At 60.8% G+C, this 54,509-nt stretch carries 64 protein-coding genes (2 of these 64 running past the window's edge); 29 read left to right on the top strand and 35 right to left on the bottom strand.

Translation table 11 applies throughout. The features are described 5' to 3' along the window. The 6 genes from GTW23_RS08655 to GTW23_RS08630 form a co-directional block, all read left to right on the top strand. On the top strand, window positions 1-627 hold the 3' portion of the coding sequence (locus tag GTW23_RS08655; protein WP_252915407.1) for a MotA/TolQ/ExbB proton channel family protein. It extends 15 nt beyond the left edge of the window; only the last 627 of its 642 coding nucleotides appear in the window; its start codon lies off the left edge, out of view; the stop codon is at window positions 625-627. 31 nt (window positions 628-658) lie between these two features. Beyond that, a complete protein-coding gene (locus GTW23_RS08650) occupies window positions 659-1,003 on the top strand; it encodes a biopolymer transporter ExbD (RefSeq protein WP_210385780.1) in 345 nt (114 codons plus the stop codon). A 7-nt stretch (window positions 1,004-1,010) separates the two neighbouring features. Then, a complete protein-coding gene (locus GTW23_RS08645) occupies window positions 1,011-1,415 on the top strand; it encodes an ExbD/TolR family protein (RefSeq protein WP_267661535.1) in 405 nt (134 codons plus the stop codon). 74 nt (window positions 1,416-1,489) lie between these two features. Continuing rightward, the gene (locus GTW23_RS08640; RefSeq protein WP_252915405.1) at window positions 1,490-2,386 is read left to right on the top strand and encodes an energy transducer TonB family protein; all 897 of its coding nucleotides are present in this window, start codon (window positions 1,490-1,492) and stop codon (window positions 2,384-2,386) included. A 179-nt stretch (window positions 2,387-2,565) separates the two neighbouring features. Further along, window positions 2,566-2,880 (top strand): heme-degrading protein HmuQ, encoded by a 315-nt coding sequence (gene hmuQ, locus GTW23_RS08635; RefSeq protein ID WP_152008741.1) that lies wholly within the window; start codon window positions 2,566-2,568, stop codon window positions 2,878-2,880. A gap of 292 nt (window positions 2,881-3,172) precedes the next feature. Beyond that, window positions 3,173-3,535, top strand: a complete 363-nt coding sequence (locus tag GTW23_RS08630; protein ID WP_252915404.1) for a hypothetical protein — start codon at window positions 3,173-3,175, stop codon at window positions 3,533-3,535. A 30-nt stretch (window positions 3,536-3,565) separates the two neighbouring features. On the opposite strand, the gene GTW23_RS08625 is transcribed toward GTW23_RS08630, so the two are convergent. Then, complete coding sequence (locus tag GTW23_RS08625) at window positions 3,566-4,360, bottom strand: creatininase family protein (RefSeq protein WP_252915403.1); 795 nt, start codon at window positions 4,358-4,360, stop codon at window positions 3,566-3,568. A gap of 19 nt (window positions 4,361-4,379) precedes the next feature. Next, window positions 4,380-4,766, bottom strand: a complete 387-nt coding sequence (locus tag GTW23_RS08620) for a RidA family protein (protein ID WP_152008738.1) — start codon at window positions 4,764-4,766, stop codon at window positions 4,380-4,382. A 296-nt stretch (window positions 4,767-5,062) separates the two neighbouring features. On the opposite strand from GTW23_RS08620, the gene GTW23_RS08615 reads away from it, so the two are divergent. The 7 genes from GTW23_RS08615 to GTW23_RS08585 all read left to right on the top strand — a co-directional run bounded on the left by GTW23_RS08615 (window position 5,063) and on the right by GTW23_RS08585 (window position 11,662). Beyond that, the gene (locus GTW23_RS08615) at window positions 5,063-6,064 is read left to right on the top strand and encodes an ABC transporter substrate-binding protein (protein ID WP_252915402.1); all 1,002 of its coding nucleotides are present in this window, start codon (window positions 5,063-5,065) and stop codon (window positions 6,062-6,064) included. A 72-nt stretch (window positions 6,065-6,136) separates the two neighbouring features. Then, on the top strand, window positions 6,137-6,922 hold the full coding sequence (locus GTW23_RS08610; RefSeq protein ID WP_252915401.1) for an ABC transporter ATP-binding protein: 786 nt from the start codon (window positions 6,137-6,139) through the stop codon (window positions 6,920-6,922). After that, window positions 6,909-7,760 (top strand): ABC transporter permease, encoded by an 852-nt coding sequence (locus GTW23_RS08605; protein WP_152008735.1) that lies wholly within the window; start codon window positions 6,909-6,911, stop codon window positions 7,758-7,760. Before GTW23_RS08610 ends, GTW23_RS08605 begins: the two co-directional genes overlap by 14 nt. Further along, complete coding sequence (locus GTW23_RS08600) at window positions 7,761-9,083, top strand: cytosine deaminase (protein ID WP_252915400.1); 1,323 nt, start codon at window positions 7,761-7,763, stop codon at window positions 9,081-9,083. Window positions 9,084-9,086: 3 nt separating this feature from the next. Beyond that, window positions 9,087-10,484 carry an FAD-binding oxidoreductase gene (locus tag GTW23_RS08595; RefSeq protein ID WP_252915399.1) on the top strand — a complete coding sequence of 466 codons (1,398 nt, stop codon included), beginning with the start codon at window positions 9,087-9,089 and terminating at the stop codon, window positions 10,482-10,484. A 9-nt stretch (window positions 10,485-10,493) separates the two neighbouring features. Continuing rightward, a complete protein-coding gene (locus tag GTW23_RS08590) occupies window positions 10,494-11,075 on the top strand; it encodes an NAD(P)H-dependent oxidoreductase (protein ID WP_252915398.1) in 582 nt (193 codons plus the stop codon). Further along, on the top strand, window positions 11,075-11,662 hold the full coding sequence (locus GTW23_RS08585; RefSeq protein WP_152008732.1) for an NAD(P)H-dependent oxidoreductase: 588 nt from the start codon (window positions 11,075-11,077) through the stop codon (window positions 11,660-11,662). Before GTW23_RS08590 ends, GTW23_RS08585 begins: the two co-directional genes overlap by 1 nt. Window position 11,663: 1 nt before the next feature. On the opposite strand, the gene maiA is transcribed toward GTW23_RS08585, so the two are convergent. The 7 genes from maiA to hmgA all read right to left on the bottom strand — a co-directional run bounded on the left by maiA (window position 11,664) and on the right by hmgA (window position 18,391). After that, a complete protein-coding gene (maiA, locus tag GTW23_RS08580; RefSeq protein WP_152008731.1) occupies window positions 11,664-12,305 on the bottom strand; it encodes a maleylacetoacetate isomerase in 642 nt (213 codons plus the stop codon). Window positions 12,306-12,316: 11 nt separating this feature from the next. Continuing rightward, entirely contained in the window at window positions 12,317-12,859 is a 543-nt protein-coding gene (locus GTW23_RS08575) for a VOC family protein (RefSeq protein WP_252915397.1), read from the bottom strand. A gap of 16 nt (window positions 12,860-12,875) precedes the next feature. Then, the gene (locus tag GTW23_RS08570; protein WP_152008729.1) at window positions 12,876-13,070 is read right to left on the bottom strand and encodes a DUF2783 domain-containing protein; all 195 of its coding nucleotides are present in this window, start codon (window positions 13,068-13,070) and stop codon (window positions 12,876-12,878) included. A gap of 3 nt (window positions 13,071-13,073) precedes the next feature. Then, window positions 13,074-14,681, bottom strand: coding sequence for an FAD-dependent oxidoreductase (locus GTW23_RS08565; protein WP_252915396.1), 1,608 nt, complete (start codon window positions 14,679-14,681; stop codon window positions 13,074-13,076). 239 nt (window positions 14,682-14,920) lie between these two features. Continuing rightward, window positions 14,921-15,871 (bottom strand): MBL fold metallo-hydrolase, encoded by a 951-nt coding sequence (locus GTW23_RS08560; protein ID WP_252915395.1) that lies wholly within the window; start codon window positions 15,869-15,871, stop codon window positions 14,921-14,923. A gap of 9 nt (window positions 15,872-15,880) precedes the next feature. Further along, window positions 15,881-16,891 carry a fumarylacetoacetate hydrolase family protein gene (locus tag GTW23_RS08555; RefSeq protein ID WP_152008726.1) on the bottom strand — a complete coding sequence of 337 codons (1,011 nt, stop codon included), beginning with the start codon at window positions 16,889-16,891 and terminating at the stop codon, window positions 15,881-15,883. Window positions 16,892-17,059: 168 nt separating this feature from the next. Beyond that, entirely contained in the window at window positions 17,060-18,391 is a 1,332-nt protein-coding gene (gene hmgA, locus GTW23_RS08550; RefSeq protein ID WP_252915394.1) for a homogentisate 1,2-dioxygenase, read from the bottom strand. A gap of 196 nt (window positions 18,392-18,587) precedes the next feature. Between hmgA and GTW23_RS08545 the strand changes: the two genes are divergently transcribed. Next, window positions 18,588-19,112, top strand: a complete 525-nt coding sequence (locus GTW23_RS08545; protein WP_252915393.1) for a hypothetical protein — start codon at window positions 18,588-18,590, stop codon at window positions 19,110-19,112. A gap of 46 nt (window positions 19,113-19,158) precedes the next feature. Here GTW23_RS08545 and GTW23_RS08540 read toward each other — a convergent pair whose 3' ends face one another. The 8 genes from GTW23_RS08540 to GTW23_RS08505 all read right to left on the bottom strand — a co-directional run bounded on the left by GTW23_RS08540 (window position 19,159) and on the right by GTW23_RS08505 (window position 27,233). Next, window positions 19,159-19,755, bottom strand: a complete 597-nt coding sequence (locus tag GTW23_RS08540; RefSeq protein WP_252915392.1) for a GNAT family N-acetyltransferase — start codon at window positions 19,753-19,755, stop codon at window positions 19,159-19,161. Between the two features lie 103 nt (window positions 19,756-19,858). Beyond that, window positions 19,859-20,713: a 3-hydroxyisobutyrate dehydrogenase gene (gene mmsB / locus GTW23_RS08535; protein WP_252915391.1), complete on the bottom strand. Its 855-nt coding sequence runs from the start codon at window positions 20,711-20,713 to the stop codon at window positions 19,859-19,861. A gap of 46 nt (window positions 20,714-20,759) precedes the next feature. Beyond that, window positions 20,760-21,782 (bottom strand): enoyl-CoA hydratase/isomerase family protein, encoded by a 1,023-nt coding sequence (locus GTW23_RS08530; RefSeq protein ID WP_252915390.1) that lies wholly within the window; start codon window positions 21,780-21,782, stop codon window positions 20,760-20,762. After that, window positions 21,779-22,927 (bottom strand): acyl-CoA dehydrogenase family protein, encoded by a 1,149-nt coding sequence (locus tag GTW23_RS08525; protein WP_152011509.1) that lies wholly within the window; start codon window positions 22,925-22,927, stop codon window positions 21,779-21,781. The genes GTW23_RS08530 and GTW23_RS08525 overlap by 4 nt, the downstream gene beginning before the upstream one ends. Before the next feature lie 46 nt (window positions 22,928-22,973). Then, on the bottom strand, window positions 22,974-24,473 hold the full coding sequence (locus tag GTW23_RS08520; RefSeq protein ID WP_252915389.1) for a CoA-acylating methylmalonate-semialdehyde dehydrogenase: 1,500 nt from the start codon (window positions 24,471-24,473) through the stop codon (window positions 22,974-22,976). 119 nt (window positions 24,474-24,592) lie between these two features. Continuing rightward, complete coding sequence (locus tag GTW23_RS08515; protein WP_252915388.1) at window positions 24,593-25,369, bottom strand: SDR family NAD(P)-dependent oxidoreductase; 777 nt, start codon at window positions 25,367-25,369, stop codon at window positions 24,593-24,595. 3 nt (window positions 25,370-25,372) lie between these two features. Next, window positions 25,373-26,398: a phosphotransferase gene (locus GTW23_RS08510; RefSeq protein ID WP_252915387.1), complete on the bottom strand. Its 1,026-nt coding sequence runs from the start codon at window positions 26,396-26,398 to the stop codon at window positions 25,373-25,375. Between the two features lies 1 nt (window position 26,399). Then, a complete protein-coding gene (locus tag GTW23_RS08505) occupies window positions 26,400-27,233 on the bottom strand; it encodes an SDR family oxidoreductase (RefSeq protein ID WP_252915386.1) in 834 nt (277 codons plus the stop codon). A gap of 190 nt (window positions 27,234-27,423) precedes the next feature. On the opposite strand from GTW23_RS08505, the gene GTW23_RS08500 reads away from it, so the two are divergent. The 6 genes from GTW23_RS08500 to greA all read left to right on the top strand — a co-directional run bounded on the left by GTW23_RS08500 (window position 27,424) and on the right by greA (window position 32,654). Beyond that, window positions 27,424-28,083, top strand: coding sequence for a TetR/AcrR family transcriptional regulator (locus GTW23_RS08500; RefSeq protein ID WP_252915385.1), 660 nt, complete (start codon window positions 27,424-27,426; stop codon window positions 28,081-28,083). Between the two features lie 24 nt (window positions 28,084-28,107). Further along, window positions 28,108-29,352, top strand: coding sequence for an acyl-CoA dehydrogenase family protein (locus GTW23_RS08495; protein WP_252915384.1), 1,245 nt, complete (start codon window positions 28,108-28,110; stop codon window positions 29,350-29,352). A 6-nt stretch (window positions 29,353-29,358) separates the two neighbouring features. Continuing rightward, entirely contained in the window at window positions 29,359-30,324 is a 966-nt protein-coding gene (locus GTW23_RS08490) for an NADPH:quinone oxidoreductase family protein (RefSeq protein ID WP_252915383.1), read from the top strand. A gap of 23 nt (window positions 30,325-30,347) precedes the next feature. Continuing rightward, window positions 30,348-31,385, top strand: a complete 1,038-nt coding sequence (locus GTW23_RS08485; protein WP_152008713.1) for an alcohol dehydrogenase catalytic domain-containing protein — start codon at window positions 30,348-30,350, stop codon at window positions 31,383-31,385. A gap of 169 nt (window positions 31,386-31,554) precedes the next feature. Next, window positions 31,555-31,989: a DUF4864 domain-containing protein gene (locus tag GTW23_RS08480; protein WP_252915382.1), complete on the top strand. Its 435-nt coding sequence runs from the start codon at window positions 31,555-31,557 to the stop codon at window positions 31,987-31,989. Between the two features lie 182 nt (window positions 31,990-32,171). After that, window positions 32,172-32,654 carry a transcription elongation factor GreA gene (greA, locus tag GTW23_RS08475; protein WP_252915381.1) on the top strand — a complete coding sequence of 161 codons (483 nt, stop codon included), beginning with the start codon at window positions 32,172-32,174 and terminating at the stop codon, window positions 32,652-32,654. Window positions 32,655-32,732: 78 nt separating this feature from the next. Here the strand turns inward: greA and GTW23_RS08470 are convergent, their stop codons facing one another. Then, window positions 32,733-32,924: a hypothetical protein gene (locus GTW23_RS08470; RefSeq protein WP_252915380.1), complete on the bottom strand. Its 192-nt coding sequence runs from the start codon at window positions 32,922-32,924 to the stop codon at window positions 32,733-32,735. Window positions 32,925-32,971: 47 nt separating this feature from the next. Continuing rightward, complete coding sequence (locus GTW23_RS08465) at window positions 32,972-33,229, bottom strand: hypothetical protein (RefSeq protein ID WP_152008709.1); 258 nt, start codon at window positions 33,227-33,229, stop codon at window positions 32,972-32,974. A gap of 271 nt (window positions 33,230-33,500) precedes the next feature. Here GTW23_RS08465 and GTW23_RS08460 point away from each other — a divergent pair, with 271 nt between their 5' ends. Continuing rightward, complete coding sequence (locus GTW23_RS08460) at window positions 33,501-33,833, top strand: hypothetical protein (protein WP_252915379.1); 333 nt, start codon at window positions 33,501-33,503, stop codon at window positions 33,831-33,833. Window positions 33,834-33,841: 8 nt separating this feature from the next. Here the strand turns inward: GTW23_RS08460 and tgt are convergent, their stop codons facing one another. The 8 genes from tgt to GTW23_RS08425 form a co-directional block, all read right to left on the bottom strand. Then, a complete protein-coding gene (tgt, locus tag GTW23_RS08455) occupies window positions 33,842-34,978 on the bottom strand; it encodes a tRNA guanosine(34) transglycosylase Tgt (protein WP_252915378.1) in 1,137 nt (378 codons plus the stop codon). Next, complete coding sequence (queA, locus tag GTW23_RS08450) at window positions 34,975-36,051, bottom strand: tRNA preQ1(34) S-adenosylmethionine ribosyltransferase-isomerase QueA (RefSeq protein WP_252915377.1); 1,077 nt, start codon at window positions 36,049-36,051, stop codon at window positions 34,975-34,977. Before queA ends, tgt begins: the two co-directional genes overlap by 4 nt. 72 nt (window positions 36,052-36,123) lie before the next feature. Next, on the bottom strand, window positions 36,124-36,639 hold the full coding sequence (locus tag GTW23_RS08445) for a peptidylprolyl isomerase (protein WP_252915376.1): 516 nt from the start codon (window positions 36,637-36,639) through the stop codon (window positions 36,124-36,126). Between the two features lie 36 nt (window positions 36,640-36,675). After that, window positions 36,676-37,239, bottom strand: coding sequence for a peptidylprolyl isomerase (locus GTW23_RS08440; RefSeq protein WP_152008704.1), 564 nt, complete (start codon window positions 37,237-37,239; stop codon window positions 36,676-36,678). A gap of 177 nt (window positions 37,240-37,416) precedes the next feature. Next, the gene (coaD, locus tag GTW23_RS08435; RefSeq protein WP_152008703.1) at window positions 37,417-37,911 is read right to left on the bottom strand and encodes a pantetheine-phosphate adenylyltransferase; all 495 of its coding nucleotides are present in this window, start codon (window positions 37,909-37,911) and stop codon (window positions 37,417-37,419) included. 113 nt (window positions 37,912-38,024) lie between these two features. Further along, a complete protein-coding gene (locus GTW23_RS08430; protein WP_252915375.1) occupies window positions 38,025-38,285 on the bottom strand; it encodes a DUF1488 family protein in 261 nt (86 codons plus the stop codon). Between the two features lie 34 nt (window positions 38,286-38,319). Then, entirely contained in the window at window positions 38,320-38,445 is a 126-nt protein-coding gene (locus tag GTW23_RS23390) for a hypothetical protein (protein WP_267662184.1), read from the bottom strand. 128 nt (window positions 38,446-38,573) lie between these two features. Next, entirely contained in the window at window positions 38,574-38,786 is a 213-nt protein-coding gene (locus GTW23_RS08425) for a hypothetical protein (RefSeq protein ID WP_252915374.1), read from the bottom strand. Between the two features lie 376 nt (window positions 38,787-39,162). On the opposite strand from GTW23_RS08425, the gene GTW23_RS08420 reads away from it, so the two are divergent. Both GTW23_RS08420 and GTW23_RS23385 read left to right on the top strand, forming a co-directional pair. Further along, window positions 39,163-40,074, top strand: coding sequence for a transglutaminase-like domain-containing protein (locus GTW23_RS08420; protein WP_252915373.1), 912 nt, complete (start codon window positions 39,163-39,165; stop codon window positions 40,072-40,074). Between the two features lie 118 nt (window positions 40,075-40,192). After that, on the top strand, window positions 40,193-40,318 hold the full coding sequence (locus tag GTW23_RS23385; protein ID WP_267661544.1) for a hypothetical protein: 126 nt from the start codon (window positions 40,193-40,195) through the stop codon (window positions 40,316-40,318). Window positions 40,319-40,407: 89 nt separating this feature from the next. Here the strand turns inward: GTW23_RS23385 and GTW23_RS23475 are convergent, their stop codons facing one another. The 4 genes from GTW23_RS23475 to gyrA all read right to left on the bottom strand — a co-directional run bounded on the left by GTW23_RS23475 (window position 40,408) and on the right by gyrA (window position 44,590). Further along, complete coding sequence (locus tag GTW23_RS23475; RefSeq protein ID WP_324288469.1) at window positions 40,408-40,644, bottom strand: VOC family protein; 237 nt, start codon at window positions 40,642-40,644, stop codon at window positions 40,408-40,410. A gap of 3 nt (window positions 40,645-40,647) precedes the next feature. Beyond that, complete coding sequence (locus tag GTW23_RS23470; protein WP_324288470.1) at window positions 40,648-40,779, bottom strand: VOC family protein; 132 nt, start codon at window positions 40,777-40,779, stop codon at window positions 40,648-40,650. Window positions 40,780-40,864: 85 nt separating this feature from the next. Continuing rightward, complete coding sequence (locus GTW23_RS08410; protein WP_252915372.1) at window positions 40,865-41,578, bottom strand: helix-turn-helix transcriptional regulator; 714 nt, start codon at window positions 41,576-41,578, stop codon at window positions 40,865-40,867. 198 nt (window positions 41,579-41,776) lie between these two features. Then, window positions 41,777-44,590 (bottom strand): DNA gyrase subunit A, encoded by a 2,814-nt coding sequence (gene gyrA, locus GTW23_RS08405; protein ID WP_252915371.1) that lies wholly within the window; start codon window positions 44,588-44,590, stop codon window positions 41,777-41,779. Window positions 44,591-44,786: 196 nt separating this feature from the next. Here gyrA and GTW23_RS08400 point away from each other — a divergent pair, with 196 nt between their 5' ends. Both GTW23_RS08400 and GTW23_RS08395 read left to right on the top strand, forming a co-directional pair. Next, window positions 44,787-45,416 carry a MarC family protein gene (locus tag GTW23_RS08400; RefSeq protein WP_152008696.1) on the top strand — a complete coding sequence of 210 codons (630 nt, stop codon included), beginning with the start codon at window positions 44,787-44,789 and terminating at the stop codon, window positions 45,414-45,416. Between the two features lie 15 nt (window positions 45,417-45,431). Further along, complete coding sequence (locus tag GTW23_RS08395; RefSeq protein ID WP_252915370.1) at window positions 45,432-45,734, top strand: DUF1905 domain-containing protein; 303 nt, start codon at window positions 45,432-45,434, stop codon at window positions 45,732-45,734. An 864-nt stretch (window positions 45,735-46,598) separates the two neighbouring features. Here GTW23_RS08395 and GTW23_RS08390 read toward each other — a convergent pair. The 3 genes from GTW23_RS08390 to GTW23_RS08380 all read right to left on the bottom strand — a co-directional run bounded on the left by GTW23_RS08390 (window position 46,599) and on the right by GTW23_RS08380 (window position 48,050). After that, window positions 46,599-47,012 (bottom strand): VOC family protein, encoded by a 414-nt coding sequence (locus GTW23_RS08390; RefSeq protein ID WP_252915369.1) that lies wholly within the window; start codon window positions 47,010-47,012, stop codon window positions 46,599-46,601. A 73-nt stretch (window positions 47,013-47,085) separates the two neighbouring features. Then, window positions 47,086-47,490, bottom strand: a complete 405-nt coding sequence (locus GTW23_RS08385) for a cupin domain-containing protein (RefSeq protein ID WP_252915368.1) — start codon at window positions 47,488-47,490, stop codon at window positions 47,086-47,088. Between the two features lie 50 nt (window positions 47,491-47,540). Continuing rightward, complete coding sequence (locus GTW23_RS08380) at window positions 47,541-48,050, bottom strand: single-stranded DNA-binding protein (RefSeq protein WP_152008692.1); 510 nt, start codon at window positions 48,048-48,050, stop codon at window positions 47,541-47,543. 409 nt (window positions 48,051-48,459) lie between these two features. Here GTW23_RS08380 and uvrA point away from each other — a divergent pair, with 409 nt between their 5' ends. The 4 genes from uvrA to GTW23_RS08360 all read left to right on the top strand — a co-directional run bounded on the left by uvrA (window position 48,460) and on the right by GTW23_RS08360 (window position 53,870). Beyond that, on the top strand, window positions 48,460-51,381 hold the full coding sequence (uvrA, locus tag GTW23_RS08375) for an excinuclease ABC subunit UvrA (protein ID WP_252915367.1): 2,922 nt from the start codon (window positions 48,460-48,462) through the stop codon (window positions 51,379-51,381). A 10-nt stretch (window positions 51,382-51,391) separates the two neighbouring features. After that, on the top strand, window positions 51,392-52,087 hold the full coding sequence (locus GTW23_RS08370) for a DUF4145 domain-containing protein (protein ID WP_252915366.1): 696 nt from the start codon (window positions 51,392-51,394) through the stop codon (window positions 52,085-52,087). Window positions 52,088-52,191: 104 nt separating this feature from the next. After that, a complete protein-coding gene (locus GTW23_RS08365) occupies window positions 52,192-52,992 on the top strand; it encodes a DUF72 domain-containing protein (protein WP_252915365.1) in 801 nt (266 codons plus the stop codon). A 107-nt stretch (window positions 52,993-53,099) separates the two neighbouring features. Then, a complete protein-coding gene (locus tag GTW23_RS08360) occupies window positions 53,100-53,870 on the top strand; it encodes a glucose 1-dehydrogenase (RefSeq protein WP_252915364.1) in 771 nt (256 codons plus the stop codon). Window positions 53,871-53,953: 83 nt separating this feature from the next. On the opposite strand, the gene GTW23_RS08355 is transcribed toward GTW23_RS08360, so the two are convergent. After that, window positions 53,954-54,509: the end of an MFS transporter gene (locus GTW23_RS08355; protein WP_252915363.1), read on the bottom strand. 653 nt of this gene lie beyond the right edge of the window; only the last 556 of its 1,209 coding nucleotides appear in the window; its start codon lies off the right edge, out of view; the stop codon is at window positions 53,954-53,956.

Genomic DNA, 54,509 nt, shown 5'->3' with positions numbered 1-54,509 from the left:
AACCCGATTGCCCGGTTCCGCGACTTCATCGATATCGGCGGCCCTGTGGTCATGCTGCTGCTGTTCTTGTCGGTAATCGCTGTGGCCATGATCCTGTTCAAGTTGTGGCAGTTCAGCTCGCTCCGTCTCGGCACCCAGAAGGGCGTCCATAGCCTCGAGATGCTGGCTGTCCGCCTCAAACGACAGTCCGCTGAAAGCAACCTTGCCCGGACCGATATCGAGGATGTGCTCGCGGTCAACGCCAATGCGCAGATCAAGGCACTTCAGCGCGGTTTCCGGGTTCTCGACACGATTGCCCAGATCGCCCCGCTGATCGGTCTTTTCGGCACGGTCCTGGGAATGATCACCGCCTTCCAGGCCCTGCAGCAATCGGGCCACAATGTCGATCCCTCGATCCTTGCCGGCGGCATCTGGGTGGCACTGCTGACCACCGCCGTTGGCCTCGCCGTGGCCATGCCGACGAGCATTGCACTGACCTATTTCGAAAGTCGTGTCGACCGCCATCAGCAGGCCATCGAGATGGCGGTTACCCGCATCCTCAACCCGGTCGCGCATCACTCCTATCAGGACCCGCGCGCATCAGCGTCCATGACAGGTGCCTGGCCTGTTCCCGCCGATGCGGCTTGAAGTCTCCGGTTACAGGCGGCGGCAGATATCGATGACATCGCTCATCGATATCATCTTCCTTTTGCTGTTGTTTTTCATGCTCAGTTCAACCTTCTCACGCTTTGCCGATGTCGAACTCGATGCCTCCAGTGGCGGCAATCCGGCGAAGCAGACAAATGCGCCCGCCTTTCTCAAGCTTTCGGCGGATCGGCTGCTCCTCAACGGCTCAGAGCTGACCACCCTGACACTGCAGGCTGAAATCGAAAGGTTGAAGACGACGTCCAATCTCAACGCCGTCATCTTGTCGGTCGACGAGACCGCGACTTCGCAACAACTGGTCGACACCATGCTGGTGCTCCGGCGCTCCGCCGGTATCAGCTTGCAGATCGTACGGTAGGATCCCGATGCGGCTGGCCACAAGATCATCAAACCGGGCAAAGCCCGAACCGACAATTGCCCTGATCAACATTGTCTTCCTGATGCTGATCTTCTTCATCGTCGCAGCCCAGATCGCGCCGCCGCTCGATGGCGAGGTCAAACTTGTCTCGACAGAAAGCCTTGATAACCGTCGGCCGCCGGACGCGCTGGTGGTGATGCCGGACGGATTGATGAAATATCGCGGCGCGCTGGTGACCCCGGCGCATTACGTCACGATCAAGCAGGAATCCGCCCCGGACGATATCAGGGAAATCCGGCTGGTCCCCGACCGTGAGCTCCCGGCCGCCAAACTCATCGACATCGGGCGTGAACTGCGCGGCCTCGGCGCGGAGAAGATCATGCTCGTCACCGAACAGGGGCTGAAGCGTTGATCTCGACCCCATCCCGCTTGCGGCTTGCGGCAGTGTCTGCCTTGCTGGCTTCCTCATTGTTGCATGTTGCGGCAATGGCCGTTTCCCCAGATCTCGGCGAGGAAGTGCTCATCGAGGGCGGGGCCGACGCCCGGGAAGCAGCATTGGGCAGCAGTTTTGCTGACCTGATCAAGGCCGGAGACACTCTCGATCCCGTTGAAACCACGCAAGCCGCTGGTGCCAGCCCGTCTCCTGTAGCACCGCAACCTGCGGATCCCACCGCCATTCAACCGGTCAGGCAGCCACGCGAGCCGGTTTCACCGGCTGCTTCGACAGTCGAGGACGTATCTGCTCAACTCCCAAACAGGCTTGAGCCTGTGAGTGAAGCGGAACTCATTCCACCGTCCAGGACGGAGAAACTGGACGTGTCCGTATCCGATGTCTCCGTGACCCTTCCGACCCCCGAAATGACACGTCCGGTCAAACCCGCCGAGAGCTGGAAACCGGTCGAAGACCCCCTGCCAGTTGAAACCGCGATCCCGGCCAACGTTCCCACGCCCGTGGCGAAACCCGAACAGCCCAAACAACCACCAAGAAAGACAGCCGGAAATATAAAATCGAAATCGGAGGTCAATAGCAAGGCCGGCACCCGGGACGGCAAGGCCACCGGCAAAGCCGCATCGAGTGGCAAGGTTCAAGCCAGATCGGCATCCGCCAGTTCCGGCAATGCCGCAGCCGCCAATTACCCGGGCAAGGTCTTTGCCAAGATCGCCAGAACCCGGCAGCGCAATGCTGGCGGCAGAGGGGTGGTCCATGTTAGCTTCCACGTCTCCACCAGCGGTCAGGCAGTGCGTGTCACCGTATCAAGAAGTTCGGGCAATGCCCGGGTAGACAAGGCTGCATTGGCGCATATCAAGCGCGCGGCGCCTTTCCCCCGGCCACCTTCGGGCGCGCGCACCCGCTTCGTCATTCCGATCGAATTTCGGAGATAATCGGATGCATCGTTGCCAGACACTGTTTTGCTTTCAACTTCATCTCGGGCTGTCCACCGATCGGGTTCGGTCAGGCTTGCAGGTGAGCTGCTGGCTGCATCCGTTCGACCGAACCCGCCGGAAGCAATGCTTCCCGCGCGCAAATCAATCCGTACACCAAACACATAGGAGAAGACTGCATGTTTATCGCAATGAACCGCTTCATCATCAATGAAGGCCATGAGGAAGCGTTCGAAAACGTCTGGCGCAACCGCGATTCCAGCCTGAAAGAGGTCCCTGGCTTCAAGACCTTCCACCTGTTGAAGGGCCCGAGAAACGATGCGACCGGACAGACACTGTACGCGTCTCATACAGTCTGGGAGTCACATGGGAGCTTCGTGGACTGGACCCACTCCGAAAACTTTCGCAACGCCCACAAGAATGCAGGCAACAACAAGGCGATGTACGCAGGCCACCCGAATTTCGAGGGGTTCGAGGCCGTACTCGACGCCTGAATTCGCTTTCGTGGTTCAGGCAAACACGATCAGGGGCCGGGTGCAGAAGCCCGGCCCTCTGCCGCGGTGAAGATGCTCAATACCCGGAGGCCTGGCCCGCGGCTGCGCTGGTCCATTCACTAAACTTTCGGAATTCAAACCACGCCACGCAAACTAAAGGTTGCAGAAACGCGGCCCATCAAGCAACAATGTTCAAGAACCCCTCACTATCGAGCAAATAAATAAACACTTAATTAGCTTCCGGCGGGCAAGAATCAGACTTAGCTAAAAGCGGCTAAGTGAGGATATGTCCATGAAGCCGAAAAATTACTTGATCACCCACAACCTCGATGAGATCAAGGAAGAAAGGCGCGTCTATCCGCGTCGTGATGCCAATTGTCCGGTGATCGCCCGCGTCCGGCAGCGCGGCCGCGAAGAAGAGTTTTCCATCCCCTGCTGGATGGTCAATCTGTGCGAAGATGGCTGCCTGCTGACCTCGGACCATTTTCCCCGCAAGATCGACGATGTGAGCCTGACGATCCCCGGCATATCGACAAAGGTGCGCGGCAAGGCCAGAACGCAGGGCAAGTTCACCGTCAATGTGAAGTTCTCAAAACTTCTCAAGATCGAGATAGTGGATATGGTCGGTCGTATACGGACCATTCCCAAATCGTAAGCATATCAGCGCGCGCTATCACCACACCTCTCAGGCGAGCCAATCCGAGAGCTTCGCCGCCCTGACATCATTCATCAACTTGAGAAAACCTTCGGCCTGATGCCGGGCCGTCGCCTCGCCTTTGGCTGCGGTCGCAAGGGCTGCCTCTCCGACGGCACCGGCGGGATTGACGTCGCTCGCGATCCACGCGAAGGCATGCGTGCCGGTGTGCCGCAGGAGTTCGAATTCCGCCTCGGCACGGCTGACCGCCGAGACGAAGTTTTCCGCCTTGTCAAAGGCAACCAGGTCCGGCTGGAAATGCAGCATCAGCGATGTTTCGACATCACCGCCATGGATGCCGTAGGAGGTCTCAGCCGGGCTGTACAAACCGGTCGGCAGACCAAATCGCATCCATGAGGTCTTGACCGCAAGCATCCGCGCCCGGACCCTGAGTTCACGTGCAACGATCCCCATCACTTCTTCGTTTCCACCATGGGAATTGACCAGAACCACTTTCCGGATGCCTGCACGCGCCACCGAATGTCCGAGTTCGACCCAATGATCGATCAGCGTCGTGACAGGGATGGTCAGCGTTCCAGGCGCATGCTGGTGTTCGTTGGACTTGCCGACAGACTGGATCGGCAGGATCCTGATATCGAGATCCGCAGGGGCGAGGTCGATGACGCTCTCCAGCATGCCCTGCATGATCGAACTGTCCGTCGAGACAGGCAGATGCGGGCCGTGCTGCTCGGTTGCCGCCACGGGCAGCACCGCGATGGTGTTGTCCGGGTCCAGCCCCTCGAACTCACGCGTGGTAAAGTCACCCCACCAGATCTTCCGCTTCATTTCACCATTCCTTCGATACTCACGCCGGCGCGGCGGCGATGACTTCAATTTCCACCTTGAAGGCTTCACGCGCAAAACCCGAGACAATCATCAGCGTCGAGGCTGGAGCGGGGTCCCCGAAAAGCCGGTCGCGAACCTTCATGTATCCCGGCAAATGCGCCCGGTCGGTCACATAGGCGTTGATCCGGACGATGTCATCGAGCCGCATTCCCGCCGACGCGAGAATGGCGGCGACATTCTCAAAACAAAGCTCGGTCTGCGCTTCGGCAGATGGCGGGATCGCATCATCCAGCGTGATCGACAACTGCCCGGAACAGATCATCAGCCGGTGTCCGGCAGGCACTTCCACGCCGTGGCTGTAACGGGCAAACGGGGCCCTGATGGTGCTTGGCGTGTGATGCTTCATGGCGGAAATCCTCGGCAGACCTGATTGATGTTCATTAACCCCACAAAGTTTTGTCCGTCTATTCCAAACCGCCCGGGAATGGTTCAATCTGCAAGGGTGTCGCCAGATCGAGGCAGTTTTTTGGGCAGTCAGCCCGCAAAGCAAGCAATGTGTGCGGCAAACCCACGCGGCGAGGTGCCGGAAAACCGTGACACTGAGGATATGGCCTGTGATGGCATGACGCTTGCAAGGTTAGACAGTTGGCAAAATCACGAGGGGTGATTCGCAACCCCCAACCAAACCAAGGGATGGTGTAAATGACGCTTATTCTTCGTTCCTCAGCTGCTCTGGCAGTTGTTCTGGCCTTCGGTGTCCAGGCCTCTGCAGCCGAGAAGGTCACGTTCGGAACAAACTGGCTCGCCCAGCCCGAGCATGGCGGATTCTACCAGTCCGTTGCCGACGGCACTTATGCCGCCTGCGGCCTTGATGTGACCATCGCCCAGGGTGGCCCGCAGGTGAACAACCGCGCGCTGCTGCTTGCCGGCAAGATCGACTTCCACATGGGCGGAAACCTGCTCGAAGCATTTTCCGCCGTCGAACAGAACATCCCGGTCAAGGTTGTCGCTGCCTCCTTCCAGAAGGAGCCGCAGGTGCTGATGACCCACCCCGGTCAGGGCCTCGACACCTGGGAAGACCTCAAGAATGCCGAGCAGTACATTCTCGGCGACGCCGGCTTCCAGAGCTACTTCCAGTGGATGATCACCGAGTTCGGCTTTGATGCATCCAAGCGTGTTCCCTACACCTACAACTCGGCACCCTTCATCGCCAATCCGAAGTCGGTTCAGCAGGGCTACATCACATCAGAGCCTTTCGCCGTTCAGCGTGAAGGCGGTTTCATGCCCAACCTGTTCCTTGTCGCCGACTACGGTTTTGACACTTACTCGACCACGATCGAGGCCATGCAGGCAACCATCGACGGCAAGCCCGACGTGGTCAAATGCTTCGTCGAAGGCTCGATCAAGGGCTGGTACAACTACCTCTACGGCGACAATGCTGCTGCCAACGCCATGATCCAGAAGGACAATCCGGACATGAGCGACGAACAGATCGCGTTTTCGATCAAGGAACTCAAGGAATACGGCATCGTTGATTCCGGTGATACCGAGACCATGGGCATCGGCGCCATGACTGACGAGCGGATTGCCAGCTTCTACGACAAGATGGTCAAGGCCGGGGTGGTCAAGGACGGCATCGACATCAAGGCCTCCTACACCCTTGACTATGTCAACGCCGGGGTCGGGCTCGACCTGAAGAAGTAAGACCTCAACCCGCCCGGATCATACGTGTCCGGGCGGGCCTTCTTGTACTGCTAGACGATCCCCTGGACACCCATGCCCGACCGGACCAATCCCTTTCTGATCCTGCAATCCATCGGCAAGACCTTCGCATCCGGCGTCACCGCGCTGGACCGGGTCAACCTGACCGTCAACGAAGGCGACTTCATGAGCCTGCTCGGACCGTCAGGCTGCGGCAAGTCGACGGCCTTGCGGATTATCGCCGGGTTGTCATCGCCGACTTCTGGCGTCGTCGACTGGCGCGGGCCGCCACTTCAGCAGAATGACATTGGTTTTGTCTTCCAGGAACCGACGCTCCTGCCCTGGGCAAGCGTCTATGACAATGTCTGGCTGCCCCTGCGCTTGCGCGGCGTCTCGCGCAAGGATGCCGAACCGCAGATTGCCGAAGTGCTCGAACGCGTCCACCTGACAGGCTTTGAGAATGCAGTTCCGCGCGAACTCTCCGGCGGCATGAAGATGCGCGTCTCCATCGCCCGCGGACTGGTTACACGCCCGCGCATCCTGCTGATGGACGAGCCTTTCGCGGCCCTCGACGAGATCACCCGCTTCAAGCTCAACAATGATCTGCTCGAACTCTGGCAGGAACGCCGGTTCACCGTGCTGTTTGTCACTCATTCGGTGTTCGAGAGCGTGTTTTTGTCAAACCGCATCACAGTGATGGCGGCACACCCCGGTCGTGTATTCGAAGAGCTGACGATCGATGCGCCCTATCCCCGGGATGCCGCTTTCAGAACCTCACCGCACTATGCCGAATTGTGCCGCAACACATCGGACACCCTGTCAAGGGCGATGGGCATGGAGGCCGCAGATGCCGTCCATTGAGACTGTCCCGCCCGTCATCGACGCAGAGGAAGCCCGCCGCGAGCGCAGCCGCAAGCTCGAACGCACCGGCCGCTGGCTGCTGCCGCTGCTGATCATGGCCGCAGCGCTTTACTTCTGGGATCGCGTCTGCGTCTGGAACGAGATCCCGCAATATATCCTGCCGCGCCCCGGTGTTGTGCTCAACACCCTGATCGAGGACGCAGGCCTTCTGTTTGCGTCGCTTCTGGTCACCCTCAGGATCACCATGCTGTCGTTGGCGCTGGCCGTTGTCGGCGGCGTCGGGCTGTCAGTTCTCTTTACTCAATCCCGCTGGATCGAGATGAGCCTGTTCCCGTTTGCGATCGTGTTGCAGGTCACGCCGATCGTGGCGATCTTCCCGCTGATCAACATCTATGTCGATGACCAGACCACGAAACTTCTGCTCTGCGCCTGGATCGTCGCCTTCTTTCCGATCCTGTCCAACACCACGCTGGGGCTCAATTCCGTCGACCGCAACCTGATCGACTATTTCAAGCTCAACGGCGCCAGCCGCTGGCAGACGCTCTGGCACCTGAGACTGCCGGCAGCGATGCCGTATTTCCTCGGTGGGCTCAAGATCGCCGGCGGCCTGGCGCTGATCGGCGCCGTGGTCGCGGAGTTCGTCGCCGGCACCGCCGGCCAGTCATCCGGGCTGGCCTCGCGGATCATCGAAGCGGGCTACCGGCTCAATGCCCCGCGACTGTTCGCGGCCCTGATCCTCATTTCCCTGACCGGCATCATCATCTTCCTCGCCCTGTCATGGATCTCTCACCTCGTGCTGCACCGCTGGCACGAGAGTGCGCTGAAACAGGAGCAATGAGTGACAACGCGCAGTCTCTCCATACCAGTCTCTGGCGCCTATACTCTGGGCAATATCCGGCTGCACCGGTCGCATCTGGCAAGTTTCGAGGGCTTTGCCTTCGACGTCGAAGGATTTGCGCCGGCAACCGTTGCTGTCACTCACGGAGAGATCAGAGCCATCCATCCCGCCGGTGGCGCGCCCGTTGCTGCTGAAACAGTCGACTGCCGTGGCGGCATCGCATTCCCGGCCTTCGTCGATTGCCACACCCATATCGACAAGGGCCACATCTGGGCCCGCAAGCCCAACCCCGACGGCAGTTTCCCCGGCGCCCTCAACGCTGTCGGAGAGGATCGTGCGGCCCGTTGGACAGCCGAAGATGTCGAGCGGCGGATGGAATTCTCGCTGGCCTGCGCCTATGCCCACGGCACGCGGGCGCTGCGCACCCATATCGATTCCGTGCCGCCGCAGGAGGACATCTCCTGGCCGGTTTTCAAGACCATGCGCGAGCGCTGGAAAGGCCGGATCGAGTTGCAGGGCGCCTGTCTCTTCGGCATCGACCAGGCCCAGGACGAAAGCTGGTTCAATCAGCTCGCCGATACCGTCGCCCGCCACCGGGGCATTCTCGGCGCGGTCACCTACATGGTTCCCGATCTGGATGCACTGCTCGATCGCCTGTTCAAAAAAGCCATCGATCTCGGGCTCGATCTCGATTTTCACGCAGACGAGACCGACGATGTCAACGCGGTCTCGCTTGACCGGATCGCCGATGCCGCGCTGCGCCATGGTTTCGAGGGCAAGATCCTGGTCGGCCATTGCTGCTCGCTTGCAAGGCAGCCCGATGACCGGGTCAAGGCAACACTCGACAAGGTTGCCCGCGCACGCCTTTCCGTCGTCTCCCTGCCGATGTGCAACATGTATTTGCAGGACCGCCGCCCGGATGCGACCACGCCGCGCTGGCGGGGTGTCACCCTGCTGCACGAAATGGCCGCGCGCGGCATAAATGTCGCGGTCGCTTCCGACAACACCCGCGACCCGTTCTATGCCTATGGCGATCTCGACGTGCTGGAAGTCTACCGCGAATCCACCCGCATCGTGCATTTCGACCATCCCGTCGGCGACTGGCCCGCGACCGTGACCGCAAATCCGGCGCGTGCCATGGGGCTCGATGACGCCGGAGTGCTGGCGCCCGGCGGCAAGGCCGACCTTGTGCTGTTCCGCGGCCGCAGCCTGACCGAGTTTCTGTCGCGTCCCGAAAGCGACAGGACCGTGATCCGCAACGGCAAGGCGATTGACGCAAAACTGCCCGACTATTCCGAACTTGACGATTTGATGGAGCCCTGAGCCATGGACCTGACCGCACTGATCGCCGATCTGGACGGCATCCGCATCGAGCAGAATGACAAGATCATTCAGCAGAAGAGCCGGGATTTTTATTGGTATTCCCCTGTGCTCAAGCGCCAGCTCGATCATGTGACCGCAGACCTCGTCGCGTCTCCGCAGAACGAGGAAGAACTGGTCCGCGTGCTCAGGGCCTGCTACCGCCATGATGTCCCCGTCACCCCGCGCGGCACCGGCACCGGCAATTACGGCCAGGCCATGCCCCTGTCCGGCGGCCTCGTCCTCAGCCTCGCCGACATGAACGAGATCAAGGAGATTTCTCCAGGCCGCGTGATCTGCGGGCCCGGCGTGATCTGCTCCGATCTCGACAAGGCGGCGCGCGAAGCCTCCAGGCAGGAACTGCGCATGCACCCGTCGACGGCCCACACCGCCACCATCGGCGGCTTCATCGCTGGCGGTTCCGGCGGTGTCGGTTCGATCTCCTGGGGCGGCCTGCGCGACTTCGGCAACATCATCCGCTTGCGGGTGGTCACCATGGAAGAGGAACCGCAGGTGCTCGAACTCACCGGCGAGGATCTGCACAAGGTCACGCATGCGTACGGCACCAATGGCATCATCACCGAGATAGAGATGCCGCTGGCGCCGGCCTATGACTGGGTCGATGCCATCGTCGGCTTTGACAGTTTCGAGGCCGCGGCCGCTTATGCGAATGGGCTGGCGCGTCAGGACGGGATTCTCACCAAGCTGATCACCGTTGTCGCCGCCCCCTGCCCGTTCGATTACTTCAAGCGCCACCAGAAATTCCTCCGCGAGGGCCAGAGCGTGGTTCTGGTCATGGTGGCGCCGCAGAGCGATGACGCTTTCAAGGCCTTCACGGCGCGGAATTCGGGCGAGATCGTATTTGACGCTACCACGGCTGGTGACCTCAAGGGGCTTCCGCCGGTGTTTGAACTGGCCTGGAACCACACCACCCTGCGCGCGCTCCGGGTCGACCCGGCCTGGACCTACCTGCAGGTCCTCTATCCGTTCCCGAACCAGCTCGAACTGGCCTCTAAGATGGATCGCATGTTCCCCGGCGAGCTGATCTCGCATCTCGAATTCGTCCGCTTTGACGGCGACATTACCTGTTTCGGCCTGCCGCTGGTGAAATTCACCACCGAGGAGCGGCTTGAGGAAATCATGGACCTGCACAACGAAAACGGATGTCCGATCTTCAATCCGCACCGCTACACGCTTGAGGAAGGCGGCATGAAGCAGACCGATGAAATCCAGCTCGCGTTCAAGCGCGAGGCCGATCCCAAGGGCCTGCTCAACCCGGGCAAGATGATCGCCTGGGACGATCCGGACTATGACTTCGGTTCTGGAAAGACATGGTTGTTCAAGGGCTTGAAGCAGGCAAGCTAGGTCAATCACATGCGCGTTCTCGTGGTCCATGCCCATCCGGTCGGCTCAAGCTTCAATGCGAGCCTGTTCCGTATGACGGTCGGGAGGCTGCAAGCGAACGGCCACGAGGTCGATGCGATCGATCTCTATCAGGACGGTTTCAACCCGGTGATGAGCGAAGCCGAACGACTGAACTACCATGACATTGAGATCAACCGGCAGCCGGTCGAGGACTATGTGGAAAGACTGCTGAAGGCAGAGGCTCTGGTGCTGGTCTACCCGGTCTGGAATTACGGCTATCCGGCCATTCTCAAGGGCTGGATCGACCGGGTGTTTCTTCCCGGCGTGAGTTTCGGCCTGGTCAACGGCAAGGTGCGGCCGACCTTGCACAACATCACCCGGATCGTTGTCGTCACCTCCTATGGCGGCTCGCGCTTCAGAACATGGCTGATGGGCGATCCGCCGCGCAAGATCGCCAACCGCATGCTGCGCGCGACCGTGAAGCCCGGCGCGCCGGTCAACTACCTCGCCCATTATGAAATGAACCTCTCCACCGACAAGACGCGGCACGCGTTCATGTCGAAGGTGGAACGCGCCCTGGACAGGATCTGATGCGAATTCTCCTGGTTTACTGCCACCCGGTGCCCGAAAGTTTCTGCGCCAGTATCCGCGACACGGCAGTTCGCACACTTGAGCAAAACGGCCATGAGGTTGATCTGCTCGATCTTTATGCCGAAGGCTTCGATCCGGTGATGCCGGCCGATGAACGTCGCCATTACAATGAAATGAAACTGGCCGATCACCCGTTTCCAACACATGCGGAACGGCTCCGGGCTGCAGAGGGCCTGCTGTTTGTCTATCCGACCTGGTGGTACGGGCTGCCGGCCATGCTCAAGGGCTGGCTCGACCGGGTCTGGACGCCTGACCTGACATTCCGCATCCCCGACGGCCCCGGCCCGATCGAACCGCTGATGACCCACATCAATCTGCTGGGTGTGATCACCACTTGCGGCGCGCCGCGCTGGTGGTCCTATGTCGTGGCCCACCCAGGCAAGCGCACCATCCTGCGCGGCATGCGCGCGCTCTGCGGCAAGCGCTGCCGCCGGCTGTTCATGGCGCATTACCTGATGGACAAGTCCACGCCGGAAAGCCGCGCCAGATATCTCGCCAGCGTGGAAAAGCGCCTGGCCAGGATCTGACTCAACTTTTGAAATTGTTCCGATCGGGATGCGCCCTGGCGAAAGCCGGCAGTGCGTCGCAGGCCTGCCGGATCATCTGGATGCGGCTCAGTCCGGAGATGTCTGCGCCCCAGCGTTCGGCATTGTAGATCTGCGGGATAAGGCAGATATCCGCCAAACCCGGCGCATCGCCGTGGCAGAAGGTTCCGGTATCCGGATGATCGAGCATCTTTTCGAAGGCTTCGAGCCCGGCGCCGATCCATTTCTGCATCCAGGCTGACCGGACCGCGTCGCCGCCGCCGGTAAGTTCGAGCAGATGCGCCACCACCGACATGTTGCAGACTGGATGGATATCCATGGCAATGCTGTCCGCCAGCGCCCGCACCCGCGCCCGCCCCGCCGCATCGTCAGGCAGCAGCGACACGCCGCGTGTCTCTATCACATACTCGATGATCGCCAGCGACTGCGTCAGCATCAGCCCGTCGATCTCGAGCGCCGGAACCAGCCCTTGCGGATTGCGCTTCAGGTGTTCCGGGCTCTTGTGTGCCTTGCTCAGCAGGTCCACCACCACGGGCGTGTACTCGACGCCGGCGAGGTTGAGCGCAATGCGCACGCGGTAGCTCGCTGACGAGCGCCAGTAGTCATAAAGAACGGGCGTTGCCATTGATGATGTCCTCAGGCTTTTGACAGCTCCTTGGCGTGCAGCCAGTCTGCATGCTTGGGCGCCCTTTTGGTCTTCGACCATTCTTCAAGCATGTCCCACTTGACCGAGTCCAACCGCTTGATCATGGCATCTTCGTCCGGGTCCGGGCAGGCCAGTTCGACGCGATGGCCGTTCGGATCGAAGAAATAGATTGAATGGAAGATCGAGTGATCGGTCACCCCGAGAACATCGATGCCGTTGGCCTCGAGCCTTTCCTTGAAGGCAACCAGCGTATCGCGGTCCTTCACCTTGAAGGCGATATGTTGAACCCAGATCGGGGTGTTCTCGTCACGCCCCATCTCTGGCTTGGTCGGCAACTCGAAAAAGGCCAGCACGTTGCCCTGCCCCGCGTCGAGGAACACGTGCATGTAGGGATCGGGCTCGTGGGTCGACGGAACCTTGTCCTCGGCAATGGCGAGCACGAAATCCATGTTGAGATTGTCGACATACCAGTTGACGGTTTCCTTGGCGTCCTTGCAGCGATAGGCCACGTGATGGATCTGTTCGATTTTCATGGCAATGCTCCTCCGTTCAATCTTTCAGCGCGGCGGCACGCAGGGCCTGCGACAGCACCTCGCGGTCGCCGATATGGTTGGCCATAAGCAGGATCAGCCGCGCATTGAGCGCGTCGCTTTGCTCTTTGGTGAGGCCCTCGTGCACCGAGAGCAGATCGGCATAGAATTCGTCAGGCCCGTTTATGTTGGCCTTTGTGTTGAGCGCGGTCATCGATTACCTCCCGATCGCCTTGAGAAGTGCCGCCTTGACGGCCGCTTCGTCGTAATGGTCCCATCGCGCCGCCACATGCTGGTCCGGACGGACCAGATAGACCGCGGAATTCGCGTCTCCGAGATAGCGTTGCTTGAGATAACCATCCGCATCGCCGGGAGTCGTCAGCGCCAGCCGCTTCACCTCGATCCCATCAACATCGAGTGCTTCAGGAGCATTTTCATCGATTGTCATCAGCTGAAAGCCGAAGCCCGTCCGGTCGAGCAGCCAGCCGCCCGGAACCGGCGCGTCGACCATCGGCGAGCCTGGACGGGTGCGCGCCGGCATCAACGCGCAATCATCGCCATTGAGCGGCGAACCGTCATAGGTGCATGGCACCGACAACCGTCCCGAATTGACCATCGGGCGTGTCGCCTCGTAGCGCTCCGACAGGTCCAGAACCGCATCGCGGAAAATGCGGCTGATCTCCGATTTCGGCGTGATGAAATCGGTCGACCGCGACGAGTTGAGAATGTTCTCGTCCGCTCCGTGAACCCGCTCGGCATCATAAGAGTCAAGAAGCGTAACTGGTGCCTTACCGTCGATGACCAGTTTGAGCTTCCAAGCCAGGTTGTCGGTGTCCTGCAGGCCGGAATTTGCACCGCGGGCGCCGAATGGCGATACCTGATGCGCGGCGTCGCCGGCGAAGATCACCCGGCCCTGATGGAACTTGTCCATACGCCGGCACTGGAACGTGTAGATCGAGCTCCATTCGAGCTCGTAGCTGATGTCGTCGCCAAGCATCGCCTTCAGCCGCCGGTCGATGTTCTCGGGCTTGAGCTCCTCGGCACGGTCGATATCCCAGCCGAGCTGGAAATCGATGCGCCAGACATTGTCGGGCTGCTTGTGCAGGAGCGCCGACTGGCCGCGATTGAAGGGCGGGTCGAACCAGAACCAGCGCTCGGTCGGAAACTTGGCCTCCATCACCACATCGGCAATGAGAAAATTGTCCTCGAAGACGCGGCCGACGAAGTCCAACCCCATCATGGTCCGGATCGGCGAAGCCGCTCCGTCGCAGGCAATAGCAAAGTCCGCCTGCACCCTGTAGGGGCCGTCTGGCGTGCTGATCGTCAGTTCGGCGCGTTCGTCATCCTGGGTCACCTCGACAACCTTGTTGCCGCCGCGCAGCTCGATCGGCTTGCCTTCGGCCTGCAACTGGCGCACCCGGTCAACCAGATACTGCTCCATGTAGTACTGCTGCAGGTTGATGAAGGCCGGACGCTTGTGCCCCTCTTCGGGCAGCAGGTTGAAGCCGAACACCTGGCGTTCGTCGAAGTAGACCTTGCCGAGGTTCCAGACCACGCCCTTGTCGACCATCGGATCGCCGCAACCGAGCCGGTCGAGAATCTCGAGCGGCCGCTTGGCAAAGCAGATCGCCCGCGATCCCCAAGAGACCTTGTCATTCTCGTCGATCACGACAACCGGTACGTCCTGCATCGCAAGATCGATTGCCAGCGCCAGCCCCACAGGTCCGGCGCCGACAACCACCACCTTGTGGCGCACCGGCGTTGCCTGATCCTGGTCAGCACAGCGCTGATACGGATAGAGCGGAACCTCGAATATCTTGCTCATGATCTCCCTTCCTGCCGATCACCGGGCCGATCCTGATCTGATCGGGCCGGAAATCGCACGCCTCAAACCAAAAATATTAGTTACAGATGTAACTATCAACCCGCGAATTGTCTTTTGGATGGACGGTCCATGCAAACCTCGAACCCGGAAGACCTGTGCTGAGGTTGCATGTCCCAATGCCCGATGGAACTCATCGCGTTGCGGTGGATGCAACGGGCGGACTGAGCCGCCCGCGCGCTTCAGCCCTGCAACTGCGCCCACATGTCCGCATCGCGTTCCGCGGTCCAGATTCGTGGCGTATCGATGCCGCGGGCTTCGTCATAGGCGCGGGCGACATTGAACGGAAGGCAGTGCTCGTAGATCGCGAAATCCTTGAACTTCGGATCGCATTCGGCCCGCACAGCGTCCCACGCTTCTTTCAGCGTGCCGCCGCGCGCCACCACCTTGGCCACCGGGCGATAGGTGGAATCGACGAAGTCGCGGGTGCTGTCGATCGCCGCATTGACCATCTCGCGGCCGACCAGCGCATCACCACGTCCGGGACCGATCGCCTGCGGATCAAACATCCGGATCATGTCGAGCGTATCGCCCCAGTCGTCGAAATGGCCGTCGCCGCAATAGCACGCCGAGTGGTACTCGACGATGTCGCCGGTGAACATGACTTCCTCATCGGGCACCCAGGCGACGATGTCGCCGGCGGTGTGGGCGCGGCCGAGATGCATCAGGTCAACCTTGCGCTTGCCGAGATAGACCGTCATGCGCTCGGAAAAGGTGGTCGTTGGATAGGTCAACCCGGGAATGCTCTCATGGCCCTGGAACAGCCGCGGGAAACGCTCGAACTCCGACGCCCAGTCCTCGGCGCCGCGCTCCTCCACCATCGCCCGCGCCACGTCGCCCATGATCACGGTCGGCGCATTGTAGGCAGACGCCCCGAGCACGCGCACGGCGTGATAATGGGTCATCACCAGATGGCTGATCGGCTTGTCGGTGACCGAGCGAATCCTCTCGATCACCTTGTTGGCAAGCCGCGGCGTCGCCTGCGCCTCGACCACCATGACGCTGTCATCGCCGATGATGACGCCGGAATTGGGGTCACCCTCGGCCGTGAAAGCCCAGATGTCCCGGCCGATCTCCGTAAAGGAGATGTTCTTTTCCGTCATGTCACCGGCGGATGCGAATTTCTTGCTCATTGATCTGTCCTAAACTTTTTCAACTGTTTGCTCGATGGCGCCGAATATCGAATGGCCATCGGCGTCCTTCATCTCGATGCGCACGGTATCGCCGAAGCGCATGAACGGTGTTGACGGCTTGCCCGATGCGATCGTCTCGATCATGCGGATTTCGGCAATGCACGAGTAACCCGCACCGCCTTCGCTCACCGGCTTGCCGGGGTCACCGTCCGGCCCCTTGTTCGACACGGTGCCGGAACCGATGATCGTTCCGGCGCACAGCGGACGGGTCTTTGCTGCATGTGCGATCAATTGCGGAAAATCGAAGGTCATGTCGACCCCGGCATTGGCGCGGCCAAAGGCTTCACCATTGAGATCGACATCGAGCGGCAGGCTGAGCTTGCCGCCATCCCAGGCATCGCCCAACTCGTCAGGCGTGACCGTGACCGGCGAGAATGCAGACGACGGCTTGGCCTGGAAGAAGCCGAAGCCCTTTGCAAGCTCCGCCGGGATCAGCCCGCGCAGGCTCACATCATTGACCAGCATCACCAATTCGATCGCCTCGCGGCAGGTGTCGATATCAGCCCCCATCGGCACATCACCCACGATGACTGCGACTTCGCCTTCACAATCGATCCCCCAGGCTTCATCCGCCATCCGGATCGGGCCACGCGGAGCCAGGAAACTGTCGGAGCCGCCCTGGTACATCAGCGGTTCTTCCCAGAAACTCGCCGGCATCTCCGCGCCGCGCGCCTTGCGCACCAGCTCGACGTGATTGACATAGGCCGAACCGTCGGCCCACTGATAGGCCCGCGGCAGCGGCGACAGCGCATCGCGCTCGTGAAACCGTTCGGTCGGCTCCGCGCCGCTTTCCAGCATCTGGGCCACATCCCGAAGCCGCGGCGCCACATGCTTCCAGTCATCAAGTGCCGCCTGCAGCGTCCGCGCGATGTGCGGCACCCCCGACGCACGGGTGAGATCACGCGAGACGACGACGAGACGCCCGTCCCGGCTGCCGTCACGAAGAGTGGCTAGTTTCATGCGATGTTCCTCTGTGGTTTGTCAGATGGACCTCAGGTTCCGGTCCATCTCTCCCTTTGTCTCTTCCCGGAACGGGATAACTTGGCCCCCGCGCTCAGGCCGGCCGGGCAGTCTCGGCATGCCCGGAGTACCGCTCGGCTTCCGCGTCGCGGCAATCTAGATGATGGCCTACTTGGCGCCCGACCACCCGCCGGCTTCCGGCGTGCCGTCGAATTTCCGCTCGATCCCCTCCCAGCAGTTCACATAGCCGTTCTGAAGCGTTTCCAGCTCTGCCGCGTAACGGGTGACCATCTGCGGGAAGCGGGTTTCAAACATGAACGCCATCGTATCGGACAGCTTGACTGGTTTCAGGTCCACCGTCGAGGCCTTTTCAAAGGCATCATGATCAGGCCCGTGCGGCATCATCATGTTGTGCAGGCTCATGCCACCGGGCACGAAGCCTTCTTCCTTGGCGTCGTACTGGCCTTCGATAAGGCCCATGAATTCGCTCATGATGTTGCGGTGATACCAGGGCGGACGGAACGAATGCTCGGCCACCATCCAGCGCGGCGGGAAGATCACGAAATCGATGTTCGCCGTTCCCGCCTCGCCCGAAGGCGCTGTCAGCACCGTGAAGATCGACGGATCGGGATGGTCGAAGCCGATCGCGCCAACCGGCGAATAGGTCCTCAGATCGTACTTGTAGGGTGCGTAATTGCCGTGCCAGGCCACCACGTCGAGCGGCGAATGGCCAATGGCCGTGACATGAAAGACGCCGCACCATTTGATGTGCACCAGGCAAGTCGTTTCCTTGTCCTCATAGGCCGCGACCGGGGTCTTGAAATCGCGCGGATTGGCCAGGCAGTTGGCGCCGATCGGCCCGCGTTCGGGCAGCGTGAACTTGGCACCATAATTCTCGCAGACATAACCGCGCGCCCGTTCGACGCCTTCGCCGCGCATCACCTTGAACATCATGCCGCGCGGCAGCACCACGATCTCCAGCGGCGCCACCTCGATGATGCCCATTTCCGTGAAGACTGTGAGCGCGCCTTCCTGCGGTACGATCATCATCTCGCCATCGGCATTGAAGAAGTAGTCGTCTTCCATATCGGCGGTAAGCGCATAGATATGCGTCGCCATGCCGGCCTGCCCGACCACGTCGCCGGCGGTGGTGATGGTGTGCAGCGAATCAAGAAAATGCACGTCCCCGTCCGGATAGGGTGTCGGGTCCCAGCGGCGTTGGCCCAACGACAGGATGCCCGAATCCTGAGCCGGCGCCGAACGCCAGTACGGCCGGTCGATCACCCTGAAATCCGTTGTGTGACGAACGCTCGGGCGGATACGGTAGAGCCAGGAGCGCTCGTTGGTGCCGCGCGGCGCGGTGAACGGAGAGCCGGAAAGCTGCTCGGCATAGAGCCCGTAGGCGCAGCGCTGCGGCGAATTCTGGCCCTGCGGCAGAGCACCCGGCAGGCTTTCCGTTTCAAAGTCGTTTCCAAAACCCGGCATATAGGCAAGCGACATTGCAGCACTCCGATAACTGGTCAAATCAGGCCCGCATAAAATCAGTTGTAAATGTAACTATCAACCTTGTCGCGCACGATATGGATGCGCCGTCGGAAGCATGGTGAAAATTGAGGAAACCCATTAGCATCGGATCAGACCTAATGGATCAACCACAGAAACCAGAGCTGCCACAGCCGCTATCCGGGAGGCTCATGTGTCCCTAGAATCAGAGTTGCGCACCTGGGACCGAAAGTCCGTAAAAGCCATCATTCAGATCCACGAGAACAATGCCGCGGACGAAGACTTGATGGACAGGCTTGTTACCCTGGCGGGCACCCAGGATCTCGAAACCGGCGCCACATGGCTTTTGAAGCACAGGCTGGAAAATGCGCTCGACAGGCTCGATCCTGACCTGACCCTCAAACTGGTGGCTTTGCTGCCCGGACTGTCAGACTGGGAGGCCAAGCTGCATTGCCTGCAGATTTTTCCCCATATCGCCTTCTCCGGGCCGAGCAAGGAGACGGCGTGGCGTTTCGTGCTGGCCTGCAGCCAGGAGCCAAACAAGTTTGTAAGGGCGTGGGCCTATTCCGGCCTGCATCAGCTTGCTCTTGACCATCCGACGTATCGCGAGCAGGCACGCGCCGTTCTGGAAGCTGCCGAACGAAGCGAAACGGCCCCTTCCGTGAAAGTGCGGTTGCGCCGGGTTCTCGAGCAGGGCTTGCCGGAAGGCCCAGCCTGAAGCCGCAAGGCCGGTGTTTGCCTGCGCTCTCCCGGTCGGTTTGGTGTCACAATTGGCAGTTCATCCGCGTTGAGGATCGGAATCCGAAAACATGGCGAAAAAGGCCCGTTTCGCTTGTCTCCAGGGCAACAAATCCCTGTCTTTCATAGAGCGCACGAGCGCGTGGATTGCTGTCGATCACATCGAGACGAATACGCGCCAGCCCAAAATCGATGGCTTTCAACCGGACGGCGTCGAGGAGCATGGTGCCCACACCCTGCCCTCGCGCAGACGCGGAAACGAAGATTCCGTCCATCAGCAGCGTGCCGGCTTCAACCGGCCGTTCCAGCACCGAAAGCAACAAACCGCGCCAGAATCCACCAACCGGCCCGTAAACCTTTGTCATCTCCCGCAAGCCGCCGCCGACAAACCCGCCTTCGGTCGTCTTGAAGCCGACAATCCCGAGAAGTTCCCCGCGTCCCGACACGGCGCTGATTGCATGCGACGGGTCGATTGCGCTAACCAGGAAAGCAAGCGCCTTGGTTTCGGGTTTCATCACCGGCATCAGCTTGCCCTTGAAGGCTTCCCAGAACAGGGCGGCTGCGACGTCGCGATGATCCGTTCTCAGACCTTGCTCAATCGAGATCGGTGCGGAATCGGTCATTGGACGTGGCCTCGTAGAAAAGATCCGGCGCTGCCGGTAGCGTCAGCGAAGACGCAGCTGTGATGAAAAGCCACCAGCGCGCAAGGCGCGCCGATGCCCTCTTCTATTTCAGTTCCTCGATAATCGCCGAGAAATCGCGTCCCTTGCCCTCACCCGCCACGAACTGATCATAGAGTTCTGTTGCCCGCGCGCCCATCGGCGTCATCGCTGAAACGCTCTCGGCTGCCTGTTGCGACAGCTTCAGATCCTTGAGCATCAATTCAGCGGCAAACCCAGGCTTGTAGCCATTGTCGGCCGGGCTTTGCGGACCGACGCCGGGCACCGGGCAATAGGTGTTGACCGACCAGCAGGAGCCCGACGAGGTCGAGACGACGTCGAACAGGCTCTGCGCCGACAGACCCAGCTTCTCGGCCAGCGCGAAGGCCTCACAAGCGCCGATCATCGAGATGCCGAGCAGCATGTTGTTGCAAATCTTGGCCGATTGCCCTGCCCCGGCCGCGCCGCAATGCACCGCCTTCTTGCCCATGATCTCGAAGAGTGGTGCGGCGCGCGAGAACGCCTCGTCGCTGCCGCCGGCCATGAAGGTCAGCGTCCCGGCAGCCGCTCCGCCAACGCCGCCCGATACCGGCGCATCGACGGAAAGCAGCCCATTTGCGGCCGCCATCTCATGCGCTGCGCGGGCGCTGTCCACGTCAACGGTCGAGCAATCGATGAACACCGAGCCCTTCGCGCCCGCAGGCACAATCTCCGCATAGACCGTGCGTAAAATCTCGCCATTCGGCAGCATGGTGATCACCGCATCCTGGCCGGATGCCGCGTCCGCCGCGGAGCCTGCGTTGGCCGCCCCTTCAACGGTCACGCCCGCGACATCAAAACCGGTCACCTGATGCCCGGCCTTGATCAGGTTCGCCGCCATCGGCGCGCCCATGTTGCCCAGTCCGATAAATCCGATTTTCATGACGTCCTCCCAAACACTTCATTCCCGAACGGCGACAGAGCCGTGGCTAAATATCGATATCGCCGCCCAGTGGTTCAGACAGCATCGCTGCCACCGTGTCAGCCGTCACCTCTTCAACGCTCGCGTGACGCCAGCGCGGGTTCCGGTCCTTGTCGATGATCGCCGCACGGATACCCTCGACGAAGTCTCCCTCAGACGCACTGCGCGAGGTAAAGCGGTACTCCTGTTGCAGCGCCGCGCGGATTTCGTCGCCGGTCCGCGCCCGCCGCACCAGTTCAATCGTGCAGTTGGTTGAAAGCGGCGATCCGGCGCGAATGGCCTTGACTGTGGCCGCTCCCCAATCATTGTCCGGCAAGTCCGCCAGAATGTCGGTCAGCCTCTCACCGCCGAAATGCTCATCCACCTGCGCGCGAAGCCCCATCAGCGGGCCGTCTTCCGGGTCCTGCGCGAGCGCGGCGACCGCCGACGCATCCCCGGTCTCGATCAGCGCTTCGGTCAAACCCGACCACTCGGCTTCCGGTATGAAATAATCGGCAAAGCCCGCGAGAATCGCGTCCGACGCGTTCATCCGGTAGCCGGTGACCCCGAGATACTCGCCCAGCCGCCCGGGAGCCCGCGCAAGCAGCAGCGTTCCGCCGACATCGGGCACAAGCCCGACCGCGCATTCCGGCATGGCGATCTTCGAGCTCTCGCCGACCACACGGTGCGAGCCATGCAGCGACACGCCGACGCCACCACCCATGGTAAATCCCTGGCACAGCGCGATATAGGGTTTGGGGTAAACAGCAATCTTTGCGTTGAGCCTGTACTCGTCGCGCCAGAAGGTCCGGCCCGCATCGAAATCGCCCTTGGACGCGGTGTCGTACATGTACTGCAGGTCGCCCCCGGCGGAAAACGCCTTGTGGCCTTCCGCGTCGATCAGCACGCAGGCGACGTCATCGTCGTCACGCCAGCCGTCGAGCGCCGCCTCGATCGCCAGCACCATCTCATAGGTAACCGCATTGAGCGCTTCGGGCCGCTGCAGCGTGATCTGTCCGATCCGGCCGATCTTGCGGATGCGGATGCTCATGCGGCGCGTTCCGCCAGCAGCGCCCGCGACACGATCAGCCGCATGATCTCGTTGGTGCCTTCGAGGATCTGGTGGACCCTGAGATCGCGGACGATCTTCTCGACTCCATAATCGGCCAGATAGCCATATCCGCCATGCAGCTGCAGCGCGTCATTGGCGACATTGAACGCCGTGTCGGTGACGAACCGCTTCGCCATGGCGCAGAACTTGGTCGCGTCGGGGGCCTTGCGGTCGAGCTTGCTCGCCGCCTGGCGCAGGAAGATCCGTGCCGCCTGCATTTCGGTTTCCATGTCAGCAAGCCGGAACTGAAGCGCCTGGAACTGGTCGATGGTTTTACCGAAGGCTTCGCGCTCGCCCATATAGGCGAGCGTCTTGTCGAGCGCCGATTGCGCGCCGCCGAGTGCCGAGGCTGCAATGTTGAGCCGCCCGCCGTCGAGCCCGCTCATGGCATAACGGAAACCGGCGCCCTCCTCACCAAGCAGATTTTCGGCCGGGATCACGCAATCGTCGAACTGCACCTGCGAGGTCGGCTGCGACCGCCACCCCATCTTGTTCTCCGGCGCACCGAAGGAAAGTCCTGGCGTGCCGTCCTCGACGACCACAGCAGAGATCCCTTTGGGGCCATCCGCCCCGGTGCGGGTCATCACCAGGTAGAGATCGGAAAACCCGCCGCCGGAAATGAACGCCTTGGTGCCATTGAGCTTGTAGCCTTCATTGGTCCGTTCGGCGCGGGTCCGAAGCGCCGAGGCATCCGATCCCGAGCCCGGTTCGGTCAGGCAGTAGGAGGCGATCTTGTTCATCGTGACCAGATCAGGCAACAGCCGCGCCTTCATTTCGACCGAGCCGTAGGACGAGACCATCCAGGTGCACATGTTGTGGATCGACAGGAACGAGGCCACCGAAGGACAGGCCATCGATAAGGCCTCGAACACCAGCGTCGCGTCGAGCCGGGTCAGACCCGAGCCACCGTCCTCTTCCGGCACGTAGATTGCCGCGAGCCCGAGGGCGGCGGCGTCCTCAAGCACGGAGCGCGGGATCGCCTCTTCCTTTTCCCATTGCGCCGCGAAGGGCGCGATCTTTTCGGCGCCGAAGTCGCGCGCCATGTCGAAGATCGCCTGCTGTTCCTCGTTCAGCTCAAAGTCCATGGCCATTCCGCCTCCCGGTGCCTGACAATATCTTTGCGTGGTTCGTTCAACCCATGGTCGGGATGACGAACTCGGCTCCTTCCTTGATACCGGAAGGCCAGCGCGCGGTCACCGTCTTGGTGCGGGTATAGAACCGGAATGCATCCGGGCCGTGCTGGTTGAGATCGCCGAAGCCGGATTTCTTCCAGCCGCCGAAGGTGTGATAGGCCAGCGGCACCGGGATCGGCACGTTGACGCCGACCATGCCGATATTGATCCGGCTGACGAAATCGCGTGCGGTGTCACCATCGCGGGTGTAGATCGCGGTACCGTTGCCGTATTCGTGCTCCATCGGGTAGCGCAGCGCCTCGGCATAGTTGGGCGCACGAACCACGGAGAGAACCGGCCCGAAGATTTCCTGCGTGTAGATGTCCATATCGCGGGTGACATTGTCGAACAGGCAGCCGCCGATGAAGTTGCCGTTCTCATAGCCCTGCAGCTTGAAATCGCGGCCGTCGACCACGAGCTTGGCGCCCTGCTCGACGCCGGAATTGACGAGGCCAAGGACCCGGTCGCGCGCCTGTTTCGTCACCAGCGGGCCGAAATCGACGTCATCACCGCCGGTGTACGGCCCGATCTTCAGAGCTTCAACGCGGGGTGCCAGTTTCTCGATCAAGAGATCGGCGGTCTTTTCGCCGACCGGCACTGCCACCGAAATCGCCATGCAGCGTTCGCCCGCAGCCCCATAGCCGGCACCGATCAGCGCATCGACGGCCTGGTCCATGTCGGCGTCCGGCATGATGATCATGTGGTTCTTGGCGCCGCCAAAACACTGCACCCGCTTGCCGTTGGCGCAGCCGCGGGCATAGATGTACTGCGCGATCGGGGTCGATCCGACAAAGCCGATCGCCATGATTTCGGGATGATCGAGAATGGCATCCACCGCATCCTTGTCGCCGTTTACGACATTAAGAATGCCGTCCGGCGCACCCGCCTCGCTCATCAGTTCGGCCAGCATCAGCGGCACCGACGGATCGCGCTCCGAGGGCTTGAGGATGAAGGCATTGCCGGCGGCGATCGCTGGGCAGAATTTCCACATCGGGATCATAGCCGGGAAATTGAACGGCGTGATGCCCGCCACCACACCCAGCGGCTGGCGCAGCGAGTACATGTCGATGCCAGGACCAGCGCCCTCGGTGAACTCGCCCTTCAAGAGATGCGGCGCGCCAAAGCAGAATTCGGCCACTTCCAGACCGCGGATCACGTCGCCCTTGGCGTCGGGAATGGTCTTGCCGTGTTCGCGCGACAGCGCTTCGGCGAGCTTGTCCATGTCGCGGTGCAAGAGCTCGACGAACTTCATCAGCACGCGGGCCCGCTTCTGCGGATTGGTCGCAGCCCAGCCGACCTGCGCTTTCGCCGCAACTGCGACGGCTTCGGCCATTTCATCATTGGAAGCCAGCGGCACCTTGGCCTGAACTTCGCCGGTTGCCGGGTTCATCACGTCGGCAAACCGGCCCGACTTGCCCTTCACGTGCTGGCCGCCGATATAGTGGGTGAGTTCTTGCATGGTCCTGCCTCCGGAATGATCACGTTGAGATCATCTTGCACTCACCGAACTTCAAGTTCAATCAACCGATTTGCTCAACCGATGTGCAAGAACCGTAGCTCGGTCGGCAGGTAGTTGCGTCAGGAAGCCGAAAGTCCGCCATCAACCTGCAAGGTCTGGCCGGTGACGAAACTCGATGCCGGATCAGCGAGATAGATCATGCCGGCAATCACTTCCTCGACCTCGGCCAGCCGGCGCATCGGGATTGCCTGAACCATGGCAGCTTCCGCCGCCGCACGATCCTTGCCGGCCCTGTCGAGAAAATCGGTCGCCATCGGCGTCCGCGCGAACGAGGGGCAAAGCGCATTGACCCGCACGCCGCGGCGCGCATATTCGATCGCCGCAGACTTCGTCAGGCCCACGACGCCGTGTTTGGCCGCCGCATAGACCGAAAGCATCGGGGCGGCGACAACGCCGGCGACGGAGGCGACATTGATGATTGCTCCGGTCTCGCCGGTCTCGCGAAAACGCTGCTCGAGCGCCGGCAATTGCGCCCGCATGGCGTAGAACACACCCATCAGGTCGATATCGATGACCTTGCGGGCGTCAGCGATCGGCGTCCTTGGCAGCGGCATCATGTCATGCACGATACCGGCATTGTTGATGGCGATATCGAGCCGGCCGAATTCCGACAGCGCCTTTTCCACCAGCCGTTCGGACAGTTCCGGATCGGAAATGTCGCCGCTGACCACGACCGCCTGGCCGCCGAGTTCTTCGGCCAGGGCGTCAAGCCGACCGGAGGCGAGATCGCTGAGCACGAGCTTTGCCCCTGCCTTCGCGAAATGCCTGGCTGCCGCCTGCCCGAAACCACCAGTGGCGCCGGTCAGGATGACCGCCCGTCCCTGAAAATCCGCCATTGTTCAAGCCTTTCCGGACATGATGTCATTCGCCATGGCCGCAAGTTGCGGCACCGCCTTGCCGATTTCGCGGGCGCGTTCAGGGTTTGAGGCATTGCCGTCGAGCGCGCGCTTATAGACGCCTTGCAGGATCGCCGCGAGCCTGAAAAACGAAAATGACAGGCAGAACGTCCAGTTGTCGACCGCAATGCCGCTGCGCTCGGAGTAGAGCGCCACATAGTCGGCTTCACTCGGGATGCCGAGTTCAGCCCGGTCAAGCCCGCCCAAGCCCCGGAACCCGCTCTTGTGCGGCAGACGCCACTGCATGCACTGGTAGGACAGATCCGCCAGCGGATGACCGAGCGTTGACAGTTCCCAGTCAATCAACGCTCGGACTTCCTCGCCATGGGGCGCAAAGATCATGTTGTCGAGGCGGTAGTCGCCATGCACCACCGAAACGAGTCCGTCATCGTCGGGCAGGTTTTCCCAAAGCCATTCCATAAGCCGATCCATGGCCGGAAGTTCCTCGGTCTTGCTGGCGATGTACTGTTCGCTCCAGCGCCGGATCTGCCGCGCGAAATAGTTTCCCGGACGTCCGTAATCGGACAGTCCGGCAGCCTCGACATCAACCTTGTGAAGCCGCGCCAGAACATCGTTCATGCCGTCATAGATGGCAGAGCGCTCCTGCTTGCTGACTTCAGGCAAGGCCGGGTCCCAGAAAATCCGGCCCTCGACCAGTTCCATGACGAAATACATCCGGCCGATGGCACTGTCTTCTCCGGAAAGCCCAAAGACCTTCGGCACCGGCACGTTGTTTGCAGCCAGCGCCTTCATCACCCGGTACTCGCGGTCAACCTGGTGGGCCGATTTTAACAATGTCCCGGGTGGCTTGGCCCGAAGCACATAGCGCCCGCTGTCGGCCTCCACCCGGTAGGTCGGATTGGACTGGCCGGTGTTGAATTTCTCGATCGCATGCAGGCCTGAAAACCCCGGCACGAGCTCATGCAACTCGTCTGCCAAGGCTTCCATGTCGAAAGGTTGTTCTTCCATCTCACGCATCCTTGAAAAGGCGGATATCGTGTTGCACCGACAGCCCGCCGTCAATCGGCAGGATCGCGCCGGTAATATAGGCCCCTGCCCGACTGCACAGATAGAGCGTGGCGCCGGCCACATCGTCGGGGCCGCCAATGCGTCCCAACGGTACGCCTGCGCTGACGCGTTCCACTTGTTCTTCCTTGGCCGTTGCGAAAGCGGTCATCCGGCTTTGAAACGGTCCCGGGGCGAACGCATTGACAGTGATGCGCCGTCCGGCAAGTTCTTCGGCGAGGATCCTGGTCAGGTGATGAACCGCAGCCTTTGAGGCCGAGTAGGAATAGGCCCCGTCGGCGGCCGGCTGGGTTCCCATCACCGAGCCCAGATTGATGATCCGCGCCGGATCGGCGTCACTTGCCGCCGCGACCAGCAGCGGTGTCAGATCCCGCGTCAAAGTGAAAAGCCCCGCCACATTCACCGACATCACCTTGGCCCATGCGGCGTGGGGAAACTCTTCATAAGCTGCACCCCAGGACACGCCGGCATTGTTGACGAGTATGTGGAGACGGTCAGTCCGCGCCTTCACGGCCTCGACCAGGTCGGCAACACCTTCCGCCGTGCCGACGTCGCCGGCAAATCCCTCGGCCGAACCTGCCGCACCCAGCGCGTTGATCTCGTCGGCCACACGCACGCAATCTTCCCCCTTGCGCGATGCGATCATCACGCGAGCACCGGCCTGAACCAGACCCGTGGCGATCATGCGCCCGATACCGGTCGCACCGCCCGTGACCAGGGCCGTTTTCCCCTTCACCCCGAACAGATCGCCCAGATAGCTGTCGCTCGCATCACTCATGTCTTCTCTCTCCCGGTGCGTTGAACGGCGATTGAGGCGCCGCATCGCGTCTTGACGATAGCGTTGTCTCGTCGATTGACAACATACTCGATAGTATGTTCAAGTCGCAGCCAACTGCAAGACGGTTTGAAAATATTCTTCGCAACATACGGCACGAGTGCCGCAGGACGGGATGGAGGCAGATCCAGGGATGGCGACCGCGACGCGATCGACCAAATACCGGCGTCAGAGCGACACCGACCTTTCCCGCATGGAAATCATGGAGGGGGCCGCACTGTGTTTCGAGGCTCGCGGATATTCTGCCACCAGTCTCGACGAGGTCGCGGCCCGGATTGCATCGACCAAGGGGCGGATCTACCACCACTACGCCTCCAAGGCAGAACTCTTCCTCGATGTCTATCGCACCGGCATGATGATGAACTTCCAGGCTATCGAGCCCATCCTCGAACGCGACATGCCGCCCATCGAGCGGCTGAAGGCCGTGCTCAAGGCGCATGTCATGTGCGTGATCCGCACCAAGGCTTTCCAGAACGTCGTCGGCCAGGGCGTCGATATGCTCAGGCACGGAACCATGCCCGCCAACGAGCACGCCGAACTGCGCCAGCTTGCGCAATTGCGCGACACCTATTCGGAGCATTTCAGCAAGGTGCTGGAAGATGCCATGGCCGCCGGTGACATAGAATTCGCCAACATCAAGATCGCGCTCAACTCGGTCTTCATGTGCATCAACGGACCCATTGTCTGGTTCACCCCACGAAAAGGCCAGGACCAGAAGGAAATCGAAGCCGTTGCAGACGAGTGTGTACTCTACGCAATCCGGCTTCTTGGCTACACGGGCAAGACGCCCTGAACGAACATCTGGAGGAGGATTTCCATGACCGAAGCAAAACCGATGGATCTTGGCGTTACCAAGCATCTGCAACCCATTCTGGAAGCCGTGCGCGACATGGTCCGCAACGAGATTATGCCGCTTGACGAGGAATTCCTCGCCGAAGTCGGCGCCAAAGGCGACCGCTGGAGCTACACCCCGCGCCAGACGGAAATCCTCGAGAGCCTCAAGGCCAAGGCCAAGGAACGTGGCCTGTGGAACCTGTGGCGCACCCAGTCCGACCGGGGGCTGACAACCGTCGAATATGCCTATCTCGCCGAGGAAATGGGCAAGGCGCATCTCGGCGCCGAGACCTTCAACTGCTCGGCGCCCGATACCGGCAACATGGAGGTGTTCGACCGCTATTCCACCGCCGAACACAAGAAGCAGTGGCTCGAACCGCTGCTCAATGGCGAAATCCGCTCCGCCTACCTGATGACCGAGCCGAATGTTGCCTCGTCCGACGCCACCAATGTGTCCATGGCATGCGTCCGTGACGGCGAAGACTACGTGCTCAACGGCGAGAAATGGTGGGCCTCTGGCGTGGGCGATCCGCGCTGCAAGATCTACATCGTCATGGTCCGCACCGGCGGCGAGGACACGCCGAAACACGCTCGCCACTCGATGATCCTGGTTCCTGCCGATACCGCCGGCATCGAGAAGCTGCGGCCGATGCAGGTCTATGGCCAGGATGACGCCCCGCATGGCCATTTCCATCTCAAGTTTACCGATGTCCGGGTTCCGGCGAGCAATCTGCTGGTTGGCGAGGGCAAGGGCTTCGAGATCGCCCAGGGCCGTCTCGGACCGGGCCGCATCCATCACTGCATGCGGGCGATCGGCCAAGCCGAAATGGCGCTGGAGCTGATGTGCAAGCGCTCGCTCGAGCGCGAGGCCTTCGGCAAGAAACTGGCCCAGCTCGGCGCCAATTACGACATCATCGCCGAATGCCGCATGGAGATCGAACAGGCAAGGCTTCTGTGCCTGAAGGCCGCTTGGATGATGGATCAGGGTAACGGCGTCGCCGCAGCCCCCTGGATCAGCCAGATCAAGGTGGTGGCCCCGCGCGTGGCGCTCAAGGTCACTGACGAGGCGGTTCAGATGTTCGGCGCCCAGGGCATTTCCCAGGACACGCCGCTGGCCCGCAGCTGGACCCACCTGCGCACGCTGAGGCTCGCCGATGGTCCCGACGCCGTGCACCGGCGCCAGGTGGCGCGCACCGAACTCAAGCGCTACACGCAGGAAAAGGTGTGATCTGTCATGAAGGCGATTGTCTGTCCCGAATACGGTCCGCTCTCCAACCTGGAATTCCGCGAACTGCCCGATCCCGAGCCCGGCACCGATGAGGTCGTGGTTCGGGCCGAAGCCATCGGCGTCAACTATCCCGACGGCCTGCTGGTCCAGGGGCTTTACCAGATGAAGCCCGAAACGCCGTTTGTTCCGGGCATGGAAGCGGCCGGGATCGTCGAGGCGATTGGCGACAATGTGAGCCACGTCAAACCCGGCGACCGAGTCGTGGTGATGCTCAACAATGGGGCTTACGCCGAGAAGGTCCTTGCCTCGTCAAACCGGGTCTTCCCGCTTCCCGAAACCATGCCCTTTGCCGACGCCTGTGCGCTGATGTGCGCTTGGGGAACCTCGCATCACGCGCTCAAGCAGCGGGCAAATCTGCAGCCGGGCGAGACCCTGCTGGTGCTTGGCGGTGCGGGGTCCACGGGCTTGGCCGCCATTTCCATCGGCAAGGCCATGGGTGCCCGCGTCATCGCCGTGGCCTCCACCTCCGAGAAACAGAAGGCCTGCATCGAGACGGGTGCCGATCTTGCCCTGCCCTATGAGGGATTGCGCGATGCGCTCAAGCAGGAAGCCCCGGGTGGTGTCGACGTTGCCTTCGATCCGGTCGGCGGCGCAGCCTTCGACGTCGCCGCGCGCGCCATGGCCCGCAATGGCCGGCTCCTGGTCATCGGTTTTGCTTCGGGCGAAATTCCCAAGCTTCCGGTCAATCTTGTGCTGCTCAAGGAGTATTCGCTGGTCGGCGTGTTCTGGGGCGCCTTCGTTGCAAAGGAACCAGAGGTCTACGCTGCCAACAACCGGGAACTATTCGCCTGGCACGCGGAAGGCCGCATCAAGCCGCACATCGATGAAAACCAACCGCTGTCCGAGGCGGGGACCGCGCTCAAGCGGATTCTTGACCGTGGCGGTATCGGCAAGACAATCCTTGTTCCATGAGGACTGCCCCAAAGGACTGAAAAATGACCCTGCCCGCCAGCATGAATGCCCTGATCCTCAAGGGCCACGGTTTCGCGCCAACCCGTGAGGGCGCGGCGATCGAAACCCTTGAACCATACCTTGAATATGGCTCGCTGCCGGTGCCGAAGCCGGGTCCGGGCGAGGTCTTGATCCGGGTGCGCATGGCATCGGTAAATCCGTCCGACCTCTACTTCATCAAGGGCGAGTACGGCCAGCCGCGAATCAAGGGCGCGGCTGCAGGGTTCGAGGGTGTCGGCGACGTCGTCGCTGGCTCCGGTCTTTACGCCACCTATCTCAAGGGCAAGCGGGTTGCCTTTGTCGGCGGCGTCAACGGATCCGGCGCCTGGGCCGAGTACATCATCGTGCAGGCCGCCATGTGCGTTGTGGTCAAGCCGGCGATGCGCGACGAGGATGCCGCGGGCCACGTGGTCAATCCGGTGACCGCCTGGACCATGTTCGACATCGTCAAGGCGTCGGGCTCGAGGAGCTTCGTATTCACCGCTGCCTTCTCGCAGCTCGGCAAACTGATGGCCGGACTGGCGCGGGACAACGGCTACGCGATGATCGCCGTCATCCGCAAGGAAAGCCAGGCGGCGCACCTCAGGGAGCTCGGCGCGAAACATGTGCTGCTGCAGTCGGACCCTGACTTTGCTGCCAAATTCGCAGCTCTTTGCAAATCCGAAAAACCCCGCATCCTGCTCGACGCAGTCGCCGGCCAGGTTTCTGCCGACCTGTTCACCGCCATGCCCGCTCGCGCGCGCTGGATCATCTACGGCAAGCTCGAAACCGAAATGCCGACACTCAGGGAGGCGGGCCAGTTCATTTTCATGAACAAGAAGATCGAGGGCTACTGGCTGATGAACTGGTTCCGGCAGGCTTCCATTCTGACAAAGCTCAAGACGCTGCGCGCCGTCCAGAACCGCTTCATCTCGGGCGCCTGGAGCACCGAAGTGGTGGCGACAGTCAGGCTCACTGATGCGATCCGCGACCTACCCGACGCCCTGAAACTTGGCGATGGCAAGGTGATGATCGTGCCATGATGCGACAGAGGCCTAAATCATAACATTAGGAATTCATCCTATCCTAATGTTATAATTCATCATTCGGCGACTCCTCATGAACCGGATGAACTGCCACCGTTTGCCGAAAAAACGTGAAACTTTCCAATTCCGTTCTCCGTCCTATCTTCAACACCATGGAGGTACGGTCATGACAAGAAACGTCCAGTTCATTGCATTTCTGACGGCATCACTCGCTGTCCTGTTACTCTCGCTGACGCCCGCTCGATCCGATGATGCGGCAACGGCACGGTCTGTCATCGAAAGCCAGATCAATGCCTTTCTCAATGATGACATGGCGGCGGCCTATTCCTTTGCCGCGCCTTCGATCAAGCGGATGTATCCGGATCAGAACCGCTTCTTCGATATGGTCAAGCGCGGCTACCAGCCTGTTTACCGTCCCGGCAACTTCGCTTTCGGCCGGTACAAGGGCGCACAGGACGGATCGGGCATGGTTCAGGAGGTCATCATCCAGGGGCCCGACGGACAAGACTGGACTGCCCTCTATTCGCTCGAGAGGCAGCCAGACGGCAGCTTCAAGATCAACGGCGTCCAGATGATCAGGGCCGCAGCCCCACAGACCTGATCCATTCCCCTGCTGGAGAAGAGAGGACCCGTGACGCTCCTAAACCAATCGGAACCGGACAGCTTCTGCAACGTTGGACCATAGGCGAGCCGGATTGCCAGTTGGCTCTGCATCACCCTATGATCGATCGCAATGCTGCTCTGGCGGTATGTGGATCAGCCAATGCAGAATGGAGAATTGCCGTGAGTGTGGCCTTCACCAAGGAAGAGAGTTCCGAAACCGCGGCAGAAACCCAACTCCCGGATCGGCCGGTCTCGGATCATCCCAACCTGGTAACGTTGAATGGACTGAAGCAGCTAGAAGCCGAACTGGAGAAAGCCCGCTCAGCCTATGATGCCGCCGCCGCCATCGACGACGTCAACGAGCGCCGCCGGCAGCAGGCAGTTCCCGTGCGCGATGCGCGCTACTTCGCCGAACGCGTTCGCACAGCACAGATCATGCCCGATCCGTCCTCCCGCGAGACTGTCGCCTTTGGCTCAACCATAACCTATTCACGCGACGACCGGCCGCCGCAGACCTACCGTATTGTCGGCGAGGACGAGGCCGATCCAAAGACCGGCACCATATCGTTTGCTTCACCCGTTGCCCGCGCGTTGATGGGCAAGTCGGTGGGCGATGTGGTTGAACTGGGCGATCAGGAACTCGAGATCATTGCCATCGCCTAACGAGACCCTCGGAACCGAGGAAAAGGCTTCTCAACCGGTCCCTTCGGCCACACGCAGTCTTCTGGCTCTGTCAAATCCCTACCGCCGGGCGGAATAGTAGAGTCCGCCGGCAATCAGCAGCAATAGGAACGCTCCACCTCCAGCTGCCATGGGAATGATACCGGCCATCTCGTCAAAATGACTTCGCCCGGAGACCGTCTCCAGCCCCCACCAGCCAAAAACCATTCCGGCAAGGCTGACGAGCGCCAGACCGGTCGCCAGCTTCTTCATCAGGCAGTTGCCGTGTTCATGACCAAGCCCAGCAAGCTCACATCCTGCTATCGCCGCCAGTGGCAGCGCGTGGTGTAAATCTTGCCTCTGGAATTGCGGTACTGGCATTTGCCGTCAGCCGTTTCGAACAGGTAGGTACCGAACCCGCCAATGAGAGCGCCGGCAACGGCTCCACCCACACTGTTTGAGGCAATCGCGCCGACGGCTGCGCCGATGCCCGCTCCGCTCGCGGTTTTCTCGGTTGTCGTGCAGGCGGCCAATGTGGCGGCTGCAGCGATAACGATAGCCACTTTCACAACATTCATAGCTTTGTCCTCGATCTGATGCAGTGCGGAGATCCCGATCTCCCCACTTGATAGTGCGCCCGAAGAATTTTCCGGTCAAGCGAGGGCGAGATCGGTTGCCATGACGGCACCGGCCGATCCCGTCGCGCCCGGGTGGGCCTATCTACCGCAACTTTTGTCGCATCACTCGCCCAGACAAACGATTTTCCCCGGGCAGCGAATCCGCTATGAGAGAGCGCGGCGGACGATCCGGCCGCGCAAAGGTTCACCCGCGTTCAAGGATATGTCGACCATGCGATTCCGGCTTGCACTTCTGGCAGTCTTCGCCGCTGCCCTTTCAGCCTGCACAACCGCTGGGGTGGCGTCAAACCCGCTTGAAGCACGCTGGAACGGCAAGTCGGCCGGTGCTTTCTTCGCCGCCTACGGGCCTCCGGTGTCCGATACGGCCGGGGCTGGCGGTACATCCACCTACATCTGGCGCGGCGGCTTTTCACGGGGCAAGTCCTGCCTTGTCGAACTCTCGGTCGGCAAGGACTATCAGATCAGGAGGATCAGGGCTCTGTCAGACCGGCCCGGCACAAACGGCGGTCCCTCGCATTGCGAACAGACGCTCGACGCGGCCTGAAATCCTCTCTAGCCGAGCGGCGCGATATCGCCGCTTGCCCAGCGCTCCTGAGTCTCGGCAGAGAACGCCTCGAACTTCTGCGCTTCGATCGAGGCGCGGATGCCGGCCATCAGGTCCTGATAATAGCTCAGATTGTTCCACGTGATCAGCATCATGCCGAGAATTTCGTTTGAGCGGACCAAGTGGTGCAGGTAGGCGCGGGAATAGTCGCGCGCGGCCGGGCATGAACTTTCCTCGTCCAGCGGCCGGTGATCCTCGGCGTGCCGGGCGTTCTTCAGGTTGATCTTGCCGTGGCGGGTGAACGCCAGCCCGTGGCGGCCGGCACGGGTCGGCATCACGCAGTCGAACATGTCTATGCCGCGGCCGACCGACTTGAGCATGTCGTCGGGTGTACCGACGCCCATGAGGTACCGCGGTTTCGCCGCCGGAAGCAGCGGACAGGTGACGTCGAGCATGTCGAGCATGACATCCTGCGGTTCGCCGACGGCGAGGCCACCCACCGCATAGCCCTTCAGATCAAGTCCGGAGAGGCCCTGCGCCGAACGTTCGCGCAGCTTCGGAATGTCTCCGCCCTGAACGATCCCGAACATCGCCTTGCCCGGCTGATCGCCGAAGGCCACGCGGCAGCGCTCGGCCCAGCGCAGCGACATTTCCATGGCGCGCTCGATCTCGGTCTCGCTGGCGGGCAGTCGCACGCATTCATCCAGTTGCATCTGGATGTCGGATCCGAGCAGTCCCTGGATCTCGATTGAACGCTCCGGGCTCATCTCGTGGCGCGATCCGTCAATATGCGACTGGAAGGTGACCCCCTGCTCGCTGATCTTGCGCAAGGCTGAGAGCGACATCACCTGAAAACCGCCTGAATCGGTCAGGATCGGGCGCTCCCAGCGGGCGAAATTGTGCAGCCCGCCGAGCCGCGCCATGCGTTCGGCGCCGGGCCTGAGCATCAGGTGATAGGTGTTGCCCAGTATGATGTCGGCGCCAAGATCACGCACCTGGTCCATGTACATTGCCTTGACCGTCCCGCCGGTGCCGACCGGCATGAAGGCAGGCGTCCGGATCGTGCCGCGCGGCATCGAGATTTCGCCGCGCCTGGCCTTGCCGTCGGTGGCGAGAAGCTTGAACTGGAAAATGTCGGTGGTCACAGATCGCTCCGGAACAACAGGCTCGAATCGCCGTAGGAATAGAACCGGTAACCGGTGTCGATGGCATGACGATAGGCATTCCGCATGGTCTCAAGTCCCGAGAATGCAGACACCAGCATGAACAGCGTCGAACGCGGCAGGTGGAAGTTTGTCATCAACACGTCCACGGCACTAAAGGCATAGCCGGGCGTGATGAAGATGTCGGTCGGGCCCGACCAAGCCTTTATCGTGCCGTCCTCATTCGCAGCGCTTTCCAGCAGCCTGAGCGAGGTGGTGCCCACCGAGACGATCCGTCCTCCGCGTGCGTGCACCGCATTGAGTGCATCGGCCGTCTCGGCACTGACATGACCGATTTCGGAGTGCATCTTGTGCTCGGTGGTGTCGTCCGCCTTGACCGGAAGGAAGGTGCCGGCGCCGACATGCAGGGTGACGAAGTGACGCTCAATGCCGCGCGCATCCAGCCTGTCGAACAGATCCGGTGTGAAATGCAGCCCGGCGGTTGGCGCGGCAACCGCACCATCCTCACGGGCGTAAATTGTCTGGTAGTCCTTGCGGTCCCGGTCATCCTCGCCGCGTTTGGACGCTATGTAGGGCGGCAACGGAATGTGGCCGGTCGCCATCACCGCTTCATCCAGTGCCGGGCCGGAAAGATCGAAGATCAGTTCGATTTCGCCCCCCTCGCCGCGCTCGCCGGCAGTCGCATCAAGCACTCCTTGAAGGCAGGTCTGACCATCTCCGCCAAAGCAAAGCCTGTCGCCCTGTTTGATCCGCTTGCCGGGTCGGACAAAGGCTTTCCAGCGATCGGGGCCCGATCGCATATGCAGCGTCGCCGAAACCCGAACCTGATTTTCCTCGCGAAACCGAAAACCCTCAAGTTGCGCAGGTATGACGCGGGTATCGTTGAACACCAGCGCGTCGCCCGGTTCGAGCAGGTCGGCCAGATCGCGGACGATCCTGTCGTCAAGCCCACCACCCTTTCCGACACACAACAGCCGTGCGCTGTCGCGCGGGTTCGCAGGCCTCAGCGCAATGCTTTCGTCAGGAAGGTCGAAATCGAAAAGGTCTACCCGCACCGGCGTATCCCGAGAATCAACACGCGGAATTGGCGGACATCTCTCCGGCCAATCCCGCGTGAATGATGTTGCTTATGCTTTGACGTCTGCCGCGACCTTCATCGAAACGATCTTGTCGGGATCGACAACCGGCTCGCCGCGCTTGATCTTGTCGACATTGTCCATGCCGGACGTGACCTGGCCCCAGACCGTGTACTGGCGGTTGAGGAAGCCAGCATCATCAAAGCAGATGAAGAACTGCGAATTGGCCGAATTCGGATCCTGCGCGCGTGCCATCGAGCAGGTGCCGCGGGAATGGTTCATGTTGGAGAATTCGGCCTTCAGGTCCGGCTTGTCCGAACCACCCATGCCGGCGCGGCGCGGATCGAACGACTTGCCGTCGCTCTTGCCGAACTTGACGTCGCCGGTCTGCGCCATGAAGCCTTCGATCACCCGGTGGAACACGACACCATCATAGGCGCCCTCGCGGGCCAGTTCCTTGATGCGGGCAACATGTCCCGGCGCCAGATCGGGCAGCAGTTCGATGGTCACCTGGCCTTGCGTGGTTTCCAAGATGAGTGTGTTTTCGGGATCCTTGATCTCCGCCATGGGGTCTCTCCTGTGTTGAATGAATATCGTTTGATTTCAGCCGCCTGAGCGGACCTTGATCATGCGGTCGGGATCCTGGACCGCGCCGGAGCCGGGTGCGCCGCGCTTGATCTGATCGACCAGTTCCATGCCCTCGATCACCTTGCCCACAACCGTGTATTCGCCGTTCAGATGCGGCGCCGGCGCAAACATGATGAAGAATTGCGAGTTGGCGGAGTTCGGGCTCTGCGAACGGGCCATGCCGACCGTCCCGCGCTCGAACGGCGTGTCGGAGAACTCGGCGTTGAGATCCGGCTGCGACGACCCACCCATCCCGGCCCGGTTGGGCACAAAACCGTCTTGCATGTCACCGAATTCGACATCGCCGGTCTGGGCCATGAAACCATCGATCACACGGTGGAAGGCGACGTTGTCATATTCACCGGCATCGGCCAGAGCCTTCAGACGCGCGGCGTGCTGCGGCGCCACGTCATCGGCGAGTTCGATGACCACGTCACCGCTGGCTAGCGTGATTGTCAGTTTCTCAGCAGCTGCTGCGATGGAGGTTGAGACCAGGCCAAGGGCCAGGGTCGCGGCAATAAGAAGACGTGAAGAACGCATGGGAGCTCCCGGTAAAGCGGCAGCCGGGTGGCGGTTCATGCACCCGGCGGCAATCGTTTGACATACCGCCGCGGGATTGGCAACGCCGCGGCGAAACTGGCTGCTCAAGCGCCGCACGTCCGACTGGACCCGCAAAACCTGCCGCAGCACCCTGATATGATGCAGGAATGCTGCCGTTCAACCCGAATGCCGAGCCGCAAGCGCTTTTTGCACGACCATCGGAACAAACGGCGTGACATCCCCGCCCATCTTGGCGATCTGCCGGACAAGCGTGGCGGTGATGTGGCGGGATTCGGGATAGGCCGGAGCAAACACCGTCGTGATCCCCGGCGCCATCGCCCGGTTCATGCCGGCCATCTGCATTTCGTAGTCGAGATCGGTACCGTCGCGCAAACCCCGGACAAGCACGGTGGCGCCTGCCTGCTTTGCGGCCTCGACAACAAGCCCCTGAAAGGACACGACCTCGACGTCAGCGGCCCGTGCCGGAAAATCCGTCTTCAGCGCCTCTGCGATCATCGCGGCTCGTTCATCGAAGGAAAACATCGGGGTCTTTCCGGGATGCACGCCGATGCCAACCACCAGCCGGTCGCACAAGGCCAGCGACTGCTCGAGCACATGAATATGGCCATTGGTCATGGGATCGAATGATCCGGGATAAAATGCTGTCCGCATGACAAAACCCTCTTTGCGAGGCCTTTTGTCATGGCGGCCGGAACGCATCAAGCCATGATCGCTCTGATCGCACTGATCAGCATGGAATCTTCTGGAAAAACCTTGCCGTTCCGTCAGAAGTCCGCGAACGACAGGCGTACAAGCGAGGCACGCTTCTTACCGTAGGAACGGATTGCGGCGGTTTCGATCTGCTTCCGGTACCGGTCAAACGCATCGAGATAGGCAGTGTCCGGTGAACGGGTCAGCCCTGCCAGTCTTTCAAGTGCCGGCGCTTCGAGAAGAAACCGGACCTCCATAACGCCGTCGTAACCGGAAAAGCGGATTGTCCCTGCGTCCTCGTCAAAACTGCGCATCGAATTGGGAAATCCGATCATTGCACGCCACCGCACCGCCCGGATCGCGCGCTCCTCATTTCTTGGCTTTCTTCTGGAAAGGGTTGGTTTCCAGCTGCTTGACTGCCGAACCGGGCACTGTGGCGGATTGTGCGGCCGCCTTGTCCTTCTTCGGTTTGCGGATTTCCTTGCTCGATCTCATCTGACCCTTGGCCATGACTGTCCTGTTCGGCGCTGCCGCAGGATGGCCGGGATTGGCCTGGTCCAGCGATGCAACGCAATATGGTTTCCCCTCGCCGTCGCCGGCAAACCCGGCGAGCACGAATGGCGTCAGTGACTGCTAACCGAAGCCAGGAGTTCAAGGTTGCTGCCTTGTTCTACGCGCTCGTGCCCATGCTCTTCATTGCGAATCCGGTACTGCGCCTTGCCCTGATTGTCTGGCAACCGCATCAGCACGGTGAAATCCATCGGTGTGCGCGGCGAGAGCCCAACGCGTGATTGAAGCGTGACCCGCTGCCCCTTGGTGAATATGTTCTTGGCCATTGTGATTATCCAATACTGTCTGCACCCGGCGCAGCGCTGCTGCGCACCGAGCGGCAATTTCCAATTCAAAGACAAGATGCAAGCGATGAGGCTTTAGGCCCGTTCCGGGCGATACCACGCGACGCTTGAGGTATTACTCCCCACTCATACGCCTCTATTGCGGTTTCTCAAAGGCGAAACTCGATACCGGCCCCGGACGCGGCCGACCGTGGGTTGATATTTTGCAGCAGCGAAAAGAACCGGGCCAATCGCATCGCACCGTGCCATACTGGATTGCGCTTTGTCTGGCGCCCGGCCGGGTTCGAATACCCGAAACCGGCTTTGGAACCAAGTGGAGCGGCGGGCGTTTCATCGGTTCACAACATGAGGTGTCCAGATGCTGATCAGGTTCGGGTTTGAAATCATTGTCGACTGTCCCGCACCGGTCCCGATGCTGTTGGCGCTCTCAACCCACACGGAATTCCAGGGTCGCCTGATCGGGCAGGATTATGTGCGTTCCACCGGCGTCACGCCCATCCGCTCTTACGTGGACCGCTACGGCAATCGCATCTCGCGCGCTGTTGCCGACCAGGGAAGAACAACATTCTGGTCCGATTGCGCAACCGAAATTGTCGGCGAGCCCGACAATCAACCGGACTACGCCATCCAGCACCGGATTGAGGACCTTCCCGATGACACGCTGACCTTCCTCACCGCAAGCCGCTATTGCGATTCAGACAGCCTGAGCAATTTTGCCTGGGCCACTTTCGGCGCCACGCGGGAAGGCTGGCCGCGGGTACAGGCCATCTCGACCTTCGTGCACAACCACGTCACCTTCGGCTACAAGTTCGGCCGGCCCGACAAGACCGCGCGCGACGTTCTGGAGGAGAAGTCCGGCGTCTGCCGGGACTTCGCCCATCTCGGCGTCAGCCTTTGCCGGGCGATGAACATTCCGGCACGCTATGCCAGTGGATATCTTGGCGATATCGGCGTTCCCGATACCGGATTTGACGACTTTTGCGCGTGGTTCGAGGTCTTTCTCGGTGGCGAGTGGCACACTGTGGACGCAAGATACAATGTGCCCCGCATCGGCAGGATCCTGATGGTCCGCGGTAGCGACGCCTCCGACGTGGCGATGATCACCTCTTTTGGCGGCTATGAACTGGCGTCGTTCCGGGTCTGGACCACCCAGATAGATGACGGCACAAGCGACAACGACATCCTGTCGATGATGGAAACACTACCGCCGCCACGTTCTGGCGGGCCCGACTTCGGCCTGGCGATGCCCGGCGCGGTTCATCTTTTCTGAGGTTCCACAAGGCCGCGAGCCTTACCAATCATTAGTCATGTTTCCATTCAGCTTGGGTTCATTCACATTTTGTCATGGTGTCTGCATCAGAGTTTGGTGTGACGAAAGGACAACCGTGATGACTGTAGCGCTCGCCTTGCTTGCCCTGATGATCGTCGCACTTTTCAGCGGCCTGGTTCTTGGCGCCCTGCGCCAGGAAATCCCCGGCAAGACCGCCGATCCGGTCTGGCCCCGAAATCACTAGACTTCTGCGGCTCCCACCTCCGGCCTCTTCCGGCCCGGCTCGCGATACCAACCGTGAGCCGGGCTTTTTACTTAACCCGGGTGTACCGGTCAGGATTTCACGCCGGCGACGACCCTGATTCTGTGGCCATCCGGATCTGCCGCGACGAAAGTTTGGCCGAATGGCATTTCAACGGGCTCGATCAGGATCGGCAGCCCCTTTCCGGTCCAGTCAGCGTGGATCTCACTGAGTGCGGCGCCATCGGCAACATCAAAGGAAATCTCGCTGGCGCCCGGCCTGCCACCACCACCGGGCGCAGCATCGGAAGCCAGCCACAGCCCGAGCATGACCTAGTCGTTGAGCGGCAACATGGCAAAACCGGGACTGGATTCCACCACAGGCTTGCCGAGCAGTCCGGAATAGAAGTCGGCGCTCACCAGCGGGTCGGCCACATGCAAAAGCACGAAATCGAAATTCAGCATCTTGTCTCTCCGTCATTTTTTGAAATCCATGACCGTGTGGTCATGAACGGAGACTACAAATCTGTGCTGTCACTATTTGTCAGCATTAAACATCGCTCCCATCGCGCCGTTTGCGCAGATGCAACCCAACCTTCTCCTGCCATTGCTTCATCAGAACCGCACGCCGCTGCGGGTAGCCGATTGCCTCGACATTCAGGCCAAGGATCCGGTCGGCCCGAAAATGCCGGAAATCATTGCGCAGTTCGCACCACGCAACGATCACGCGGGCCTGGTCAAAGAATGCCAGCGCGACCGGCCAGATCACCCTGTCGGTGCAGTTCCCGTTCACATCGGCATAGGAGATTGTCAGCTTGCGTTGCCGCCGGATCGCATCACGTATCACCGGCAATTCGCTTTCCCCGGCGGCAAGAGACGCACCAGGCCCCACCATCAATGTGGACTCGTCAAGCCCCGCCTTGAGATCGGGCGGCAGCACAGCCGCGATTTTGACCAGCGCATTGCGCGCCGCCTGGCCGAGCGGCTGGTCGGTCCGTTCCGCCACCCAGCGCGACCCGAGCACCAGCGCTTCGATCTCATCTTCGGAGAACATCAACGGCGGCAGCATGAAACCAGGCTTGAGCACGAAACCCACACCCGCCTCCCCGTCGATCGCCGCCCCTTGCGCCTTCAGGGTCTCGATATCGCGGTAGATGGTTCTGAGCGAAACGCCGAGCTCGCCCGCCAGTGCGGCTCCACTGACCGGGCGCTTGTAACGCCGGAAAGCTTGCAACAATTCAAGAAGGCGCGCGGCGCGGGACACATTGAGGCTCCATCTGGTGCGGGACACACGGGCCCGGCCAGGACTGCATGGGTCGAGCTGTGCAACTGCCCTAGCACAAAATGAACCGACACCAAACGAGACGAGCCAATGTCCAACTGGTTGTCGAACCAGTTGCCCTCACAAAAAAGGCCGGGACATTCATCCCGGCCTCCTTCAGTCTCTCTCGTTGATACGCCGTCAGTCCTGCGGACCCTCGTCGGCTCCCGGTTCGCCGGCACCGGAATCCGGGTCGATCCCGAGAACCGCCGTTGCCGCTTCGACGACTTCGTCCAGTTCGTCCTCTGCCTCCGGTTCGCTGATCCGGTCGACCGAGACCACGCGCTCGTCCTTGGCGGTCGAAAAGATGGTCACGCCCTTGGTGGCGCGACCGGCCATACGGATGCCGCCGACCGGAACCCTGATCACCTGGCCGCCATTGGAGACCATCATGATCTGGTCGCCGTCCTCCACCGGGAAGGCGGCGATCAACGGGCCGATCTCGCCGGTCTTGGAGGTATCGGTTGCGCGAATGCCCTTGCCGCCACGGCCCGAAATGCGGAACTCGTAGCTCGACGACCGCTTTCCGTATCCCTTTTCCGAGACCGTCAGGATGAACTGCTCGCGGGCTTTGAGTTCCTCGTAGCGGTCATTGGAGAGTTCGCCGATCTCGCCGGCCTCCTCGCCCACCAGTCCGACATCCTCGACCTCTTCACCGGTTGCGGCCCGGCGTTCGGCCATGGCGCGCTTGAGATAGGCGGCGCGTTCGGCGGCCTCTGCATCGACATGATGCACGATGGTCATCGAGATCAGGTGATCGTCCGCCCCCAGATTCATGCCGCGAACACCGATCGAATTGCGGCCGGCGAAGACGCGCACATCATCGACGCGGAAGCGGATGCACTGGCCCAACGCCGTGGTCAGCAGCACGTCGTCGAATTCGTTGCATGTCTCGACATTGAGGATGGCGTCACCCTCGTCGTCGAGCTTCATCGCGATCTTGCCGTTTCTATTGACCTGAACGAAATCGGAAAGCTTGTTGCGCCTGACCGTGCCGCGCGTGGTGGCGAACATCACGTCGAGATTGGCCCAGCTGTCCTCGTCCTCTGGCAGCGGCATGATCGAGGTGATCCGCTCGCCCTTTTCCAAGGGCAGCATGTTGATCAGCGCCTTGCCCTTCGAGGTCGGCGTGCCGATCGGCAGACGCCAGACCTTCTCCTTGTAGACGATGCCACGCGAGGAGAAGAACAGCACCGGCGTGTGGGTATTGGCGACGAACAGGCGCGTGACGAAATCCTCGTCCCGTGTCGACATGCCCGAGCGGCCCTTGCCGCCGCGGCGCTGCGCCCGGTAGGTGGCAAGCGGCACCCGCTTGATGTAGCCCGCATGAGACACGGTCACCACCATGTCCTCGCGTGCAATCAGGTCTTCGTCGTCCATGTCCGGACCGCCCTCGGCGATCACGGTGCGCCGCGGCACGCCGAATTCATCGCGCACGGCGATCAGTTCAGCCTTGACGATCTCCTGGACGCGAACCCGCGAGCCGAGGATCTCTAGGAAATCCTTGATCTCCTCGCCGATCTTGTTGAGTTCGTCACCGATTTCATCACGGCCAAGCGCGGTCAGGCGGGCAAGCCGCAGTTCCAGGATGGCGCGCGCCTGTTCTTCCGACAGATTGTAGGTGCCGTCATCATTGATGCGGTGACGCGGATCGTCAATCAGCCGGATCAGCGCCTCGACATCCATCGCCGGCCAGCGCCGGGTCATCAATTGCTCGCGCGCGGTCGCAGGATCGGGCGCATTGCGGATCAGTGCAATGACTTCGTCGATATTGGCAACCGCGATGGCGAGGCCAACCAGCACGTGGGCCCGCTCGCGCGCCTTGCGCAGCAGGTACTTGGTCCGCCGCGTGATCACGTCCTCGCGGAACGAGACGAACGCCTTGAGCATGTCGATGAGCGTCATCAGTTCCGGCTTGCCGCCGTTAAGCGCCACCATGTTGACCCCGAACGAGGTCTGCAGCGGCGTATAGCGGTAGAGCTGGTTGATGATCACGTCGGCAACCGCATCGCGCTTGAGCTCGATGACAACCCGGTAGCCCTGGCGGTCGGACTCGTCGCGCAGGTCGGAGATGCCCTCGATGCGCTTGTCGCGCACCAACTCGGCCATCTTCTCGATCATCGTCGCCTTGTTCACCTGGTAGGGAACCTCGGTAATGATGATCGCTTCGCGGTCGTTGCGCATCGGCTCGACGTGAACCTTGCCGCGCATCATCACCGAGCCGCGGCCGGTTTCGAACGCCTGGCGGATGCCGGCCTGGCCGAGAATGATGCCCGAGGTCGGGAAATCCGGGCCAGGGATGATCTGCATCAGCTCGATCAGGTCGATCGCCGGATTGTCCATGATCGCCATGCAGCCATTGATCACTTCGATCAGATTGTGCGGCGGGATGTTGGTCGCCATGCCGACGGCAATGCCGCCTGCGCCGTTGACCAGGAGGTTAGGGAAGCGCGCTGGCACCACCTTCGGTTCGGATCCGGAGGAATCATAGGTCTCCTGGAAGTCCACGGTTTCCTTGTCAATATCTTCCAGCATCTCGTGAGAGAGCTTCGCCAGCCGCGATTCCGTGTACCGCATCGCCGCCGGAGGGTCGCCGTCGATCGAGCCGAAATTGCCCTGCCCGTCGACAAGCATCGCCCCCATCGACCAGTGCTGGGCCATGCGCACCATGGCGTCATAGATCGACTGGTCGCCGTGCGGGTGGTATTTACCCATCACGTCACCGACGATGCGCGACGATTTCACATATTTGCGGTTCCAGTGGTAACCGCCCTCATGCATGGCATAGAGGATCCGGCGGTGTACGGGCTTGAGGCCGTCGCGCACATCCGGCAACGCCCGGCTGACGATCACGCTCATGGCGTAATCGAGATAGGAACGCTGCATTTCCTCGATGATCGAAACCGGCTCGATGCCTGGCGTTATCGGTCCGGCGGGTGTGTTTTGGTCTGTCAAAGCGGTCCACGACAATTGGATGGAATCATTTGTGCGTTATAGCCGAAAGCCACTGCTGTCGCCAATTTTCGCACCCGGATTCAGCGCTTGAAGGCAGTTTCTCCACCGTTGTGACCCGCCAAGGGGGTTTCGAACCCGCCGCCCGTGTCGTAAGTCCTTGGGAAGGGCTTTTTTGCCGGGCCAGCGGGGGTAAGCCATGAATGTCGAATTGATCATAAACGCCTTCGTCACGATCATCGTGATGTTCGACCCACCAGGACTTGCCGCGATCTTTCTGGGCCTGACGACGGGGATGACCCGCAGTCAGCGTCTGCAGGTCGCCATGCGCGGCACGGTGACGGCTGCCGGCATCCTGGCTGTCTTTGCCATCGCCGGCGCCAGCATTCTCAACATCCTTGGCATCTCGCTGGGTGCCTTCAGGATCGCCGGCGGATTGCTGCTCTTCTGGATTGCCTTCGAGATGATTTTCGAAAAGCGCCATGAACGTCAGGAAAAGAGCGCCGAGCGGGCAATCACCAAGGACCACATTTCCAATGTCGCGGTGTTCCCGCTGGCCATCCCGCTGATTGCGGGGCCGGGCGCCATCTCCGCGGTCATCCTGCTCGCGGGTTCATTTTATCAGCCGGTCGAGCGCGCCGGGCTGATCGGTGTCATCATAGCCGCATCGCTGGTGCTGTTCGCTTTCCTGGTGATTGCCGACCGCATAGACCGGTTTCTCGGCGACACCGGCCGCACGATCCTGACCCGCCTGCTCGGCGTCGTGCTCGCTGCGCTGTCGGTGCAATTTGTCGTCGACGGCATCAAGCAGGCCTTCGTCACGGTGTGATCGGAGGACAGGCCGGTGGACACCGAACAGACGTTTGCATTCGACGCGGAACTCTGGCTCCACAGCGCGACCAAGGCGTCATGGCACTTCGTCACCGTACCGGCAGAAATCTCCCGCCGGATCCGATTCCTTGCCGGCAGGACAAACGGTTTCGGCTCAATCAGGGTCCGGGCCTGCATAGGCGAAAGCCGCTGGGCGACATCGCTGTTTCCGGACAAGGCAACGGGGTGCTACTTCCTTCCGCTCAAGGCTGAAGTGCGCCGGGCTCGCGCCATCACCACCGGCGACCGCGTCAGCGTCGAACTGATGATGGGCTGATCATTCATGCCCAATGAATGCGCCGCGGCTCTTCTTCAGGCTCGACAGTCAGTTGCCGCCCCCCTGCGCCATACGGGTTGTCATGAGCAAAGAAAGCGACGCTTTTGACACCGGCAGGATTGGCAGGTCCCGACCTGCTGCGGATGACTGGTTGCAGCTCCAGCGCATCCGCCTCGGCAAGCGCGATCGTGATGCGCTGGCCTGTTGTCAATTGATACCGGCCTTGGACTAAAGTCGCCCCGCGGCAGCCAAGATTTATTTACGCGCGAAAACATATATAATTTACTTTATGATAGATATCTGATCTAAAAATCCACCCTAAACATGGGTTTCCTGAGGACAGTTCGTTCCAGCGGGAACACTTCAAAAGCGGTCGTGGTCATATTAGCGATGTCAGATACCAAGCATGAAAATGTGGTTTCGCGGTTGGTAGAACTGCTTCTGGACGATCCGGTGATTTCGGAACATGCAATCTCAACAACGAACTACTCGTTGGGAAGGCTTTGCCTTGATAGTGAAGACTTCATCGATCACAAATGGTGGGATGTACACGGTAGCATCGTCAGAAGAATAATCATGGATGCCTACGCGTACATGAATATAGTAGATAATTTCAAGCATACTCTTTAAGACATGGCGTGGCCGCGTGATTTCAAAGTACCGTACTAAGTGGCGAGTGCCGTACCGCTCGGCTTCCACGTCAAGCGCGGATTTGAAACGCGACGTGAGGCAAACCCCGAATCGCGGCACAACCACTCTTGTCACGAGCACGGCTTCTCACCGGTGGGGCGCGGGACACTGGAGTTCACCTCCACATGTGTCCGGCAAATCCCTGCGGCAACTGTCGACTGCAATCAGGTACGGTCAGGCAGCAGCCGGATGCCCATCGGTCAGTTGCAGTAGATCCCACAGATTGCCATAGAGATCCTGGAACACGGCAACCGTGCCGTAATCTTCGGTCTTCGGCTCGCGGATGAACGTGACGCCTTCAGCGATCAAGCGATTGTAATCGCGCCAGAAATCATCGGTGTTGAGAAACATGAACACCCGGCCGCCGGTCTGGTCGCCAACAAACGGCTCCTGTTCCGGCTTCGATGCCCGCGCCAGAACGATCGATGTGCCCTGCCCGCCCTTGGGACGGACCACCACCCAGCGCTTGTCCTGTTCGGGCTGGTATGTGTCTTCAAGAAGATCGAACCCGAGCACGCCGCAATAGAACGCGATGGCTTCATCATAGTCGCGAACGACCAGCGCAACATGGGTGATGGATTGGCGCATCCCGGTCTCCTGTTCCGAACGGCTGCCTGATCTTGCGGATCCGAAAGGACGCGCTTCCAGCAAACGCCGCTTCCTAGTCCTGCGGATTGTCCTCGAACCATTTTACGATCGATGGCATGAACTGCTCGAACCCACCCGGCATGAAGATATTGAGCAGACCGACGGGTGCATCAGTCCGGTTTTCGAAGTCATGCATGGTGCCCGCCGGAATGCGCAGAAAGCTTCCCTTTGAGAGCGTGCGCCATGTGTCACCGACAAGAATGCTCGCCGTGCCTTCAAGCACATAGAAGAGCTCCTCATTGGCTTCGTGCAAGTGCGCGCCAGGCCCGGCGCAGTGCGGCTGCAGCCACCATTCCGACACGGCATAACGGCTGCCGCTCTCATCATGGTCGGCCTTGAACACCGCCCGCATCCGGCCCAGCGAGTAGGCGCGGCCCTGACCTGGCCCAAGTTCGAGTACGTCGCTCTCAGACGTCATGAATCATCGCTCCACTGCAGAATGGAAACGCACACGCCCGCCGCAATGGCTCAGAACGGAATATCGTCGTCCAGATCGCGCGACGAGCCGCCGCCGCCGCCAAATCCGCCGCTGGAACCGCCGCGATCGCCGCCGGACGGCCCGCCGCCGAAGTCACCGCCGCCGCCATAATCGCCGCCACGGCCGCCGCCGCCGCCACCGCCTTCATTGCGACCGTCCAGCATCGTCAGGTTGCCGTTGAAGCCCTGCAGCACGACTTCCGTCGAGTACTTGTCCTGACCGGACTGATCCTGCCACTTGCGGGTCTGCAGCTGGCCTTCGAGATAAACCTTCGAGCCTTTCTTGAGATAATTCTCTGCGATCTTGCAAAGGCCTTCATTGAAGATCACCACACGGTGCCATTCCGTCTTCTCGCGACGTTCGCCCGAGTTCTTGTCGCGCCAGCTCTCAGACGTCGCCACCGACAGGTTGGCGATCGGACGACCGTCCTGGGTGCGCCGGATTTCCGGGTCCGCGCCCAGATTGCCGACGAGAATGACCTTGTTGACGCTACCCGCCATGATACTTCACCTTCCAACACTTCAGGCGGCCTTGCGCCGCCCCGTCCAAATCGTTTTTTACCTTACAGGATCGCCCCTCTGCCCGTCACTCGGGTGATGACAATCCACAAGCCTTTTTTGTTCTTTATTTGTTCTATTGCTTGTGTCAGTTTCTGTCAAGAGATTCGGCTTTCGCACAGGCAACAACCGGTCAGGTGTCTCGACATTACCTCCGAGGTGCTTATGTATGGATCTGGTCTGCCCCGGAACCATCTTTGATCTCCAGTGTTGCGCAGGGGCAAGGCATTTTGCGAAATGCGGATCAGATGTCTCAACGGTGCATTCCACCCGGCGAGACCTACAGGCAATTGAGCGATCCATGCGCGTTTTGCAAAATGCGCCGGACACTCCACGGCAAATCGGCGGCGACATGACTGAACTGAAATCCATCACCATTCGCGGGGCCCGCGAGCACAATCTCAAGAATGTCGATCTCGACCTCCCCCGTAACAGCCTGATCGTGATGACGGGACTGTCCGGATCGGGCAAGTCGTCGCTGGCCTTCGACACCATCTACGCCGAAGGCCAGCGTCGCTATGTCGAGAGCCTTTCGGCCTACGCGCGCCAGTTCCTCGAGATGATGCAGAAGCCCGATGTCGACCAGATCGACGGGTTGTCGCCGGCCATCTCCATTGAGCAGAAGACCACCAGCCGCAACCCGCGCTCGACCGTGGGAACCGTGACCGAGATCTACGACTACATGCGGCTGCTGTTTGCCCGCGTCGGCGTGCCCTATTCGCCGGCAACCGGCCTGCCGATCGAAAGCCAGACGGTCAGCCAGATGGTGGACCGGGTTCTGGCACTGGAGGAAGGCACAAGGCTCTACATCCTTGCTCCGGTGGTGCGCGGGCGCAAGGGTGAATACCGCAAGGAACTCGCCGACTTCATGAAAAAGGGCTTTCAGCGGGTCAAGGTCGACGGCCAGTATTACGAGATCGCGGATGCGCCGCCGCTCGACAAGAAATACAAGCACGACATCGACATCGTCGTCGACCGCATCGTCGTGCGCCCCGACATCGCCGCGCGACTTGCCGACAGCCTCGAGACCTGCCTTCGGCTTGCCGAAGGCCTGGCGATCGCCGAATTTGCCGACAAGCCGCTGCCGGACGCCGAAACCTCGGCCGGCGGCTCGGCCAACAAGTCATTGAATGAGACCCACGAGCGCGTGCTCTTTTCGGAGAAATTCGCCTGCCCGGTATCCGGTTTCACCATTTCCGAGATCGAGCCAAGGCTGTTTTCCTTCAACAATCCGCACGGCGCCTGCCCGACCTGCGATGGCCTGGGCACCCAGAAGACCATTGACGAGGCGCTGATTGTCCCCGAGCAGAACCTGACCCTGCGCGGTGGCGCTATCGCGCCCTGGGCCAAGTCAAGTTCACCCTATTACACCCAGACACTGGAAGCCCTGGGCAAGCATTTTGGCTTCAAGCTGTCAGACCGCTGGAACGACCTTCCCGCCAAGGGGCAGAATGCCATCCTGCGCGGCACCCAGGAGAAGATCTCCTTCAAGTATGATGACGGCCTCCGGTCCTACACCACCTCGAAGACCTTCGAGGGCATCATTCCCAATCTGGAACGCCGCTGGAAGGAAACCGACAGCGCCTGGGCGCGCGAGGAGATCGAGCGCTACATGTCAAACGCGCCCTGCCCGGCCTGTGACGGCTACCGGCTCAAGCCCGAGGCCCGCGCGGTCAAGATCAATGGCTGTCACATCGGCGAGGTCACCGAGCTGTCGATCCGCGTCGCGGGGGACTGGTTCGATGAATTGCCGGCGCAGCTCAACGAGCAGCAGAACCAGATCGCCGTGCGGATCCTCAAGGAAATCCGCGACCGGCTGAAGTTCCTCAATGACGTCGGCCTCGATTACCTGACGCTGTCGCGCAACTCCGGCTCGCTGTCAGGTGGCGAAAGCCAGCGCATCCGCCTCGCCTCGCAGATCGGCTCGGGACTGACCGGCGTGCTCTATGTGCTGGATGAGCCCTCCATCGGCCTGCACCAGCGCGACAATGCCCGGCTCCTGGAAACGCTCAAACACCTGCGCGACATCGGCAACACGGTGATCGTGGTGGAACATGACGAGGACGCAATCCTCACCGCCGATTACGTGGTCGATATCGGGCCGCATGCCGGTGTGCATGGTGGCGAGATCATCGCCCAGGGCGCGCCTGGCGACATCATGGCCAATCCGCGCTCGATCACCGGCAAGTATCTCTCTGGCGAACTCGCGGTCGAGGTGCCCTCCCAGCGCCGTAAGTCCTCCAGGAAGAAAGAACTCAAGGTCATCGGCGCCCGCGGCAACAATCTCAAGAATGTCTCGGCCTCGGTACCGCTCGGCGTCTTCACCGCAGTCACCGGCGTTTCGGGTGGCGGCAAGTCCACCTTCCTGATTGAGACACTCTACAAGGCCGCCGCACGCAGGGTCATGGGCGCGCGCGAGAACCCGGCTGACCACGACAGGATCGACGGTTTCGAACACATCGACAAGGTCATCGACATCGATCAGTCGCCGATCGGCCGCACGCCGCGCTCCAACCCGGCCACCTACACCGGAGCCTTCACGCCGATCCGCGACTGGTTCGCAGGCCTGCCCGAGGCCAAGGCGCGCGGCTATCAGCCCGGCCGCTTCTCGTTCAACGTCAAGGGCGGCCGCTGCGAGGCCTGCCAGGGCGACGGCGTCATCAAGATCGAGATGCACTTCCTGCCCGACGTCTACGTCACCTGCGACGTCTGCCACGGCAAGCGCTACAACCGCGAGACCCTCGATGTCACTTTCAAGGGCAAGTCGATCGCCGACGTGCTCGACATGACCGTCGAGGAAGGTGTGGACTTCTTTGCGGCTGTCCCAGCCGTGCGCGACAAGCTGCAAGCGCTTCAGGGCGTCGGCCTGGGCTATATCAAGGTCGGCCAGCAGGCGACAACGCTGTCGGGCGGCGAGGCCCAGCGGGTGAAGCTCGCCAAGGAGCTGTCCAAGCGCTCGACCGGCCGCACCCTTTACATTCTCGACGAACCGACGACAGGCCTGCACTTCCACGATGTCGCCAAGCTTCTTGAAGTGCTGCACGAACTGGTCGACCAGGGCAATTCGGTTGTGGTCATCGAGCACAATCTCGAAGTCATCAAGACCGCCGACTGGGTGATCGACCTCGGCCCCGAAGGCGGCGACGGCGGCGGCGAGATCGTTGCAGAAGGCACGCCCGAAGACATCGTCAAGGTCGAACGCAGCTACACCGGCCAGTTCCTCAAGGAACTGCTGGACCGCCGGCCCGGAAGACGGGTGGAAGCGGCGGAGTGAGGGCTAGGTTATGGCGATAATTATCGGAGATTGCCCACGTTGCGGTGCCAAACACAGTACATTTGATGTGAATTCATTGCTTTTAACTGGAGTTCAATACGGGTGGCAGAAATGGTTTGAGTGCTTTAGCGTTTGTCGGAATTGTAATCGCAGTACTATTCTAGTTATCTCGGGAGATGTCGACGGAGATAGAGCACTTCGAGATTTAAATCCTCTTGACTTTAAAGTATCCATTAACAATGGATACAAGATTGAAGGGCATGTTAGCTTAAAGGATAGGCACAAGCAATCTACGCCCTTGCACCTGCCTAAAGATATTGCGGGAACCTTCTCAGAAGCCGCGACATGTATGTCTGTTCGTTGCTGGAATGCTGCTGGTACAATGTTTCGGCTGTGTATTGATTTGGCAACGCGCCAATTGTTGCCGAGCGATGAAGTGAACGGATTGAACAGCAAGACGCGGCGCGATTTGGGACTTAGGCTTCCTTGGTTGTTCGATAATGGTAAGCTTCCCAATGACCTGCGTGATTTGTCAAGCTGCATCCATCAAGATGGAAATGACGCGGCTCATACCGGGAAGCTCTCGCAAGTCGATGCAGAGGATCTCCTTGATTTTACTGTAGAACTGCTAGAACGCGTGTTCTCTGAACCCGAGCGATTGAAGCTTGCCGCTAAGCGCCGAGCTGATCGACGCAAACCAGAATGATGGCAATGATTTGTGAGAGGCGATAATTCTATTGAGTATTTATTTTTTGAATCTTGTCATTGACCTCTAACGCCGTAAAAAAATTGCCCGATGGGAGACTGCAAATGACCACTTCCGGCACAATCCGCACCGGCATCGGCGGCTGGGTGTTCGAGCTCTGGAACGAGAGTTTCTATCCGCCGAAACTGCCCAAGACGCGGCAGTTGCAGCATGCAGGCAGCCAATTGCGCGCGATCGAGGTGAACGGCACTTATTATGGCAGTCAGAAGCCTGCGACATTCGCCAAATGGGCGGCCGATGTGCCGGACGGGTTTGTGTTTTCACTGAAGGCCAGCCGCTATTGCACCAACCGCAAGGTTCTGGCCGACGCCGAACCGTCAATCACCAAGTTCCTGACGCAAGGAATCACCGAGCTCGGCGACCGGTTGGGGCCGATCCTGTGGCAGTTTATGCCGACCAAGAAATTCGAGCCCGACGATTTCGCGGCCTTTCTCGCGCTCCTGCCGAAAGAGCAGGACGGCATTGCGCTGCGCCATGTGGTCGAGGCGCGGCACGAGAGTTTCTGCACGCCGGAGTTCATCGCACTGCTGGCAAAGCACAATGTCGCAACGGTCTGCGCCGATCATGAGACCTATCCGATGGTCGCCGATGTCACCTCGGATCTCGTCTATGCCCGCCTCCAGCGCGGCTCCGACGATGTTCCGACCTGTTATCCTGAAGAAAACATGGACCTCTGGGCCCAACGGCTTCGGACCTATGCGGAAGGGTCCGCACCATCGGATCTTCCCGTGATCGCCGCAGACCGGACCGTCGAAAAGCGGCCGCGTGACGTCTTTGCCTTCTTCATCACCGGCGGCAAGGTCAATGCGCCTGCCGGCGCGATGGCTCTGCAAGCCAAGATCTGACTCTCAGGCGGTTTCAGATATCCGTAACCGTCTTCAGCAGTATCAAGGCGGCTTCAGGTTCGCGAGTGTATCCTTGCCATCAGCGCAACCCTGAAGGAGCATTGAAGATGGCAGGATTTTCGGGAAAAACCGTACTCGTTACCGGGTCAGGCGCGGGGATCGGCCGTGCCACGGCGCTGAAGTTCGCCGCCGAGGGCGCCAATCTCGTCGTCTCGGACATCCACGTGCCCGGCGGCGAGGAAACCGTGGCGATGATCCATTCGGCGGGCGGCAAGGCGATGTTCCAGCATGCAGACGTCTCCAGGCTCGCAGACGTCGCGGCCCTGGTGGCCGGCGCCGTCGACCAGTACGGCCAGCTTGACTGCGCGGTGAACAATGCCGGGATAGAGGGCAAGATCGCTCCGCTCGCCGATCAGGCGGAAGACAATTTCGACGCCATCATGCGGATCAATGCCAAGGGCACTTATCTGTGCCTTCAGGCTGAAATCCGCCACATGCTCCAGGCCGGAGGCGGCACAATCGTCAATCTCGCCTCCGTCGCAGGCCTGATCGGTTTTCCCGGTCTTTCGCCCTATGTCGCCTCCAAACATGCCGTGATCGGCATGACCAAGAACGCCGCGCTCGAATACGGCAAGGCGGGAATCCGGGTCAACGCGGTCTGCCCCGGTGGTATCGACACGCGGATGCTGGATTCGCTTGCCGAACAGGCAACGTCAGGCGCCCAGTCAAGCAGCCAGATGATGGATCCGCTGCATCCGCTCGGCCGCATCGGCACACCCGAGGAAGTTGCCAATCTGATTGTCTGGCTGTCTTCGTCAGAAGCATCCTACATGCTCGGCGCGATCGTTCCTGTCGACGGCGGATATGTCGCGCAGTAGCGCGACATATGTAATGCAGTAAGACCTGCCGGAGCCGCACAGAGAAATCGTGGCTCCGCCAGTCTGGCCGAAATCAGCTTCGTCTAGCGGGCGTTTCTTGGCAGGAAGACCGTCAGCAGCCCGAGGAACGGCAGGAACGAGCAGATCTGGTAGACGAAGACGATGCCTTTAGCGTCCGCCACCTGTCCCAGCACCGCGGCGGAAATGCCGCCCATGCCGAAGGCGAAGCCGAAGAACACGCCCGCGATCAGCCCGACACGGCCCGGCACCAGCTCCTGGGCGAAGACCACGATGGCCGGAAACGCCGAGGCCAGCACGATGCCGATGATCACGGTCAGCACCGCCGTCCAGAACAGGTCCGCATAGGGCAGCATCAGCGTGAACGGCAACACTCCCAGGATAGACACCCAGATCACCGCCTTCGCCCCGATCCGGTCGCCGATCGGCCCGCCGATCAGCGTGCCCGCGGCCATTGCACCGAGAAACACGAACAGCAGCAGTTGCGCTTCCTGTACCCCCACGCCGAAACGCTCGATGGTGTAGAACGTGTAGAAGCTGGTGAAACTTGCCACATAGATGTTCTTGGTGAACACCAGAAGGGCCAGGACCACCAGCGCCGCAATCACCCGCCGGCGGCTG

Origin of the sequence: Parahoeflea alexandrii, from assembly GCF_024105735.1 — a bacterium.
Taxonomy (GTDB): Bacteria; Pseudomonadota; Alphaproteobacteria; order Rhizobiales; family Rhizobiaceae; genus Hoeflea; species Hoeflea alexandrii.
The sequence above is the reverse complement of the archived record's forward strand: the minus strand, read 5'-3'. Positions and strand labels throughout refer to the sequence as shown.

Excerpts from the sequence above, each read along its gene's own strand:
- GTW23_RS08650 (WP_210385780.1), top strand. The coding sequence starts at position 659 with ATGACATCGCTCATCGATATCATCTTCCTTTTGCTGTTGTTTTTCATG.
- GTW23_RS08645 (WP_267661535.1), top strand. The coding sequence starts at position 1,011 with ATGCGGCTGGCCACAAGATCATCAAACCGGGCAAAGCCCGAACCGACA.
- GTW23_RS08640 (WP_252915405.1), top strand. The coding sequence starts at position 1,490 with ATGGCCGTTTCCCCAGATCTCGGCGAGGAAGTGCTCATCGAGGGCGGG.
- hmuQ (WP_152008741.1), top strand. The coding sequence starts at position 2,566 with ATGTTTATCGCAATGAACCGCTTCATCATCAATGAAGGCCATGAGGAA.
- GTW23_RS08630 (WP_252915404.1), top strand. The coding sequence starts at position 3,173 with ATGAAGCCGAAAAATTACTTGATCACCCACAACCTCGATGAGATCAAG.
- GTW23_RS08625 (WP_252915403.1), bottom strand. The coding sequence starts at position 4,360 with ATGAAGCGGAAGATCTGGTGGGGTGACTTTACCACGCGTGAGTTCGAG.
- GTW23_RS08620 (WP_152008738.1), bottom strand. The coding sequence starts at position 4,766 with ATGAAGCATCACACGCCAAGCACCATCAGGGCCCCGTTTGCCCGTTAC.
- GTW23_RS08615 (WP_252915402.1), top strand. The coding sequence starts at position 5,063 with ATGACGCTTATTCTTCGTTCCTCAGCTGCTCTGGCAGTTGTTCTGGCC.
- GTW23_RS08610 (WP_252915401.1), top strand. The coding sequence starts at position 6,137 with ATGCCCGACCGGACCAATCCCTTTCTGATCCTGCAATCCATCGGCAAG.
- GTW23_RS08605 (WP_152008735.1), top strand. The coding sequence starts at position 6,909 with ATGCCGTCCATTGAGACTGTCCCGCCCGTCATCGACGCAGAGGAAGCC.
- GTW23_RS08595 (WP_252915399.1), top strand. The coding sequence starts at position 9,087 with ATGGACCTGACCGCACTGATCGCCGATCTGGACGGCATCCGCATCGAG.
- GTW23_RS08590 (WP_252915398.1), top strand. The coding sequence starts at position 10,494 with ATGCGCGTTCTCGTGGTCCATGCCCATCCGGTCGGCTCAAGCTTCAAT.
- GTW23_RS08585 (WP_152008732.1), top strand. The coding sequence starts at position 11,075 with ATGCGAATTCTCCTGGTTTACTGCCACCCGGTGCCCGAAAGTTTCTGC.
- maiA (WP_152008731.1), bottom strand. The coding sequence starts at position 12,305 with ATGGCAACGCCCGTTCTTTATGACTACTGGCGCTCGTCAGCGAGCTAC.
- GTW23_RS08575 (WP_252915397.1), bottom strand. The coding sequence starts at position 12,859 with ATGAAAATCGAACAGATCCATCACGTGGCCTATCGCTGCAAGGACGCC.
- GTW23_RS08570 (WP_152008729.1), bottom strand. The coding sequence starts at position 13,070 with ATGACCGCGCTCAACACAAAGGCCAACATAAACGGGCCTGACGAATTC.
- GTW23_RS08565 (WP_252915396.1), bottom strand. The coding sequence starts at position 14,681 with ATGAGCAAGATATTCGAGGTTCCGCTCTATCCGTATCAGCGCTGTGCT.
- GTW23_RS08560 (WP_252915395.1), bottom strand. The coding sequence starts at position 15,871 with ATGAGCAAGAAATTCGCATCCGCCGGTGACATGACGGAAAAGAACATC.
- GTW23_RS08555 (WP_152008726.1), bottom strand. The coding sequence starts at position 16,891 with ATGAAACTAGCCACTCTTCGTGACGGCAGCCGGGACGGGCGTCTCGTC.
- hmgA (WP_252915394.1), bottom strand. The coding sequence starts at position 18,391 with ATGTCGCTTGCCTATATGCCGGGTTTTGGAAACGACTTTGAAACGGAA.
- GTW23_RS08540 (WP_252915392.1), bottom strand. The coding sequence starts at position 19,755 with ATGACCGATTCCGCACCGATCTCGATTGAGCAAGGTCTGAGAACGGAT.
- mmsB (WP_252915391.1), bottom strand. The coding sequence starts at position 20,713 with ATGAAAATCGGATTTATCGGACTGGGCAACATGGGCGCGCCGATGGCG.
- GTW23_RS08530 (WP_252915390.1), bottom strand. The coding sequence starts at position 21,782 with ATGAGCATCCGCATCCGCAAGATCGGCCGGATCGGACAGATCACGCTG.
- GTW23_RS08525 (WP_152011509.1), bottom strand. The coding sequence starts at position 22,927 with ATGGACTTTGAGCTGAACGAGGAACAGCAGGCGATCTTCGACATGGCG.
- GTW23_RS08520 (WP_252915389.1), bottom strand. The coding sequence starts at position 24,473 with ATGCAAGAACTCACCCACTATATCGGCGGCCAGCACGTGAAGGGCAAG.
- GTW23_RS08515 (WP_252915388.1), bottom strand. The coding sequence starts at position 25,369 with ATGGCGGATTTTCAGGGACGGGCGGTCATCCTGACCGGCGCCACTGGT.
- GTW23_RS08510 (WP_252915387.1), bottom strand. The coding sequence starts at position 26,398 with ATGGAAGAACAACCTTTCGACATGGAAGCCTTGGCAGACGAGTTGCAT.
- GTW23_RS08505 (WP_252915386.1), bottom strand. The coding sequence starts at position 27,233 with ATGAGTGATGCGAGCGACAGCTATCTGGGCGATCTGTTCGGGGTGAAG.
- GTW23_RS08500 (WP_252915385.1), top strand. The coding sequence starts at position 27,424 with ATGGCGACCGCGACGCGATCGACCAAATACCGGCGTCAGAGCGACACC.
- GTW23_RS08495 (WP_252915384.1), top strand. The coding sequence starts at position 28,108 with ATGACCGAAGCAAAACCGATGGATCTTGGCGTTACCAAGCATCTGCAA.
- GTW23_RS08490 (WP_252915383.1), top strand. The coding sequence starts at position 29,359 with ATGAAGGCGATTGTCTGTCCCGAATACGGTCCGCTCTCCAACCTGGAA.
- GTW23_RS08485 (WP_152008713.1), top strand. The coding sequence starts at position 30,348 with ATGACCCTGCCCGCCAGCATGAATGCCCTGATCCTCAAGGGCCACGGT.
- GTW23_RS08480 (WP_252915382.1), top strand. The coding sequence starts at position 31,555 with ATGACAAGAAACGTCCAGTTCATTGCATTTCTGACGGCATCACTCGCT.
- GTW23_RS08470 (WP_252915380.1), bottom strand. The coding sequence starts at position 32,924 with ATGAAGAAGCTGGCGACCGGTCTGGCGCTCGTCAGCCTTGCCGGAATG.
- GTW23_RS08465 (WP_152008709.1), bottom strand. The coding sequence starts at position 33,229 with ATGAATGTTGTGAAAGTGGCTATCGTTATCGCTGCAGCCGCCACATTG.
- GTW23_RS08460 (WP_252915379.1), top strand. The coding sequence starts at position 33,501 with ATGCGATTCCGGCTTGCACTTCTGGCAGTCTTCGCCGCTGCCCTTTCA.
- GTW23_RS08445 (WP_252915376.1), bottom strand. The coding sequence starts at position 36,639 with ATGGCGGAGATCAAGGATCCCGAAAACACACTCATCTTGGAAACCACG.
- GTW23_RS08440 (WP_152008704.1), bottom strand. The coding sequence starts at position 37,239 with ATGCGTTCTTCACGTCTTCTTATTGCCGCGACCCTGGCCCTTGGCCTG.
- coaD (WP_152008703.1), bottom strand. The coding sequence starts at position 37,911 with ATGCGGACAGCATTTTATCCCGGATCATTCGATCCCATGACCAATGGC.
- GTW23_RS08430 (WP_252915375.1), bottom strand. The coding sequence starts at position 38,285 with ATGATCGGATTTCCCAATTCGATGCGCAGTTTTGACGAGGACGCAGGG.
- GTW23_RS23390 (WP_267662184.1), bottom strand. The coding sequence starts at position 38,445 with ATGAGATCGAGCAAGGAAATCCGCAAACCGAAGAAGGACAAGGCGGCC.
- GTW23_RS08425 (WP_252915374.1), bottom strand. The coding sequence starts at position 38,786 with ATGGCCAAGAACATATTCACCAAGGGGCAGCGGGTCACGCTTCAATCA.
- GTW23_RS08420 (WP_252915373.1), top strand. The coding sequence starts at position 39,163 with ATGCTGATCAGGTTCGGGTTTGAAATCATTGTCGACTGTCCCGCACCG.
- GTW23_RS23385 (WP_267661544.1), top strand. The coding sequence starts at position 40,193 with ATGACTGTAGCGCTCGCCTTGCTTGCCCTGATGATCGTCGCACTTTTC.
- GTW23_RS23475 (WP_324288469.1), bottom strand. The coding sequence starts at position 40,644 with ATGCTCGGGCTGTGGCTGGCTTCCGATGCTGCGCCCGGTGGTGGTGGC.
- GTW23_RS23470 (WP_324288470.1), bottom strand. The coding sequence starts at position 40,779 with ATGCTGAATTTCGATTTCGTGCTTTTGCATGTGGCCGACCCGCTGGTG.
- GTW23_RS08400 (WP_152008696.1), top strand. The coding sequence starts at position 44,787 with ATGAATGTCGAATTGATCATAAACGCCTTCGTCACGATCATCGTGATG.
- GTW23_RS08390 (WP_252915369.1), bottom strand. The coding sequence starts at position 47,012 with ATGCGCCAATCCATCACCCATGTTGCGCTGGTCGTTCGCGACTATGAT.
- GTW23_RS08385 (WP_252915368.1), bottom strand. The coding sequence starts at position 47,490 with ATGACGTCTGAGAGCGACGTACTCGAACTTGGGCCAGGTCAGGGCCGC.
- GTW23_RS08380 (WP_152008692.1), bottom strand. The coding sequence starts at position 48,050 with ATGGCGGGTAGCGTCAACAAGGTCATTCTCGTCGGCAATCTGGGCGCG.
- uvrA (WP_252915367.1), top strand. The coding sequence starts at position 48,460 with ATGACTGAACTGAAATCCATCACCATTCGCGGGGCCCGCGAGCACAAT.
- GTW23_RS08370 (WP_252915366.1), top strand. The coding sequence starts at position 51,392 with ATGGCGATAATTATCGGAGATTGCCCACGTTGCGGTGCCAAACACAGT.
- GTW23_RS08365 (WP_252915365.1), top strand. The coding sequence starts at position 52,192 with ATGACCACTTCCGGCACAATCCGCACCGGCATCGGCGGCTGGGTGTTC.
- GTW23_RS08360 (WP_252915364.1), top strand. The coding sequence starts at position 53,100 with ATGGCAGGATTTTCGGGAAAAACCGTACTCGTTACCGGGTCAGGCGCG.